The organism is Streptomyces sp. NRRL S-118, assembly GCF_000716335.1.
Lineage (GTDB): Bacteria > Actinomycetota > Actinomycetes > Streptomycetales > Streptomycetaceae > Streptomyces.
Genome location: NZ_KL591028.1, coordinates 64,226 through 104,903 on the forward strand (window position 1 = coordinate 64,226; position 40,678 = coordinate 104,903).

Here is a 40,678-nt window from a genome sequence, read left to right on the forward strand (position 1 = left end):
TGTATAAGAGACAGGTCCCGGTCGGCCGCGAGCGCGCCCCGGCCCACCACGAAGGACACCGGTCCGACGGCGACCGTGCCGCTGCGCTCCCTGATCCGGGACGCCGTCTCGTCGGCGTTCTCGACGGCGAAGTACGGAGTCCAGGCCACGGCCACCTGCAGGGCCTTGGCCAGGGCACCGATTCCGGCCACCGGCTTGCCGCGGGCGAGCGCGACGCTGAACTCCTCACCGAGCCGCGCGGGCTTGAACCGCCACCCCAGCACCGCGCCGTAGAAGTCCTGCGAGGCGCGCAGGTCGCGCGTCATCAGGCTGACCCAGCAGGGGGCGCCGAAGACCGCGTCGCTGGAGGTCACGCCCTTGGTCGCCGCCGGTTTTGTATTCATGTGCGAAACCGCCCTGTGTCACCGTGCCGCTCTGCCCGATGTCCATACTTGCACTGTTTGCGGAGGCAGGTCCTGTTTCATCCGCCCGGTGGGCGGGGCACCCCGAGGACCCGGCCACGGGGTGCCCCAGCCGTTCAACCTTTCAGTCCTTCAGTGGTCCGGCCTTCATCCGACAGCCGGGCCGGCCGGTCCGCCGGGGGTGTCGTTGCGCCCGGTCGAAGGAGTCCAGGTGGTACGCGTCGGCCGTGTCGATCAGTGTGATGCCCGCAGCCGGCGCAGCGTGGACGGTCCCGATCGCCTGCCGCTCGTCCGGCCGCCCCTCGACCGACAGGGGTATCGCGCCGGATCCGATGGGCTGACCCGTGCGTCTCCGACGCGGCGGGCGGGCAGGCCGGAGGGTTCTGTCCGTGTTCCGGTCACCGCTCCGGCCCCCGTGCGCGGCCGTGGCGCCGTCCGGCACCGGCTGGTGATGGCAGCCGTCAATCCGGGCGACCGCTGCCGTCCGGGGGCGTCGGGCCGAGGGAGGCGAGCAGGGCCCGGGCGGCCGCCGACGGGCGCCCGTCGGCGGGCCGGGCCACGGACACCTCCCAGGAGATGCCGCCCGCCGTGGCCCGGCAGCGCAAGCCCCCGGCCTGCTCCTTGCGGGTGACGGACCGCGGCATCGGCGCCATCCCGGCCTCGCGCCCCACCACCTCCAGCGCCTCGTGCACGTCGTCGAGCCGCAGGCCGGTCGTGCGCCGGATCCCGCGCGCCGCGAACGCCGCGCCGGCGACCCCGGGAGCCCCGGGCACAGCCCGACCACGGGCTCCCGGGCCGGCACCCGCAGCCGCACCCCTCCGCCTCCGGCCCGCCCGCCCCGTCCCCGGATCCGCGCCCGCCACGACGCCAGGTCCAGCCGGCCCCGGCGCACCCGCTCCGGCAGCACCGCCGAGCCGTCCTGCTCCACCCGTACGTCCACGGCGGGATTGCCGGGCCCGAACGCGACGAGCACGCCGAGCGGGTCCACCGCGCCCGTGCACTGCTCCGTGCCCATCGTCGGCGTGCCGCCGACCACGCCCCGCACCGTGGCCACCGCCTCCCGGGCCGCGGCCGCGCTGTGCAGCGTGCGCCGGGCCTCGCCGAGCAGCGCCTGTCCCGCCTCGGTGAGCTCCACCCCGCGTGTCGTGCGCCGGAACAGTTCGGCCCCGGGCTCCCGCTCCGGCGCCCGCACCGACGAGGACAGCCCGGACTGCGCCAGGTGGAGTCGCGCGGCCGCCCGGGTGACGGTGCGCTCCTCCGCGACGGCCACGAAGTGCTCCCGGATGCCCGAGCTCCGCGTGTCGCAGTTCAAGTGCGCACCCCCGGTATGAAGTTGGTGTGTACCTGACGCTACAGTGCGATGCTCGATCAAGCGTTCGGGAAGGGTGGGGAATGAGCGCGCAACTGAGGGAAAGAGCCACCGAGTTGGCCGTGGTGTTGTGGCGGGAGCACACCGTGTACCGCGACCGGTCCGGGGGAGTGGTCATCCGCGGCGAGCACGTCCAGCGCTGGATCTCGCTCGCCCCCTCCGGCGGACGGGACGAGATCCTGCTGCGCGCCGGCCGGATCCTCGACGGCGGCACCACCGCCCCGGCCCGCTCCGAGGCGGTCATGCCGCTCTCCGCCGGTACGGCGGAGCTCGCCGCGGCATGCCGCCGTCTGCTCGCCGACACGGCCGCCGACGCCTCGCCGCACGCACCCGCCCCCGGACGCACCCGGACACCGGGCAGGGCGGCCGAACCGTCCAGGACCACGAAGGCCGCCAGGTTCCGCGGGACCCGCAGGGCACGCAGGACCGCCCCGGCCACCGGTGCGTCCCGCCCGGCCCGCCGCCCGGGAGGTGCGCGCCGCCACACGAGCCTCGGTTCCTGGGTGGTGCTGGCCTGCACGGCGGCCGTGGTCGCGTACTACCTCCACGGCCTCGGAGTGTTCACCCGCTGAATCGCCGTACGCCGGGCGGACGGCGGCCGGTCACCGCCGTCCGCGGACCCGGCCCCACGCCTGCCGCGACACCCGCGCCAGGTACCAGCGCTCCTCGTACAGCAGCCGGCCGACGAGCGAGCCGCCGAACACCACGAAACCCACCCCTACGAGCCAGGACTGGACGACCAGCATGGTGCCGACGGGGCCGTACGTCACCGTGTTCGACGCGATCAGCGGCGAGAACACCAGCCGGGAGAAGCCCCGCAGCCCGGCCAGCCCGATCACCGTGGCCACCGCGCCGGGGAACAGGGCCCTCCACGGCAGCCGGCCCCCCAGCAGCAGCCGTTGCGACCACCAGAAGAAGAGCACCGCGCTCACCACGGCGACGGTGGCCCGCCAGGCCAGGTCGCCCGCGTCGACCGGGCGCGTCGCCACATGCGCGGACAGCAGCAGGTATCCGATGAGGACGGCGAGCCACACGAGGTGACGCCACATCGTGTGCCAGCGCGCCGCGGGCAGTTCCCACACCTTCTCGTACCCCGTCTGGACGACCCCGCCGAACGTCACCCCGAACACCGCCAGCGCGGCGATACCGAACCCCGTCGTCGACTCCAGCGCCCTGCCGGGCGCGGCGAACAGCCGCCGTACCTCCCTCTCCGAGGACGCCGACACCCCGAGCCCGTCGGAGAGCCACTCCGCGAACCCCTCGCCGTTCGCCGGGTCGGCGGCCGCGACCACGATGAGCAGCGGCACCAGGGTCAGCAACCCGAGTGCCGCGAACCCCATGGACCGGTGCATCAGCTCCAGGTCGTTGCCCCGCCGCCAGCCCCGCCCGGCGGCCGAACCGTGGAAGGCGGCGTACAGCCGGCCGAACCACCGCAGCCGGCCCTCGGCGCCGGATGACTTCTCGGGCATGCCATGTCGCATACCCCTCAGGCGACCGCCCCTGCGGCCGCGGGCGGATGAGACCCCGAATGGACGCCTGCGCCCCCACTGTCGCCGCACCGCCTTTCGTGGTGCACTTGAGGACAGGAGCTGGGGCCGATGAATGTGCAACGAATGTCGGGACCGGCCGGCGCGGGCATGGCTGTGGCGGTCTGCGCGGCCCTGGCCGTCGGCCTGTACGGCTGCTCCTCCGCGCAGTCACCCCGGCCGGGCCGCCCGGCCACCACCGAGCCGTCCCCGGCCCTGCCGGCCGGCGTCTCGCCCTTCACCGGGCTCCCGTCCCGCCCCGGCACCCCGGTGCTCGCAGTCAAGATCGACAACGTGCCTCCGGCACGCCCGCACACCGGCCTCGGTGCGGCGGACCTCGTCTACGTCGAGCGGGTCGAGGCCGGGCAGAGCCGTATCCTCGCCGTGTTCTCCTCCCGGCAGCCGCCGACCGTGGGACCGGTGCGCAGCGCCCGCGAGTCCGACCTGGAGCTGCTGCGGCAGTTCGGCCGGCCCGCGCTGGCCTACTCGGGCTCCCAGGCGGCCCTCCGGCCGCTGATCGACGCCGCCCCGCTGTTCCCCCTCACGCCGGGGGACGCCCCGGGCGCCTACTTCCGCGGCGGTGACCGCCCGGCCCCGCACAACCTCTACCTGCGTCCCGATCGCGCGCTGGCCGCCGCACCCGCCGCCGACAAGGCCCGGGACATCGGCTTCCGCTTCGGGGCCGCGCCGGCCGGCGGCCGGGACGTCAACCAGCACACGGTCCGCTTCCCGGCCGCGCGCTTCACCTTCACCTGGTCGGACAGCGCCAGACGGTGGCAGGTGGCCATGGACGGTACGCCGACCCGGACCACGGACGGCGGCCGGGTGGGTGCCGCGACCGTCGTCGTGCAGAACGTCGAGATACGGCCGTCGAAGTTCCGCGACCGTTCCGGCTCGGTCTCCCCGTACACGCGGACCGTCGGCTCGGGAACGGCGCTGGTGCTGCGTGACGGCAAGGCGTACGAGGCCCGCTGGAGCCGTACGGCGCCCGAGACCGGCACCACCTTCACCACGCCGGCGGGGGAGCCGCTCGCCTTCGCGGCCGGGCAGGTGTGGGTCCTGCTCACCGCCGCCCGGTGACGGCCGCGTGAGTCGCCGCGGGCGGTTCAGCCGCGGCGGCGGGTCAGCACCACGCCCAGGAGGACCATGCCGAGCCCCAGGGCGAAGTGCAGCCAGTTGTCGGCCGTGTTCACGGGGACGAAGTTGGCGCCGCTGTCGTGGTCGATGAACAGCCCGTACAGCCACAGCGCCAGGTAGACGAGCCCGCCGCCGATGAGGAACGCGCGGGCGGTGGCCACGGCCCGGGCCATGATGACGCCCGCGAGGCCGAACAGCAGGTGCACCAGGTTGTGCAGCACCGACACCTGGAAGACGCCCAGCAGCTTGGCCCCGGAGTGGTGTTCGGCGAACTCCATGGTGTCGTACTGGGTGGTGATACCGGGGATGAAGCCCAGGAGGGCCACCACCAGGAAGACCAGCCCCACGAGCAGCGCGGCTTGCTGCACCGGGCTGCGGGGCGTCGATGCCGACCGGGGTGCGCTGCTCATGGGGGAACCTCCAGTTCGGAACGGTGCTCGCGGGGGGCCGCGGCGGCCGGGTACCCGGCCGCCGCGGACTCAGCCACGCTGCGTGGACTCAGCCACGCTGCTCGTCCCCGGGACCGGGCTCCCCCAGACGCCGGCGGTCCTCCTCGGTCCACTTGGCGGTGTCGCGCGGTTCGACGTACGGCTCCTCGTCCTCGGGGTGGCCCCCGTCGATCGCCCGCTGGCGGGAGAGCTCCGCGTCGAACTCCAGACCGAGCAGGACCGCCAGGTTGGTGATCCACAGCCAGATCAGGAAGACGATCACGCCGGCGAGGGTGCCGTAGGTCTTGTTGTACGAACCGAAGTTCGCCACGTACAGCGCGAAGCCGCCGGAGGCGAGCAGCCAGATGACCAGCGCGAGCAGGCTGCCGGGCGTCACCCAGCGGAACCCGCGGCCCTTCGCGTTGGGCGCCGCCCAGTACAGGAGCGCGATCATGGTGGTGACGAGCACGACGAGGACCGGCCACTTCGCGATCGACCACACGGTCATCGCGGTGTCCCCGACGCCGAGCGCGGTGCCGGCCCGCTGCGCCAGCGTCCCGGTGAAGACCACGATGAGCGCGCTCACGCAGGCCATGATCATCAGCGTGACGGTGAGGACCAGCCGCAGCGGCATCACCTTCCACACCGGCCGGCCCTCGGGCAGGTCGTAGACCGCGTTGGAGGCGCGGATGAAGGCGGCGATGTACCCGGAGGCCGACCACACCGCCACGAGCAGACCGACGACGGCCATCAGGGAGCCGACTCCAGCGGAACCCTGCAACTGCTGCACCGCGTTGGTGATGACGTCCCGGGCGGCGCCGGGTGCGAAGTTCTTCAGGTTGTCCAGCACCTGCTGGGTGACCGAGTCACCCGCGAGGCCCAGTACCGAGACGAGGACCAGCAGGCCGGGGAATAGGGACAACACCCCGTAGTACGTCAGCCCCGCGGCGCGATCGCCGAGCTCGTCGTCCTTGAATTCCTTGAGCGTCCGCCGCAGCACCGCTCCCCAGGACCGCTTGGGCATCTCGGAGAGCTCGTCCGGAGCGTTGCGCTCGACCTCGGCATCGGGGCCGGGCGTGTGGTCGCCCCGGGAGTCCGGCCGGTCCTGCTGGTGTCTCTTCGTCATCCGTGCCATGGCACGGCGGGTATCCCCGCGCACGGCGTTTCAACCCTTCCCCGGTGCCGTCCGCGGTGCCGCCCCTGGTGCGGCGCCCGGCGCTCTGCCCTGCGCCTTCCCCGGGCGGCCCCCGGCGTGCCCGGCGTCCAGGGGCTCCAGGGGCTCCAGGGTTCCGGGGAGGTGCTCGGCCTCGCGCTCGGCGCCGGACAGGTCCGGCACGAGGAAGCCGTCGTCCCGCCGGCCGGCGGAACACTCCCCGCCGCCCGCCAGACGCTCCCGCTGCCGCCCCTCGGGTTCGCGCTCCACACGGGTACGGCTCTCGGCGGTCAGGGCCGCCGGGAAGTCGCCGAGGACATCGTTCATGCTGCTCAGTGTTCTCCCGGACCGGCGCTCCGGCATCCGGTGCCGCCGCCCGGCCCGTCCGCGCCGCCCGGGCCGGCCCGGGCGGAGTCCGCCGTTCCCCACGGCGGCCCGCGATATCCGCGGACGCCCCGGATCCAGGCCCCGTACACTCGTCCCCGGCTTCCCGCAGCGGCGGGGTCAGCGGCCAACACGCTCCTTCGGAAAGGTATGTCGACATGGACTCCGCTGTGCGGGGAGATGCCCCGATCTACGACAGACTGATAGCGGAACGAGGGGACGTCCCCACCGACGTGCGGCGCGTGGCCGAGGAGACCCTCACGCAGGTGACCCGCGCGATGGACTTCAGCGGCCTGGGCGGTTCGCCGGGGTACGCCCGGATGCCCTTCCCGCCCGCTCCGGCGGGCTGAGCCCGGGCGCACGGCAGGGTGTACGCACCGTGCCGGGTCCACCCGGCGCCGGTGCGCGGGCCCACCCCGTCATCAGGTGCTCCGTGAGCTCCCTCACCCGTACGGGCCTTTCGGCCTGTTAGGCACGCGGCCGATCGGGTACCTCTGCGCGGACCGGACGGCACCGGCGCGGAACGAGGGTGAGGGGTCACATGGAGATCGGTTACAAGCTCGCGGCAGAGTCGTTCGGCCCTGCCGAACTGGTGCGGCAGGCGGTTCTCGCGGAAGAGGCGGGGTTCGACTTCGTCGAGATCAGCGACCATTTCCACCCCTGGCTGGACAACCAGGGACACTCGCCCTTCGCCTGGACCGTGCTCGGCAGCATCGCCGCCAGGACCACGCGGATCGGGCTGGCGACCGGCGTGACCTGTCCGACCGTGCGCTACCACCCGGCCGTCATCGCCCAGGCCGCCGCGACGCTCGCGCTGCTCTCGGACGGCCGGTTCGTCCTCGGGGTCGGATCCGGCGAGAGGCTCAACGAGCACGTGGTCGGCACCGGCTTCCCGGACGCCGTCAGCACACGGCACGACATGCTCCGCGAGGCCCTGGAAATCATCCGCCTGCTCTGGCGCGGCGGATACCGCTCGTACGAGGGCACGTACCTGCGCCTGGAGGACGCCCGGATCTTCGACCTGCCCGAGGAACTGCCCCTCATCGCCGTGGCGGCGAGCGGCCCGGCGTCGACGAAGGTGGCTGCCGAACTGGGTGACGCTCTGTTCGCCACCGAGGACAAGCCGGACATCGTGCGTCAGTACCGCGAAGCCGGGGGCAGCGGGCCGCGGTACGCGGAGGTCCCGATGGCCTGGGCGCCGGACGAGCACACCGCCGCCCGTGCCGCTCTGGAAACCTCCCGCTGGGCCGTGACGGGGTGGAAGGTGATGAGCGAACTGCCCAACCCGGTCAATTTCGACGCCGCCACCACGACCGTCCGCGAGGAGGACATCCTCGCCAAGTTCGCCTGCGGCAACGACCCCGACCGGTACGAGGAGGTGGCGCAGGGCTTCGTCGACGCGGGCTTCGACCGGCTGGTGATGCAGAACGCCGGCCCCGACCCGGACGGTTTCATCGACTTCTACCGGCGCGAACTCGACGCCCGGCTGCGCCGGCTGAAGCCGGACGGCGAAACCCCCTGAACCGGGCCTGAGTCGAGGGTTGTCAAGTTTTCCGGCGGCGGGCTATATAAGAAGCCGTAGGGCATCGCACGCAGTGTGAGGAAGGGGAGTGACCTGTGATGCTCATGCGTACTGACGCTTTCCGCCGACCCGGCCGGACGGGACGGACCGCCCAGCCGGTGCCGGGCGGCGCCTTGCACCCGGCCGTCGCGCCGGTGAACGCCTGCCGCCCCGACGAGGACGCCGTCGCCCTGCCCGTCCTGTCCCACCTGTCCGGCGCCGGCGCGCTACGCGGTGACGCCTCCGGCGTCCGGGCCGTTGCGACCCCGCGCCGGCGCGTCGGTCCGCCTGTCCCGGAGAAGGCCAGGCCCCGGAGAACCACGGTCGACGGCGGTGGCTCACCCCGCCGCATCGCCGCCTGACCACGCCTCCCCGGGCTTGTTCCTTCGACGAGAAAGGCCACTCCTGTACAGATGCTCACCACTGTTCCGGCCGCCCGCCCGCAGGCGACCCTGTCGTACGGCGAACTGGTCGACCAAGTGAAGCGCAACGGCCTGTACACGACCCGGGCGCAGGCGGAGTCCGTCACCCGCAGCGTGCTGGCCGAGCTCGGCCGCCAGGTGACCGGTGACGAACGCGTCGAACTCGCCCAGCGCCTCCCCGAGGAGGCGGCGCGCGAGTTCGCCTCCCAGATCCCGGCCACCACGGTGCTGACCGGCTTCGGATTCGTCCAGCACGTCGCCGCCCGCACCGGCACCAGCCTCGGCGCCGCGCGCTGGGACACCGGCTCGGTCCTGCGCGCCGTCGCCCGCGCCGCCGGACCCGACCTCCTCGGCCGCCTGCTGGCCCGGCTCCCCGACGGTTACGCCCTGCTGTTCGGCCAGGCCCAGCTGACGCGGCCGCAGGCCGCCTGACACGACGCGGGTCCGGCCGTCGTCACCGAGGGACGACGGCCGGACCCGGCGACGGTCCTGCGGAGGTGCGGTCAGTCCTCGACTGCGGCCAGCACGTCACCGAGGTCCACGAATTTGAAGCCGGTGCCGGCGCGATCCCCGTCGGCCGGGGTCTCGTGCCCGTCCTGGACGACGAGGAGGCCGTTCGGGTACTTCGCACCGAGCGGCGCGTTCAGCACGGCGGCTCCGTCGCACTCCTCGGACCCGTCGAGAGCGGCCGAGGCGGCCGCGACGCGGAAGCCCGCCTCGTACTCGTTGGCGTCCTCCAGCTCGCGGTCGTAGAGGGCGAAGGTGTCGTCGCCCTGGCTGGAGGCGAGCAGGTACCCGTCACCGTCGGACTCCGTGAGCAGCGTCAGCCCCTCGACGTCGGCCGACACGTGGTCGCCGCCGAACCCGGGATCGGCGCCCGCGGCGCACTCCTCGGTCGCCTCGTCGTACACGGCCGGCACCCCGTACTCGCGGACGCGGTCGATGAGGCGGGGGGCCGAGGTGAGGTCGGCGCGCATGCGCCAGATGCCGACGTCCTCCTGGCCGGCGTAGAGCATGCCGTTGGCCGGGTCGACCACCATGCCCTCCACCTGGGGGAGTTCACCGGGCTCGGCGCACGGCGTCCAGGACGAGCCGTCGGGGAGGCGGAAGGAGGCCGGCAGGTCCAGGGTGCGGATCTTCCGGTAACCGACGGTGCCACCGGCGGCGGCCGTCAGCTCCAGCAGCGCGATGCTCGTCCGCTCACGGCGGCTGACCAGGGCGTAGGAACGGCCGGTCGCCCGGTCGGTCCAGGTGGCGAGGCCGTACGCGGTCCGCTGCTCCTCGACCTCGCTCTGGTCGGCCGAGAAGACGGGCGGGGCGGTGGGGGCTGTGACGTCGACCAGCGGCCCGCCGGGCGCGTCGCGGTCGATCCGGTGGATGCGCAGCCGGTCGTTGCCGCGGTCGGTGGTGACGGCGAGGTCGGCGCGGCCCGTGGACAGCTTCAGACCGTGGACCAGGTCGACGTTGTTGAAGCGGCCGCCCGCCGGCGCGGCGATCGACTGGACCGGGCGGGCATCGAGGTCGTAGACCCGCAGTCCGCCCTCCTTGCCGGTGGCGACGACCAGACTGCGCCCGGGGTCGGCCGCGTTGCGCCAGATGGCGGGGTCGTCGGCGTCGGCGTTGCCGCCCGCCTCGTCGTCGTACAGGGCCGGGGTTTCCGCCCGGGGCGTGACACCGGGCAGCGCGGCGGCGCCTGTGCCGAGGGCCTGGGCCGGTACGGCCACGGCGAGTGCCGCGAGCGCGGTGGCGGAGGCGAGGGCGGCATGCCGGGTACGACGGGTCCTGATCACGCAAGGGCTCCTTCATGCAAGGGACATGGCGACTGCCGGGTACGTGCGACGTCGGGGAGAGCCTGCATCCCGGCGGCGTCGCCCGGTCGTCACACCGCTGATCAAGGCATGTACATGGCGTGAACGCCGCGGCGTGCGCAGGCCGGCGGGCGGCGGGGGCCCGGAGACGTACGGCGGCTGCCCTGCGGTGCCCGGTCCGCGGGAGGGGTGCGGGTGTCCGCCCGCCGCCCGTCGGTCACTCGGCCGCTGACCGAGCGCTGCCGGGGCCGCGGTGTCCCGACAGGCCCTCAACCGCGGGTGACCGCCGGGAGACGGGTCGGTGTCACGGCAGCGGTCGCGGTGTGTCGTACGGGTCGGTGTCACGGCACCGGTCGCCGTGCGTCGTACCGGGCGAACCCGCGCCATCGCAGTGCCAGCAGGGACACCGCGACCACGCACGCGACACCGCCCCCGGTCACCGCCACCGTCGGCGTGGTCAGTTCGGCGACCGACCCGGCGAGGAAGTCGCCGAGTCGAGGGCCGCCCGCGACGACCACGATGAAGACTCCCTGCAGCCGCCCGCGCATGTCGTCGGGCACCGCCGCCTGCAGCATGGTGTTGCGGAACACCATGCTCACCGTGTCCGAGAACCCCGCGAGCGCGAGGAAGAAGACCCCCAGCCAGAGGTTGCGCGTCAGCCCGAAGACCGCGATGGCCGTCCCCCACGACGCCACCGCCAGCAGCACCGCGAGCCCGTGCCGCCGGATGCGGCCCTGCCAGCCGGAGAACACCCCGCCCAGCAGCGCCCCGATGGCGGGCGCGGCGACGAGCAGACCGGTGGTGCGTGCGTCACCGCCGTACCAGACGACGGCGACCGCCGGCAGCAGCGCCCGCGGATGCGCGAGGACCATCGCGCACAGGTCGGAGAAGAACGTCATCCGCAGAATCGGGCGGGTCCCCAGGAAGCGCAGCCCGTCGAGGACGGAGGCGCGCCGGGCGTCGCCCTCCCCGCGGTCGGGGAGCATGGCCGGCAGCCGCCACATCGCGTACAGGGCAGCGCTGAAGGTGACGGCGTCGATGAGGTAGGCGGCCCGGTAGCCCCAGAGGCCGACGATGAAGCCGCCCAGCATCGGTCCGACCAGGGTGCCGGAGGTCGTCGTCATCGACGCGAGCGCGTTGGCCGCGGGGAGCTGCTCGGGCGGCAGCAGCCGGGGGATCATGGAGCTGCGCGCGGGCGCGTTGAGCGCCTGGCACACCGCTTGCAGGGCGACGATCGCGTACAGGAGCGCGAGGTGGTGGAAGTCCGCGAACGCGGCCGCGGCGAGTGCCGCGGACAGTACGGCCGAGCCGGTGGCGCTGCCGAGCCCCAGCTTGCGCCGGTCGACGGTGTCGGCGACGGCCCCGCCGTACAGCCCGAAGACCAGCAGCGGGACCATGGAGAACAGGCCCACCAGGCCGACGGAGAACGTGGAGCCGGTGAGGTCGTACACCTGGAGCGAGATCGCCAGGGTCGTCATGCCCTGTCCGATCCAGGAGACGGTGTTGCCGAACCACAGCCGCCGGAAGTGGGCGGACGTCCGCAGGGGAGTGAGGTCGGCGAGGATCCGGCGGCGTACGGTGGGCGGCGCCGCGGTCACGGTGCACCCGCGGCGGCACGGCGGGCGGATCCGGGTGCGTGGTGAGTGCATCTGCATATCGGCATGCCGAGCAGCATAGATGCAGCGCACACCCACTCGGCCGGTTGACCTTCGAGCCGGTTGACCTTCAAGCCGCTTGAACACCCACAATCGCGGCCATGGACGACACCGACTCCGCCCCCGATGACACCGCAGGACTGCTCGGCATCGGCGCCTTCGCGCGCCGGGTGGGCCTGGCACCGAGCGCGCTGCGCTTCTACGACGACTGCGGCGTACTGCACCCGGCATACGTGGACGACACGACGGGCTACCGCTATTACGCGCCCGGCCAGGAACGGCGTGCCACCCTCGTGCGCCGCCTTCGGGAGGCCGGCGTACCGCTGACGGACGCGTCGGTGGTTCTCGACGGTCCGCGGGACGAGGCCCGCGCCGTCCTCGAGGCCCGCGCGCGTAGGGCGCGGGAGACGGCCGCCGCCGCGCGGGCGGCGCTCCAGGAGGTCCTGGACGAGCTGGCGGGCGGCGCACGCGCCACCGTGGCGAGGATCGGGGGAGCGGAACTGGCCAGCGCGGTACGGCAGGTGGCCCCTGCCGCGGCCGGGTCGGCCGTACGGGAGGAGTTCCCCGAACTCGGCTGCGTCCTGCTCGAACTCGACGGCCCCGAGGTGCGCCTGGTGGCCACGGACCGCTACCGCCTGGCCGTCCGTACCCTGCGGCGTGAAGCGGGCGAAGGGCGCCCCCGCCACGTCCTGGTCGACGCCCGGGAGATGCGGGAGGCCGCGGCCTGGGCCGTCCTGTCGCCGGAGGTCACCATCGAGGTGGACGAGCAGGGCACACGGCTGAACAGCGCGTCCGCCGCGAGGGACCTGCCGGAGGTCACGGGGGAGTACCCCGACTACCGCCTGATCCTGGAAGCCCTGCCCGCCCCCCGCGCGCGGCTGATCGCCGACCGGACCGCACTGCGCACGGCGATCGCCGAGGACGTGCGGAGCGGTCCGGTCGCCCTGCGCTCGGACGGGCGCCGGCTCGTGCTCTCCGGGCCCGGCCTGGCCGAGCGACCGCAACCGGCCCTCTGCACCGGGCAGTCGCTGCGCGTCTCTTTCGACCCGGAGGTGCTGCTGCCGGCCCTCGACGCCGGTGTCGGGCCCGACGTGCTGCTGGAGATCTCGGAGCCGACGCAGCCGGTGGTGGTCCGCTCCGCGGACCAGGGCAGCTTCACCACCTTGGTCATGCCGGTCCGGCACACCGCGGAGCGGCAGCGATGACGGGCGACCGGCACATGCCGGGCCGGAACGACGAGAGAGCCGCGGGCCGCGGGCCCGTGGACGACGGAAACCACGTGGTCCGGTTGTGCGCGCGGGGCATGCAGGCCGAGGCCGAGGGCCGGGACGCCGATGCGCGCTCGCTGTTCCAGCGGGCCTGGGAGAGCGCCGCGGACGACTACGAGGCATGCGTCGCCGCCCACTACCTGGCCCGGCACCAGGCGACTGCCGAGGAAACGCTGCACTGGAACCGGATATCCCTCGCCCGCGCCGGCCTGGTGGCCGACGACCGCGTCAGGAGCTTCTACCCCTCCTTGTACCTGAACCTGGCGAAGGCGTACCTGGACCTCGGCAGGACCGGCCTCGCACGCGAGCAGTTCGGGCGGGCGGCCGAGCATGCCCACCACCTGCCACCCGGGCAGTACGGCGACGTGATGCGCTTCGCGATCGCCGACGGCCTGCGCGGCACCGGCGCCGCCGTGCACCGGCCGGCCGGCGGCCTCATCGACGGCCTCGTCTCCGGCTGGTGCGCCCGCGCCGACCTCCGGGCGCTCGCCCTGGTCCTCCCCGCCCGTCTGGGAGACCTCGGCACGGAGGAGGACCGCATCCGGCTGGTCGCGGCACTGCACCTGGTCCATGCCGGCCGGTGGCTGCCCCGGGGAGAGCAGGAGGACCTCGGCCGGGCCGTCGCCGCCGTCAGCCGGCAGAAGCGCGGCCCGGCCCGGAAGGAACGATTCAGCAGGAATGCCGCAGGTCCGATTCAGCGCTGAGCGCCGAAGACCTGCGTCCACCACGGCCCGCCGGCCTGCTCGTGGATCCCGATCCCGATCTCCTTGAACGAGCAGTTGAGTATGTTCGCCCGGTGGCCGGAGCTGTTCATCCACGCGTCCATCACCTGGTCGGGCGTCTGCTGCCCACGGGCTATGTTCTCTCCGTACGTGCTCCACTCGTACCCGGCCGCGGTGACGCGCTCCCCCGGGCCCTCGCCGTCCGGGTTGGTGTGGTCGAAGAAGTCCCGGGCGTCCATGTCCGCCGAGTGGCGCTGCGCCGCCGTGTCCAGTCGGCTGTTCTGCCGTACGGGCCCGCAACCGCTCTTGGCGCGCTCGGCGTTGACCAGTTCCGTGACCCGCTGGGCGAAGGAGGAGCCGGTGGCCGGCGGCCGCGGTGTGGCGGGGGCCTGCCGTGGGACGGTCCGCACCACGGTCCTGCTCGGGGTGGGCTTCGGGGTGGGCGACGCCTTCTTGCTCGGTGACGTCGAGGGGCTGGGCTTGGGGGAGGGGGATGCCGACGCCGACGCCGACGGTGACGGCGACGCGGTGGAGGCGGATGGCGACGCGGTGAGCGGCGCCGCGGGCAGGGATGCCTCCGGTGCCGCCCCGGACTGGGTGACGACGGTGTCCCCGCCCTCGCCCGGCGACAGGGTGGACAGAGCCACGACACCGCCTCCGCCCAGCAGCAGGGTGACGCCCCCCACCACGGCCACCCGCCGCTGCCGGGACTGCCTGGCCTGCTTGCGCCGCCGTTCCGTGCGGGGCCGGGGCACCAGGGGAATCTGCGCGGTATGTCCGGCGGCGTCCCCGACGGGTGCCGCATCGCCGAGCTGCCCGCCCTGTCCGCCCTGTCCGCCGGGGCCGAAGTGACCGCCCGCGTCCGCCGGCGTCGCCAGGGTGTCGTGCGCCGCCGGTACGGCGCCGACGTTCTGCGCCCGCATGCCCGCCCAGGCCGACAACGCGGCGCTCACCGGCAGCAGCCCCAGGCCCACGAGCAGACCCTCGGCCGGGACGAGACCGCTCTCGTAGCCCGAGCAGACCGTGCAGTCGCGGGTGTGCCGGGCGATCCGCTTGCGCCACAGCGCCGACGGGGCACCGTCCCACGCGCCCAGTACGTCGTCGAGCAGCACGCAGCGCGGTACCGCGGACAACGCCCGGACGACCAGCCGCGCCGTCTCCAGCTGCGCCTTCATGCGCTGCACGCGTACCGCGGTGTGCTGGGTCGACAGTTCCATCGCGGCGGCCACCTCGGCGCGGGTCAGCTCGCCGGCGGCCTCCAGCCACCACAGCGACAGCAGCGACCGGTCGTCGGCGTCGAGCCACCGGGTCGCCTCGGCGACCTCGCGGCGCTGCCCGGACAGACCCAGCCGCAGGATGGTCAGGTCCGCGAAGTCCGCGCCGGGATCGGCGACGTCGTGCGCGTCGCGCACATCGCCCCCGGAGTCGAAGGCGTGCTGAGATGCCTGCCAGTGGCTGCGGATCCGGTTCATCGCGATGGCCACCAGCCACGACCGGAAGCTGCCGGGGTCGCGCAGGCCGCCCAGACCGCGCAGGGCCCCGATCATGGTCTCCTGCACCACGTCGTCGACATCCGCATGGCCGTTCAGCGCCCGGCCCACGATGTTGTAGACGAGGGGGAGGTAAGCGGCGACGAGCTTGTCCTGCGCCCAGAGCTCCCCGGCCTGTGCTGCCCTGATCACTGAGGCTTCCCGCTCGAGATCCACCATTTGACCACTTTCCTCCCCGGGGTAACCCCCGTGCGACCTGTCCTGTCCACCAAGGAGATACGAGCGTGGCGGCCGCGATAACAAAAACCGGCTGCGATGATGTCAAACGTTTGTCCGGCCCGTGGAGGCCGGTGTCCCGGTGGGTGTCCCCGTCGGCGGCCCGGAGGGTATCCGGGGCACGTCACGGCTCCGGGTCCACTGCTCCCCGGATCACGGCTCCCGGGGTCACGGCTCCCGGTGTCCCCGCTCTCCGGGGCCCTCACGCGGCGGGTGCCCGGGTCGCGGAGCCGGGAGCGGCGTCGTAGACCTGAGGGCATGAGCGAAGAGAAGACCGCATGGCATCCGGGGGAGATCGTGCCGGCCGGTGGCATCCATGAGTGCGACTGCGGTGCCGGGCACCACTGGAGCACGGATGTGAAGGGGCACCGCTTCCCGCCCCTGCCGAGCGGCTGCACCGGCGGCTCCTGGTCCCTGAAGACCGACGCGCATCCCGACGCCTGACGGGTCGCGGTACCGGCGCGGCACGGACAGGCGGTCCCGGGGTCAGGCCGGGGCGGGAGGTGTGACGGCGACGAGTTCGACCTCGAACCCGTCGTCGTTCTCCAGGTAGGCGGCGTAGTGCCGGCCGCCGCCGGCGTAAGGATGCCGCTCGGGGAACAGGATCCGCCACCCGTGTTGAGCGGCGTCGGCGGTCAGCACGTCGACGGTCGCGGCGTCCTCGACGTGGAAGGCCAGGTGGTTCAGGCCGGGCCGGCGGCGGTCGTGGAGCTCGGCGGTGAGCGCCGGGGACTGCTCGACCACCAGGTACGTCGCCCCCAGCCGCCAGCTCCGGCCCGCCGCCCAGGTCTGGAAGGGGACGTACCCCAGCGCCTCCAGCAGCCACCCGAGCGAGGCGATCGCGCGGGGGAGGTCCGGCACCCACAGCTCGACGTGGTGCAGCGTGCCGTGCGCGGGCCGGCTCATGCCGCCGCCCCCGTGGCGTGACCGGCACGGCCGGCGCGGGCCCCGCGGTGAGGCGTGCCGCGCCGCGTGCGCCCGCGGGGCCCCGCGTCGGTCGGGCAGCGGTCCTGGCCGGAACCTCCGGTGTCGGCTTCGTGGAGCACCCGCGTGCCTTCCCGGCCGTCGCCCACGGCGCACCGGCCCGCTCGGTGGATTTCGCTCGACACCCCGGAAGGTACCCCCTCGTCCCGTCCTGGCCGCACCCTGTGCCCCGTGCCCCGTGTTCCTGTTGTCCCGTCGGGTCACACGACGACGTGCCCGGCGTTCTCGATCATGCGGCGCAGCACCTTGAGGGTCGTGACGTAGTCCGCGTCGTCGACGCCGTCGTGCAGACGCGCCCGCCAGCCGGGAGCATGTTCCTTGATCCGGACCCGTGCCGTCTCGCCCGCGTCGGTGATCCACAGGCGCCCCCCGTCGTCGCGCCGCAGCCAGCCGCGCTCGACGAGCCGGCCGGACTCCGCCTCCAGGTCGTCCCCGTCCCGCAGGAACTCCCGCATCTGCGCCACCAGCTGCGCCACGGTCCGCCCCCGGCCGTCCGGGTTCAGATCGTGCACGGACAGATGGCGCAGCAGCCAGTACTGGGGCTGGCTCGTGCCCAGTTCGGCCATCTCGCCGCGGATGTGCCCGATCACCGCTTCGTAGGCGACTTTGGTCCAGTATCCGATCGGCTGCTCGGCCAGCTCGATGTCCGCGGGGTCCATGCCCGTCCTCCTGTGTCCGCGCTGTTTCCTGCACTGCTCGCGAACGTACGAGCTCAAGCGGACTTGAGGTCAAGGCTCCGGCCGGCGCCTCGGGGTGACGGCGGCCGCCCGGGCCGTACGCGCGCGGCCGCAAGGCGCGGCGCCACGCGGACTCTCCAGGAGTCGGTTCCCGTTCAACCTCTGCACGTCGTCATGGAGGGGCAACTCCCCGCGCGGCAAGGAGCTTCAGCATCTTCCGACTCCTCTTCCAGGCCGGCGGTGTGCCGGTGCTGGACCCTGGGGCGCGTCAGGTGCGGGGACGGACCGGCGTTCACCGCGCTGGCCACCGCCACCTGCACGGGCATTCCGGACGGCACCTGCACCGACGCGGTCAGCGGTGACACGCGGGTCGTCACCGACGGCAGGCTCACCGTCGCCGCGCCCGGCAAGGGAAACGTGCGGGTGTACGTCCTGGGTGGCGCCGGCAGGATCGGCACGGCGGGCCCGTACCTGAAGCAGCCCGCCCGGATCCGCCGTGCGGGGCCGGCAGCACACCTGCCGGCCCCGCACCACCGGTTCGGTCCGAGCCCGGTCCGCCCCCTGGGTCCGGTGCGCTCATGCCCGGCCCACCCTCCCACGGACCCGGCCCCGGCCGCGGAGACAGAGCCCTAGACGAGGTGCAGCCGCGCCTCCGGCAGGCCCCGTGCCGAGGCCAGCACGGTGGCCTCGGCTGCCAGCGTCCTGCGGACCGTGGAGGACAGCCGTCGGAACGGAGTGACCGTCAGCTCCAGCCTGCGGCCGGCGGTCCTGGCGCGCCACGTGCCGGCGATCTCGCACCCGACGAGCAGTGCCCCGGGACCGCCGATGGCGCGCCAGATCTCCTTCTGCCTCGCCTTGTCCGGCACGACCAGGTCCCGGTCGCGCGCCTGGAGGAACGGGTCGCCCGGCGGCAGCAGCCGTACCAGTCCCTGGTCCCGCGCGGAACGCAACGCGTCCAGGTCGGCGGCAGGCAGCCATGCGGTCCTCCCGCCCAGGGACACCTCGGCCAGGTCGTCCGGCCACACCGACGCGATGACGGCCGGCCGGGTGCCGAAGTACTTCGCCACGTCGGCGGGCGTGGCCGGCCCGAGGAGACGCAGATAGGCGCGGACCAGCTCCGCCGTACCGGACGCCTTCACCGGAACGCGGAACTCCGCGTCCAGCGGGGCCAGTACGGTCCTGCCGCCCTTCGGGATGACGCGCACCCCGCCCGCCAGGCCGGCCTGCTGGAAGAGCAGCCCGGAGATGTGCTGCGCACCGCACCTCGCGCACCAGTACGTCAGCGAGTGAGGCACCGAGGAGCTGACCGCCGTACTGACGTCACCCTTGGCCATCGGTGCGGTCACCACCGCGCGGAACGCCTCGGCGGTGGCCCGGAACGCCTCGACACCCAGGTGCGCCCCCTCCTTGATGACCGCCGTGTCGATGCGCGCCGTCGCGTCGGCGTCGTCCAGCGGCCAGAGCGCGGCGGCGAGCCCGGCCAGGTCCGCGCGACGATGCAGATGGGGCGCACCCCGGAACGACCAGACCAGCTCCAGCCCCTGCCCTTCCGGTGCCGCCCCCCGCGCGGCCAGCGCCGCTCGCGCCGAACCGGTGGGCGTGTCCTGGACCCCGAGGACGAGCACGTCGGGCACGGGGGAGGAGCGGGCGAACCCGTGCGCCGCCACCCGGTAAGCCAGCACCTGCCCGCGGTCCACTTCGTCCCGGTTCCTACTGCTCACGGCCGTATCCTTCCGCCCCCGTACCCCCACCGTACCGGCGCGAACGACCCGGGCGGAGCGGCGGAAACCCGCGACGCGCGAGGCAGGTTGCTCCTCCTAGGATCGTTCCCATGCCCAGCTCCGAGCTCCAGAGAATCAACGCCTTCCTGTCGGACTTCGCCCGGCGCCAGTCGGCACGCAGCGTCGACCTTCCCGGCGGTTTCGCGGTGTACGACGACGCCTTCGCCCACTCCCACGCGGACAACCAGGTCGTCATCGACGGAGCCGTCGATCCCGAGGCCCTCCCGGCCGTCGTCGAAGAGGCGCTCGGGCACCTGCCTCACCGGATGGTCTCCGTCCTGGACGACGCAACGGGGACGGCGTGCGCGGAGCCGCTCCTGCGAGCGGGGTACACGCACAGCCCCTACCTGGTCATGGTGCACACGGGTCCCGTGCCGGTCGGGGGCCCCGCGGAGTCGGTGGATCTGGAGGCCCTCAGGGGACCGCTCACCGAGCGGTGGCGGCAATTCCTCCCGGACGTGGACGACGAGGTCGTCCGTCAGCTCGTGGAGCGGCGCGCCGCTCGCCGGCGCGGCGCCGCCGTCGTCCACTTCCTCGGTGCCCGGACGGAGCGGGGCGATGTCGCCTCGTGGGCCGACCTCTACCTGGAACCGGCGAGCGACGTCGCCCAGATCGAGGACCTGATCACCGCGGAGCCCCACCTCGGGCGCGGCTACGGCGACGCCGTTCTGACGACCGCACTCCGTATGGCCGTCGACGCCGGCTGCGGTACACGGTTCCTGACCGCCGACGCGGACGACTGGCCCCGGCACTGGTACGAGCGCCGCGGCTTCACGGTCGTCGGCCGCTCGCACTGCTTCGCACGCGAATGACGCGCGCGGCCGCAGGCCACGGCCACCGGTCCCGCTGCACCCGGCCCGGCGGCCCGCGGCCCGCGGTTCTCGCGTCCTCATGGCCGCGGTGGGCGAACGACTGCGTGTACCGACGGTCACTTCGGTCCGGGCGGCCGCCCGGCGGAGGCGGCGCTCCGCGCCCTTCCGCGCGCAGGTACGGTGATCCTTCGCCGTCGGCCACCGGCGGAAGGGCCGCCACCCGGCGCGCTCACGGTGCCACGGCGGGCGCGCCGGACGACGGCACAGCATCCGCGGGTGAAGGGACCGGTCGACCATGAGTCAGCGTCAGCAAGCACTGCCCTACGGGACCACGGAGGCGACGTCGCCCTTCGGCCTGGGGCTCCACCATGTGCAGCTCGCCCTCCCGCCGGGCGAGGAGGAGGTGTGCCGGCGCTTCTACGTGGACGTGCTCGGCATGACCGAGGTGGAGAAGCCGCCCGTGCTCGCGGCGCGCGGCGGCCTGTGGGTGCGCTCCGACGCCCTGGAGATACACCTCGGCGTCGAGGAGGACTTCCGCCCGGCCCGCAAGGCCCACCCCGGCATCCTGGTCGCCGACCTGGACGCGCTGGCCGCGCGGCTGACCGCCCACGGCGTCGAGGTGACCCGGGACGACGACTTCCCCGGCCACCGCCGCTTCTACGCCGCCGACTGCCACGGGAACCGGCTCGAATTCCTCTCCCCTCGCACGACTCACGAGTCCTGACGCGTTCCGGCGAGCCCTCCCGGTACCGGAGCGGCGGACCGGGCGGATAATCGGATGCGGCGTGAGCTGCGGGTACGTAAGGTCGGCGCACGTGGAACCGCTCAGTGAGAAACAGATCCGTACGTCCTTCGTGAACTGCACCAAAGGTGATGCGGCGCGGCTGAGGCTGCCGCTCGACTTCGCCGAGCTGCCGTGGGAGGACCTGGACTTCCTGGGATGGGTGGACCCGGGTGCGCCGCTCCGCGCCCACCTCGTCCTGCCCCGGGCGGACGGGCCCTTGGGCGTCGCCCTGCGCGTCCCGGCCGTGAGCCGCACCAGCGCGGTGAAGTCCAGCCTGTGCCAGATCTGCCTGACGGGACACGCCTCCTCCGGCGTCGGCCTGTTCGCCGCTCCCTTGGCGGGTGCGCGCGGCCGCGAGGGCAACACGGTCGGCATCTACCTCTGCGCCGACCTCGCCTGCCCGCTGTACCTGCGCGGCAAGCGGCAGCCGAAACTGCGCGCCGGCCGCCATGAGGAGACCCTCACCGTGGAGGAGCGCATCGAGCGCATGTCGGCCAACCTCGACGCCTTCGTCGCCAAGGTCACCGGGGCCTGAGCCGGCCCGCCGTTCGGTAGGGTCACCGCCCATGGGTGACGACTGGCGCGAGGACCGCATCGGCAGCGCACTGCGGGGTGAGAACCCCACGGTGCTGAGACGCCTGGACGCGGGCTTCGCGGTGATCGGGGACGTCCAGTTCCTCCCCGGGTACGCGGTGCTCCTGACGGACGATCCCGCTGTGCAGCGGCTGTCCGGCCTGCCGCGGCACAAGCGCCTGGCCTTCCTGTCGGACATGGACCGGCTGGGGGAGGCCGTCGAGCGCGCCTGCGAGCGGCTGGACGCCGGCTTCCGGCGGGTGAACCTGGAGATCCTCGGCAACACCGACGGCTTCCTGCACGCCCATGTCTGGCCGCGCTTCACGTGGGAGCCGGCCGGTCTCGTCGGTCGCCCGGTGTGGCTGTACCCGCGCGACAGGTGGAGCGACGAGCGGTACGCGCTCGGTCCGCGGCACGCGGCTGTGCGCGAGGCGATCGGTGAGGAACTGGACCGGCTCGGCGGCTGAGAGGATTCCGTGCGGCGCGGCACGGAACACGGGTCGGGCGGAACCGCTGAGCGGATCTTGTTCGTCCCTGCCGTTGTGACCAGACCTGGAGCGGGACTGAACGGCGGGCCGGGGACGGGCGCCGAGGACGGGCCGCGGCAGCGGCCCCGAGGTGGCCTCCTGCTGCCCGCCACGGTGAACCTCGCGCTCGGTGTACCGGCGACGATCCCCCTGTACTGCGCGTGGTGGCTGATGAGCGAGTACCTGCCGATGGACTGCCGCACCACGGAGGACATGGCCCGTCCAGGGCTCACCGACTGCAACCACCACACCCTCGACCACGCGTTTCCGGTGATGTTCCTGCTGGCGCTGACCGGGCTGCTCATGATGCTGCTGATTCTCGTCGTGGACGTGCTCCGGCCGCTGCGGCGCGGTGACCGGCTGCGCACCTGGCTGGGCACGGCGTTGCTCATCCCGGTGCCGTTCACGGCGCTCATGGTCCTGGCCTGAGGCGGGAGGGCCACGCCCGACCACCTCCCGGCCGCCGGTGGGTTCGCGGTGATCCACTCCCCGACACCGCCGCCGAACGCGCCGCGCCGCTCCCCGCCGTGGCGCCGCGGGCGTCGGTCCGTCCGGAACACCGCACCGGCCGGCGCGGCCGCGGCGGCGGGAGGGGGAGCGCGTGAGCGTGTCGCCGCGCGGGCGGGGGAGCGGTGCGCGGTTCACTCGGCGTATGAACACCGCAGAAGTGCTCGCAGACGCTGTCGGACGCATCAAGGAGGTGGTGCACGAAGCGGTCGAGGGCATCGCGACGGAGCATCTCCACGCCCGGCTCGACCCTCGAGCCAACACCATCGCCTGGCTCGTCTGGCACCTGACCCGCATCCAGGACGACCACATCGCCGACGTCGCCGACCGGGAGCAGGTGTGGACGGCCCAGGACTGGGCGGGCCGCTTCGGCCTGCCGTTCCCGCCGGAGGCGACCGGCTACGGCCACACGCCGAAACAGGTCGCCGCCGTCCGGGTCGACTCGCCGGACGTGCTGCTCGGCTACTACGACGCCGTCCACGACGTCACCCTGGAGTTCGTCTCGGGCCTGCGCGGTACTGCGCTCGACCGGGTCGTGGACGAGTCGTGGACGCCCCCGGTGACCCTGGGCGTCCGGCTCGTCAGCGTCGTCGCGGACGACCTCCAGCACGCAGGGCAGGCCGCGTTCGTCCGGGGATGCCTGGAACGCCGCTGACCGCCCCCGGTGAGGGGCCGCACGCCGACCACTCCGCATCCCGCACCGGCCGGGCCTCAGCTGCTCCGGTTCCTCCCGGCCCGCCGGGCGACCGGGCGGCGCGGAGACGGGCGGGCGGGACCCGGCGCCTTCAGGACCGTGACGCTCCTGCGCTTCCGGCGGCGTCCCCGGTACGGCACACGGAGCAGCGTTCCCGCCCGTCCCAGTTCGTCCAGCCGAAGGCACCGGGCGTCAGTGACCGGCCCTCCAACTCGTCGCGGACCGCGACCCGGTAGTCCCACACCGACGCGATGTACGGGTGGTAGACGTCATGGAACCGCGGCTCGGACACCGAGGCGCCCGCGGCGACGGCCCGGCGCAGGGCGCGCAGGTGCTCGAACATCGTCTGGCCCGCCGCGGCGACGTTCGCTCCCGCGTCGATGAACAGCCGCTCGCGCACCTCGTAGACCTGCGCGTCCGCGAGCGCCGCGCGGCTCGCCGCCTCCCGGTCGAGGGACGCGTCCGCGTTCTGCGCGAGCTCCCGCAGCCGGGTATGGGCCACTCCCGCCGCGGAGATGAAGTCGATGTACACCTCACGCCGCCGCGCGCCGAGGCCGCGGTCCGTCTCCTGCCGCGTGCGCAACCGGTCGGCGAGGACCGTCCCCGATATCGCGATGACCGCTCCGCCGAGCGTCGCGACCAATGTCAGCCACTCCATGCCGTGCCCCCTCAGCCCCCTCACGGTGACGGCACCGTAACACCTGCTCCGCCCGCCGTACTTGGGACTTTCACGGTCGGGCACCGCACGGGCCGGAGCCGGTCACCGGGTGCCGGCCCGTGCCGGTATGCCTCGCCGTACAGCGGGTACGCGGGCCTCATGCAGTCGTCGTCACAGGATGTTCACACCGTGGTTCGCGAGGAACTGGACCATGCGCGGGAGGAGGCCGCCTTCGGCGTGTCGGAGGCCGGACAGGGCGTCGCGGCGCTGGCCGCCGGCGGCGCCTGCGGCCTCCTCGCGCTGCTGTCGGCGCACACGACACTGCTGCGCGGCCTGGAGCGCGTCTGGGACCCGCAGAAGGTCGCGGGCGTCCTCACCCTCGCGTACGCCTCCGGCGCCTCGGTCCTGCTCCTCCGCGGCTCGAAGAAACTGCGCGCTGCCCGTGCGGCCTCCCGCGAGGCGCTGCACTCCTCTCTGGACGTGGCCCGGCTCGTGGCGGAGGAACTGAAGGACGGCTGAGCCCTCCGGCGGCTGTGGACGACGGCAGGCGCGGCCGGCCGCCGCGTGGTCCGGCCGGGTGACGGGTGGGTACGAGACCGTGTGCGCCGGCGGGAGAGCCGGGGGGCCGGTCACGGCGGCGGGCCCGGCCGGCCACGGTGACCGGACGCCGCCGGTCAGCGGGTCGTGCGGCGGTGGCTCTTCCGTCCCCGCCGCCGGAAAGGCTGCATCCTGGGGATCACCGCCGACGGCCGGCTCATCGCCCGGTCGTGACCCACACATCGCAGGAGCAACGACGTGCACCAGCTCGCGTACGAGGACATCAGGGCCGCAGCCGACCGGATCGCCGGACGCACCCGCCCGGTCGCCCTGGCCCAGCTCGACCCGGGAGCGCTCCGTACCGCTTCCCGTGGCCCGCTGGACGACCGGAGCGAGCAGCCCGGCGAGGTGTGGCTGGCGCTGGAGTTCATGCAGCACACCGGGTCGTTCAAGGCCCGCGGCGCGCAGAACTTCATCCAGGCGCACCGCGACGCCGGCTCCCTCCCCGAGGCCGGGGTGACCATCGCCTCGGGCGGCAACGCCGGGCTCGCGTGTGCCTGGGCGGCCCAGCAGCAGGGCGTGCGGGCCACGGTGTTCCTGCCCGAGACCGCTCCGGCGGTCAAGGTGGCCTGGCTGCGCGGGTACGGCGCCGACGTGCGCCTGGTGGGCACCGAGTACGCCGAGGCGCTCGCGGCCTGCGAGGAGTTCGTCGCGGCCACGGGCGCGCTCGCCTCCCACGCCTATGACCACCCGCTGATCGCCGCCGGGGCCGGCACGCTCCTGGAGGAGATCCACCAGCGGATCCCCGGCCTGGACACCGTGGTCGTGGCGGTCGGTGGCGGTGGCCTGTTCGCGGGCGTCGCCACCGCCGCCCAGCACCACGGCATCCGTACCGTCGCGGTGGAGCCGGAGAACTGCCGTGCGCTGAACGCCGCGATCGAGGCCGGCCGCCCGGTCGACGTCCCCGTCGAGTCGGTCGCCGCCGACTCCCTCGGCGCCCGCCGCGTCACGGCCATGGCCGTCGCCGCGGCCCAGAAGGGCGGCGTCCACTCCGTGCTGGTGCCGGACAGCGACATCCTGCGCGCGCGCCAGGAGCTGTGGGACCGCCGCCGGATCGTGGTGGAGCACGGTGCTGCCACGGCCTGGGCGGCGCTGACCGGCCCGGATCAGCAGGTGCCGGACCGGGAGCCGCCCGCCGGCCCCGCCACGGGGAGCGGCGGCTACCGGCCGGGCGGCGGCGAGAAGGTCTGCGTGGTGCTCTGCGGCGCGAACACCGACGTCACCACGCTCGTCCGGCTGGAGTCCTGAAACGGCGCGGAGGGGGAGCCGGGCGGTCATCCGCCCGGCCGCCCCCTGCCCCGTGCGGTGGGGGCGAGCCCGGTGGCTCCCGCGCGCGCATCGACGCAATGCTTCGCCGGATCCCTGCTGATTCGCCCGCTCGGAGTACATGTGCACGCGACGGGTCGGAGGCGTTGTTAGCGTCGGTTGAGCAGCTGGTACGGCGATCTTGCTCTCCAGGATCGGGCAACGGCCAGGAGGTCTCATGTCACTCACTGGAGCGGCGCAGCAGGGCGGTCCCGGCCCCGTTTCACACGACCCCCTCTTCCGCCTGGAGGAGGCGCCGGTCTTCACCCGCCGCCATCTGGCCCGGCTGGCGGCCGGTACCGCGGGAGCGGTGAAGGTGTCACGCTTCTTCGGCCCGGCGGAGTGCGAGCAGGCGCTGGCCTCCGTCCGGTCCTTGCCGCTGCAGCAGTACGACCCGGCGCGCGTACCGCTGAGCGCGTACCGCTTCGGCCCGCAGCTCAACGAGTTCCGCACGCCCGACGGCGGGCTGGACGCCGAAGCGTACTGGCACGCGGTCGAGAAGGCCGAGCGTGCCTGTGCGGACGCCGGGCTGGCGGGGGACCCGGTGACCCCCGTGCTGGAGCGGCTGGGCACCCAGTGGGAGACCCCGCTCGCCCGCGCGACGATCGACGGCAGGCCCGTGTTCGGCGGGGCGGTACGCGCCATCGAGAACGGCACACTGGTGCACTGCGACGAACTCGTCCGCGAATTCCCGGACGGGCTCTTCGACCAGGACGTCACGGCACAGCTGGCCTTCAACCTCTATGCGGCCACGCCTGAGAAGGGCGGAGAAACGGTCGTCTGGCGACGCCGGTGGCACCCGGACGACGACTCGCACCGGCAGGACAGCGGCTTCAAGCCGTCCGTGGTGCAGGGCTGCCAGCCGATCCGCTTCCGGCCCGCGGTCGGCGCCGCGCTGCTGTTCCATCCCGGGAACATGCATGTGGTCGAGCCCTCCCAAGGGCCCCGGATCACGTTCTCCCTCTTCCTCGGGCTGACGGTGCGGGGCGAATTGATCTACTGGAGCTGATCGACGGAGCCCCGGCACCGCCCCGGGGCGGTAGGGGCGGACGATCCGCTCATCGCCGGCGCGGCACTCCGCCCGCCGGCACGGCGACGCCGCAACGGTCAGGACGGACGTGGCGAGCGCGCGACGCGGAAACCGACGTCGTCGATCCGGTACGTCGGATGGCTGCGGCGCCGCACCGACGCCCGGCAGCTCCACTGCTCGTCGGACCATCCACCACCGCGGAGCACCCGGTACGTCCCGTACACCTCGGCGTCGTAGACGTCCCAGCACCAGTCCCAGACATTGCCCAGCATGTCGTACAGGCCCCAGGCGTTGGGCTGTTTGCCGCCCACGGCGTGCATGCGCTCCCCGGAATTCCCCCGGTACCAGGCGATCTCGTCGAGCCGGCCGTACCGCGGGCCCTCGGTGCCGGCGCGGCAGGCGTGTTCCCATTCCGCCTCGGTCGGCAGCCGGTACCCGTCGGCGGCGGCGTCCCATTCGGCCGTCTCGTCATCGGCTCGGACGCGGTACGCGGGCGTCAGGCCCTCCCGGCCGGACAGGGCGTTGCAGAACCGGACCGCGTCCCACCACGACACACCCTCCACCGGCAGCCGCTCGCCGTGCGCGGCGCTCGGCCGCTGCCCGGTGACCTCCGCGTACCAGGACTGGGTGACCGGGAACGCCGACATCCGGAACGGCGCCACATCGACCGGCCACCTGCGCTGTGTCCGCCGGTCCGACAGCGTCACACGCCCCGGCGGGACCTCGACCATGTCGTCAACCGCCCCCGCGTTCATGACACACCACTCTACGGGGTGTGCTCGGCCTCCCCGCGGGCCGGCGTCGCGGACAGCGGTGGCCCCGGCGCCCTCAGTGAACCCGTGCGCGGTCGGCGCCCGGCACGCCGAGGTCCGTCAGGCCGTCCAGCACCAGGTCCACGCCGACCGCGGCGAGCAGCAGCCCGAGCAGCCGGCCGAGGAGCTCGATCGTGGCGTGGTGCGTACGGCGCAGGATGTTCGCCAGGACCAGTACGCACACGAGGTCGAGGGCGAGGACGGTGACGTACGCGCCCACGACGGTGCTGCGCCAGGTCCACGAGTCGCGCTCCGCCGCTTCGATCAGTACGGCCGTCATGGCGAGCGGGCTCACGATGTACGGCATGAGCAGTTCCCGTACCCCGCTGACCAGGTCGGGGGCATCCTGCTGCGGCCGGTCGGAGCCCAGGTGCACCCCGAGGACCAGGCCCACGGCGTAGAGGAAGAAGATGATGCCGCCGGCGAGCTGGAGCGCGGGTGTGCTGATGTGGAACAGGTCCAGCAGCCAGGAGGCGGTCAGCCCGGCGACCAGGCCCACGAAGACGGCGGCACCGGAGGCGATACCGGCGATGCTGCGCAGCTGGGCGGTGCCGTGGAGGTGGGCGAGCTCCCCGAAGGCGAGCAGCACCTTGGGCGGGCCGACCACCGAGAAGAAGGTGATGAAGGCGGAGGAATAGGTCAGAGCATCCACGACCGGCATCATCGCGGCACGGGCACTCCGGCCCCCGGACCGACGCCCCGGCGCCGTGGGGCTGTCGGGTCCCCCGTCCGGCGGTGTGCCGGCGTTGCGGCCTGAGTGCGTCCGGGCGGTCGCCGACCGGGGTGACTTCAAGTCAAAACCGGGATATGGCGCACAATTCATTGACCCTTCGACGCCCGTGGTAATAGACAGGCCTCGTCCTTCCCGGCGGAACCCGAACGCGCACCGGTGCGCGGGCCGTCGGCGTACGTGTCATGGTCCTGACCAGATCATGTTCTGGAACCCGCCGTGAATGCCGGGCCCACCGCTGCGCGCCTCGAAGGGCGACGCGCGGCACGGCACGCCGGTCAGCGGGCGGGTGTCACCGATCGGCCGTCTCACAGCAAGGGGGAGCAATGAACAGAGTCGCATCAGTCCTGCTGGCCGCAGCGTTCACAGCGGCCGGAGGACTGCTCACCGGTCCCGTGCCGATGGCGTCCGCCACCGAAGCGCGGGCCCCGCGGGCGGAGTCCGGCGCGGCGGTGGACGGTGCCCTCGCGTCCTACGGGCAGCGGACGATCAACCTCAAGCACGACGGCTGGGGCGACGCCCGCAGCTGCGTGGTGTACTCCCGGACGGAAGTGAGCTGCTTCCGGACCCATGAGGAGGCGGACAAGGCGCTGGGCTACTCCCGCGCCACCGACCCCCTGCTGCGCGGCAGGGTCGACGCACAGGCGCTGCCGGCCTGCGCGAGCGGCTGGACGTGCCTGTACGAGCACATCAACGGTGGTGGACGCCGCCTGATCTTCAGCGACTACTACTGGCACAACCTGAACGAGTACGACTTCAACGACAAGACGTCGTCGTGGCGCAACACGCAGTCGAACTCGTACGCGTGGCTGGCCAGGGACGAGGGCGGGAACGGCGGGCAGATCTCCATCAGCCCCAACTCGTACAGCTCTAACCTCGGCGCGTACAACGACTGGGCGAGCTCGGTCGCCGCCTGACGCGGCGCTCAGACGGTCCGCTCCGGACGCCCCGGCGCCTCCACCAGGCGCGCGAGATTGTCCAGGGCCATGCGCGTCCCCCGTTCGTTGTCGGCGGCGGACACGGCGTCAGGGACTCCCTCGTGCACGACGAGGACGTCCGTGCCGTCGCCGGCATCGGCCAGCGTGGTGGTCAGGGTCATCACGCCCCGCAGGGCGTCGTCACCGGTCTCGAACTCGATCACCTCGACGACCTGTTCGTCCGGTACGAGCCGGGCGAAGTGGCCGCGGTAGGTGTCGGTCAGCGCCGTGGTCTTGCCCGTACCGCCCGCTGCCGCGTCGTACGTGAGCGAGACGCGGAAGCGGCCGCCTTCGCGGGCGTCGAAGCCGTGCACGTGGACGCGCATCCCGGCCGGCGCCCGCCACGCGGCGATCGCGTCCGCGTCGACCAGGGCCCGGTAGACCGCTGCCCGGGGAGCCCTGATGTGCCGGGAGACCCGTGTGGTGTGCATACGGCCCACCCTAGGGGCCCGCTGCCCGGGCGGCCGGGCCGGTGGGGGCGACGCCGGCGGGTCGCGGCGTGCCCGCAGCGCGCGGGGTGGGCGGCCCGCTCGGCGGCACGCGGGGGAGTGGCGGACACCCGGCGCCCCGGTCGGGCCACGGGCGCGTCAGGCCTGACTGACGGGGGTGACGAAGCGCCTGACCGCCTCCACGACCGCCGCCCGGTGCCGGGCGCGCCGCTGCTCGCTCCAGGCCGAGCCGTCCGGCTCGGTGGCCGGGCCGCCCGCCGCGGCGAACCACGCCTGGGAGAGGGCGAGCACCAAGGTCAGGATGTCCGCGGGCAGGAACGCGGCGTCGAGCCGCCCGGCGCGCTGCGCGGCGGACACCGCGTCGATCTTGGCGGCGTAGGCACCTCCCTGCGCGGGAGTGGCCGCGGGGCGTTCCAGCTGCTTCCACACCACCAGCCGCATCAGCTCGGGCCGGGCGACGAGGTGGTCGAAGATCGCGCCCGCGTAGCCGGGGAGGTCCTCGACGTCGAACGGCACGGACTCGGCACCCGCCTCCAGAGCCCGCTGCATGACGTGGTCGAAGAGCTGCTCCTTGTTGCCGAAGTACACGTAGATGAGCCGTTTGTTCGCTCCGGCCGCCTCGGCGATGCGGTCGACGCGGGCGCCGGCGATCCCGTGGGCGGCGAACTCGGTCAGTGCCGCGTCGAGGAGCCGGGCCTTCGTTGCGCTGGAGTCGCGTGCCATGCGATCACCCTACCAAGTAACTATCTGGTTATTGACAAGCGGCCGGGCTGTGCCTCATGCTCGAACTATCCAGTTAGTTACTTTGTGGAAATGGAGCGGACGACATGCGAATGCGCGCACTGGGGAGCCAGGGCCTGACGGTCGGCGCCGAAGGACTCGGCTGCATGGGAATGAGCGCCTTCTACGGTGCCACCGACGAGACCGAGGCCCTCGCCACCATCGACCGGGCCCTGGAGCTCGGGATCACCATGCTGGACACGGCCGAGAGCTACGGCCCGTTCCTCAACGAACGGCTCGTCGGCAAGGCGCTGGCCGGTCGCCGGGAGAAGGCCGTCGTCGCCACCAAGACCGGTATCGAGTTCACCGACGACGGTGTCATGCGCGGCTACAACGGGACGCCCGAGTACATCCACCGGGCCGCCGACCGCTCGCTGCGGCACCTCGGCACCGATCACATCGACCTGTACTACCTGCACCGCGTCGACCCGAACGTGCCCATCGAGGAGAGCGTCGGCGCCATGGCCGAGCTCGTCACCGCGGGCAAGGTCCGCTACCTCGGCATCAGCGAGGCCGCCGCGTCGACCATCCGGCGGGCGCACGGCGTGCACCCGCTCACCGCCGTGCAGAGCGAGTACTCCCTCTTCGAGCGGGGTGTCGAAGGCGACGGCGTACGGGCGGTGCTGGAGGAGCTCGGCATCGGTCTCGTGGCGTACTCGCCGCTGGGCCGTGGTTTCCTCTCGGGCGCCATCACCACGCCCGACGACTTCGCCGCCGACGACTTCCGCCGCACCGACCCCCGCTTCCAGGGCGAGAACTTCGCCCGCAACCTGGCCGTGGTCGACCAGGTGCGCCGTATCGCCGAGGAGAAGTCGGTGACCCCTTCGCAGCTGGCACTGGCGTGGGTGCTGCACCAGGGGGCGGTACCGATTCCCGGGACCAGGCGCCGCGAGCGCCTGGAGGAGAACGCCCGGGCCACCGCCGTGACGATCACGCCCGAGGACATCGCGGCCATCGAGGCCGTCGCCCCCCGCGGGGTCGCCTCCGGCGACCGCTACGCCCCCGAGCTCATGGGCTCGCTGAACGGCTGACGCGCACTCCGTGCCGGAGCGGACGCCCGCCGTCGCACCAGCGGCGCAGGCCCCCGATCCGGGGGCTTCGCCCGCCGCCGCGACGGCGGCGCAGGACGGGCTCACCGCGGGCGGCCGCTGTCCTGGGCCCGTTGCCCCATCCGCTCCCAGAACCGGCGCAGCTCGGCGACGTCCGTGCGCCGCTGCCACGGCGCCTGCGGGCGGACGAAGGACCGGGACAGCAGCGTGGACTGCGCCCGGCAGAACGCCTCGCTCAGCTCGACCCGGTGACCGTCGAGGCCCTTGGGCGGGTAGGGGCACAGCTCGAACGCGCAGTCGTCCCGGCAGTTGGAGCCGGCCTGAGAGGCGGCCGTGCGGACGGCCGTACGCCCCGGGTCGAGCGGACTCCGGTCGCGGGTGAGGCACGGCGGCAGGTCCGGCCGTGCCGTGTGGCGCAGGCGCCGCAGACGGTCCTTGGGCCAGTCGCCCCGCTCGGCCAGGTTGAGCAGCAGCAGGACGTCGGCGAGCAGCTGCTGGGCGCGCGGGTGCAGGGTGCTCCAGCCGGTGGACGGCGGGATCCACAGGTGGTGCTTGCGGGCCTCACCGCGCGGTGCGGTCTGCGAACCGACGTGCGCGGCGACACCCGACTCGTCGATCCAGAGGAACCGCTCCGGCTGCCGGGTCTCCAGCGCCCACACGCACAACTCGGCGGCCTCCTCGACGAAGGGATGCTCCCGCTCGCCGTCCGGGCGGGCCAGCCACTGCCGGACCTGCTCCGCGGGGTCGGAACCCGGCCCGTGCGCGGGGCGCGTCACCGTGATGCCGTCGGGCAGGTCCCACAGGGTCAGGGCGTGCAGGAGCGTCAGGCGGGTGAACCAGAACCGGGTGCGCTTGAGCATGTCCCACGCCTGCCCGGTCAGGTACTCGCGCGCCTCCGCACGGGCGTGGGGATGGCGGTGCCGCCGGTTCGCCGCGTACTTGAAGCCCTGGGCGAGGGCGACCTCCACCGTCAGGTCGAGGATGGTCCCGTCGCCGCCACCGGCCGCCCCCGCCCCGTCGGGCGCACCGGTCGCGTCCGGCGTCCCGACCCGCCGTACCCAGCTCTCCAGGAAGTCGTACGGGGTGTTGTGGTGGCGCTGCGTCGTGACGGAACCCACGAGCAGCGGAACCAGCCACGCGCACATCGTGTTCTCGCGCCACATCTGCTCCTCGTCCTCGCGCTCCCTCTCCTCCTGCCGGTGCTCGGCACGCCGCGTCGCCTCCCGCTCCCGCAGCTCCCAGGTGACCCGGGCCCCGCTCTGCTCCGCCCGGCGCTGCCTCCTGCGCTCACCCTCCGCCACGGCCTCCGGCTGCTGGGCCGCCCACATCTCCTCCAGGCAGTCCGGGTGGCGCTCGATCCGCTCGTCCCGGTCGATCTGCGGCCCGCGCAGCCGTGCCTGCAGCGCCGCGAAGGCGTGGTCACCGCCCGCCCCGATCTCCTGCGCGACGGCGACCCGGATGGGGTACGACGGCTCCAGCCGTGCGATCTCGAAGAGCTCCAGGTACGCGGGGAGCAGCGTGCGCCTGCGGGTGACGCCGCGCACGGCCTCACCGAACCGGGACACCAGCAGCGTCTTGGCCACGCGCAGGGTGTGCGGATCGCGGGCCCGCAGATCCGGCCACGCGGTGGCCAGCCGCATGGCGATGATGTGCTGCTGCGGTGCCGCGTCGACGCTGTCGATCTCCAGGGCGGCGGCGTACAGCTCCAGGGCCTTGGCGTGCAGGGTGCGGCCGAAGAGCCGCTGCGCCTCGGGGACCTCGTCGACCTGCTGCCCCTGCCCCCGCCGCTGGTCCGCCGCGTCCCGGGGCTCCTCCGGCGGGCGGTCGGTCATCTGCGCCCGGCAGGCCGCCCGCAGCAGCAGGTCCCGCGCGGCGGACACGGGGCACCACACCTCGTCGCCACCGCGCTCCTCCCCGTTGCCGCGGCCCTCCGCGCCTCCGCGCCCCTCATCGGCGCTGTGCGCCTCCTCGTGGAGGCACGAGCCCTCGGGCGTCCGCGAGTACAGCACCATGGCGATCAGCAGCTCCCGGCCGGGCTTCTCCAGCGCCGCGGGGAAGAAGGAGCCCTCCCGGGGTTCGTCGGGGACGCCCGGATGGATCACGGCGTTCATGAACCGCGCTCCGAGGTGGGCCTGGATCACCGTGTGCTGGAAGCGGACCCGGTCCCCGCCGATCTCCACCAGCCCCATGCGCGCACCCCAGTGCGCCGCGAGGCGGATGTCCAGCTTGCTGTCCTCGACCCTTCTCGCCAGTTCCCGCAGGATCTCGGGGTAGCGGGACCGCGACGGGTGATCGTCGTCCACCACGTCGGTGAAGCGCACCTCGCAGGAGTCCGAAGCCAGCCCGGCACACGCGAGCGCGGACAGGTAGTGGACGGCCGCCCGCCGCTCCTCCTGGCTGAGCGGGAGTTCGGGGCGGAATCGCCCGTTGATCAGGGCGGCGATCCAGGTGTCGAGCAGGTGGAAGCGCAAGGCGGCCCGGTCCCCTCCGCGCGTCTCCACCGCCTCCTCCTCCGAGTGGCCGGTGAGCGCACGCTCCAGCAGGCCCTCCGCGTGGAGTTCGCTGGCGATCTGCAGATACGTGGGCGCCTCGGCGATCCCCGCCTTCTCGACGATCCAGTCCAGCCGCTGCCGGTCCTCCCACTCGCTGCCGGAGGAGATGTACGTGAGGGCGGCCTCCTCGCTCAGCGGCTCCAGGTCGGTGAGGGACGCCTCCATGCCCCGCAGCGAGTCGTGCGGGCGCGAGGTGATGATGAGCGGCAGCCGCTCGTCGTTCGCCCGGCGGATCGCCAGCCGGATGATGCTGTCGCGCTCCTCCGCCAACTCCTCACCGTTCAGCGTCTCCTCCAGGCCGTCCGCGAGGACCACGATCCGCCCCTGCTGGCACAGCCGGCGCCACACCTTCTCGGCCTCCGCGTCGGAACGGATGCAGCCCTGCACCTCCCGGGCGAACCGCTCGAAGGCCAGTCTGCGGAAATCGAGGTCGCTGTCGGCGCTCCGCAACCGCAGTGGCACCGGCAGGGCCTTGCGCCGGGCGAGCTGCTCCGTGAGCAGGACGAGCAGCGCCGTCTTCCCCGTACCGACGCCGCCGACCACGACGTGCGTACGGCGGGAGCGGGTGTCCCGCAGGTCCTCCATCAGGACCTCGCAGAGCTGGTCGCGCCCCACGACCTTGCCGAAGATTCCGCCCGCCGTCTCGACCAGTTCGTGGGGCGCCGCCCGCGCCTTGCGGAGGTACGCCGAACGTACCCGGGTGAACCGGAAGGAGAGGTACGCGACGGTGGCCAGGGAGAGCGTGAGGAACGGCATGATCAGCGTTTCGAGGACACCGCAGGAACGCTCGTTCTCCTCGCAGCGCGCATCGATCCACCGGATGGGCGTCCAGAACTTCCTGTCCGCCCCTTCCACCAGGGTGACCAGGGCCGCCACGGCGAGGGACAGCAGGACCAGCGCCCCCAGCGCCGTCGCCAGGAGCGAGACGTAGTACCAGCCGCTCTTGCGGACCCGCCACTGCCGGGCCTTGCCGTACCCCTGCTGCATCAAGCGGCGCGAAGAACTCCTTCCAACCCTCACCCCGTCACTGATTCCGTATCGGGCCGCCACCCCACCGCCCTTCACCCGCGCGGCGCAGCGGCCCCCTGCGCCACCCGGCCCACGCAGCCTCCCCTGCGTGCGGCGCCGAATGGCGGGTACGACGCGAAGTACAGACGGTTACGGAGGGAGCAAGCATGACGCACCACGGAACGGACGGCCGCGTCCCGCCGCCCGGTGTTCTCGAGCCCGGCACCCGGCAGCGGGCGCAACTGCGGGCCCGTGTCGGCGACATCGCCTGGACGTCCCTGTGCGTCGTGCTGCTGCTGTGGGGCGTCTGGAGCACGGTCGACGCGGCGCGCGGCCTGACCGCGTGGGCGTACAGCGCGGTGGCCTGGGTCCTGCTCGCCGTGGCCCTGGGCGTACGCGTCGCCGCTCTCCGCCGCCGGACGCCCGAAGGACGCGACCTCACCTCCTGAACCGCTCGGTGGCGGGGTGCGCGCCGGCCCTGGTCACCGGGCGGGGTGGGGAGGCACAGTGCCCGCACCGGGCCGTGGCGCGTTCGGCGCCGCCCTCGCCGCAGCGTCCCCGAGGTCCGCGTCGGCGCCGTCCCACCCGGTCGGACGCGACCGCACGCGACGGCCGGGCGCAGCGGTCACCGTGACGGCTGTGACCGCTGTGGCGGCCCGTCAGGCGCCGCTCGGTGCCGGCTCCTGCTCGGCGGGAGGCGCTGCCGCGTGGCGGGGCAGCAGCAGCGGGGTCGCCAGCACCAGCACGCCGGCCAGGCCGATGGCCGTACGCGAACCGAGCAGGCTGCCCAGCACGCCCCAGACGGCCGTCAGGAGCGCGGTCGTGGCCTTGGTCGTCACCGCCCAGGCGGACAGAGTGCGGGCGAGCCGGTCGGTCGCGGTGCGCTGGAGGCGGTAGGTGGCGGAGACGGGGTTGAAGACCCCGCAGCAGAAGATGAGCACGAGCTCAACGCCCATCACCAGCAGCAGCCCGCCGGCCCCCGGCCCCACGAAGGCCAGGCAGACCGGGCAGACCGCGCGCAGCGCTCCGGCCGCGACCAGGACCCTGTGCTGCCCGAACCGGGTGACGAGGAGTGGGGTCAGCCGCGAGCCGAGCAGCCCGCCGATCGCGGGGACGGCGAAGGCGAGGCTGTACTGCCAGGGCGCGAACCCGAGCCGGCCCAGCATCAGGACGGCCAGCAGCGGCGAGGCGGCCATCACGAGGCCGTTGAAGAGTGCGGTATGGAAGAACTGCGGACGCAGCGTCGGGTCGGCGAGGATGTACCGCCAGCCGTCGAGCAGGCCCCCGGCCTTCCTGCGCGGCGCCTCCCGGCGCTCGGGTGGCGGCTCGTGGCCGCTGCCCGTCGCGCGGATGCCGAGGGCCGAGAGCAGATGGCTGACCGCGTCGGCCACCACCGCCGCCACCGGGCCGAGCAGCGCGATCGCGGCGCCTCCCAGTGGCGGCCCGACGATCGTGGTGGTCCATGCTGTGGACTCCAACCGGGCGTTGGCCACGAGCAGGTCCTCGGCCGGCAGCAGTGTCTTCAGATACGCGCCGGACGCGGCGCGGAAGGTGATGTCCGCCGCCGCGACGACGACAGCGACCAGCATGAGTTGGAAGAAGGTGAGCGCCCCGAGGGCGAACGCGGCGGGGATCGTCAGCAGGGCGACGCACCGCACCAGGTCCGTCGTGATCAGTACCGGCCGCTTGCGGCGGAACTCCACCCACGGTCCGAGCGGCACCGCCACGGCGGCGCCCACGGCAGCCCCCACGGAGAAGAGGGCGGCGACCTGAGCCGGTCCGGCGTCCAGCACCTCGATGGCGATCAGCGGGAACGCGCCGAAGGCGAGCCAGGTGCCCAGCGCGCTGGTCCCGTACGCGGCCCGGAACCACCCGAACCGCCGCCCCAGCCGATGCCCGCTCCGCACGCCCGTGCCCTCCTCCGCCGTACAACCGATGCGCTGGACGAGTCATCAAAACGAGCGTCATCACCGCTGGTCAAACAACCAGGAAGCCCGCATCTCACAACCATCCGTTGTACGGATACGGTGGTCGGCGTGGACCTCAACGCCGTACGGACGTTCGTCGCCGCCGCCGACGCGGGGCAGTTCCAGGCAGCCGCCGCCGAGCTGGCCGTCACCCAGCAGGCCGTCTCCAAGCGCATCGCCGCGCTCGAGCGCGACCTCGGGGTACGGCTGTTCACCCGCACCCCGCGCGGCGCCGAGCTCACCATCGACGGGCAGGCCTTCCTGACCCACGCGCGGGAGCTGCTGCGCGTGGCCGAGCGAGCGGTCGAGTCCGTCCACGCCGGGCGCCGGCCGCTGCGCGTCGACGTGATCGCTTCGCGCAGCGCGCAGTCGGCGCTGATGCGCGGCTTCCACCGCGCGCACCCCGAGATCGACCTCGACGTGGTGATGCTCTTCGGCATCGACAGCGCCGTCGCCGCCATCCGGTCCGGTGCGATCGACGCGTCCTTCCGCGCCGTCGCCGCGCCCGGCCATCCCCTTCCCGAGGACATCGCGTCCGTCCGGGTGCTCGACGAGAGCCTCCAGCTCCTCACCGGCCCCGCTCACGCGCTCGCGGGCTCCCGCTCGGTGACCCTCGCGCAGCTCGCCGGGCACCGGATCTGGATGCCCGGCATCGTCGCCGGCACCGAGTGGGCCGCCTACTACGACGACCTCGTCGCCGGGTTCGGCCTCACCATCGAGGCGACCGGCCCCAACTTCGGTTCCGACGCGCTCCTCGACACCGTCGCCGACACCCCGGCCCTGGCGACCTTCATGGGCGCGGACTCCCGCCTCGTCTGGCCCGCCGGCCACGGTCTGCGCCGCATCCCGGTGACCGACCCGACGCCCGTCTACCCGCACTCGCTCCTCTGGCACCGCGACAACCCCCACCCGGCGCTGGCCGTCCTCCGCGCCCACCTCGCCGCCACAGCGGCCGGCCGCGACGCCGCCGGGACCTGGGCCCCGAGCTGGGTGCTTCCGCGCTGAGCGCCGCCGTGTCCCCGGTCGTCACGGCCGGATCGGCGGCTCCCGGCGCATGCCGAGCACCGGCAGCCGTCGGCGCCCCGGCCGGAACCGGCACGACGGCCTTGCACGCGTCACCCCACCGACGCCCACCGGCAAGGACACGCCCGACGTCAACACCGTCTGGCCCCGAACAGCCTGCGAGTCCCGGATAGTCCGGGACTCGCAGGCTGTTCGGGGCGCGGCTGCTACAGCTCGGACTCGAGATGCTGCACGTCCGAAAAGCGGACCTCCTCCAGGCTGCCGGCGCGGCGACCGCCGTCCTGGAAGTACACCTCCTTGAGCCTGTCGGCGGCGATTTGCTGAAGCTCTTGGTCGCTGGCGCCGGCCTCCTGGGCGTCGAAGAGGCGGGCCGCGTACTGCGGGGGCAGGGCGACGGTCAGGTGCCGGATGGGGTGTTCGTCCGTCGACCCGATCGGCGCGGGGCAGCCGAGGCGGGCGCGGGCGTCGTATGGCGATACCGCCGGTGGTCGCCGCCTTCCGCGGGGCTTGGCCCTGATCTGTGGCTGCCACCGCGGCATGGGCGGCACAGTGCAACCGCGCCTGGGCAGCGGACGGGCGGTGCGGGCGGCCACCAGGCCACCAACCGGGTGGCGGGGAGCAGCGGCCAGACGCCGACAGTCGGACGGCGCGTCACCGGCGCGCGCGAAGAGATGGTGGCGGAACACGGGCGCAGTGGGGTCTGCCCCACCCCCTATCCGGTGGCTTGCCCTAGTGCCCGCGCATGCCACCAGGTGATCGACTTTGTCGCGTTGGAACGGCCGGAAGGAGGCGGACAGTTGAAGGACCGGATCGGGTACTTGGCATGGATCGTGGGTGCGGTGCAGTTCTTCGTGATTCATGGAATCGTTGAATCCGCCTGGGCGAGCCCCTACAGCTGGGCGCGGAACAACATCAGTGACTTGGGCAACGTTCACTGCGCCATGCAGGCAGAACCCGAGCCGCGGTACGTCTGTTCGCCCGCGCACGAGATGATGAACGCGTCATTCGTCGTGCTGGGCATACTGCTCGTGGTCGGCGCGGTCCTCGGCGACATCTGGCGCAGGGGCATCATCGGGACCGTCTCACGGCTCCTGATCGCCAGCGCTGGCGCTGGGTTTGTGCTGGTCGGGCTGGCGCCCGCCGACGTGGATGAAAACCAGCACTTCATCGGCGCTCTGCTCGTCATGGGGATGGGCAACCTCGGCCTTCTGGTGGCAGGATTCGCTCTCGCGCGCCGGATCCGGGGGCCACTGCGCCGACTGACCACTCCGCTTGGCGTCACGGCGATCGCAGCCTTCGCTCTCTTCCTTTTCCATCACTACCTCGGCCTCGGCATGGGAGGTATGGAGAGGGTCGCGGCGTTTCCTCTCCTGGTGTGGACGCTCCTCATCGCAACGCATGGTCTGAGCAACCTCACGCGCCACGGTGCCCCTCACACGGGTCGACACGTCAGCGGGTAACGCCTGAATGGGCGCGACGGGCATGACGGACTCTTGGGATGGCGGTTGCCCCATCAAGCAACGAACGCCGGAGCCGGGGCGGCGATCTGGTCACTGCACCAAGTGCGGCCTCCGGCACCGGATGACCCCGCCCTTGACCCGGACGGGACACTGCGTGATGGCGCCGAGGACGCCGAGCTGACCGGCATGGTCGACCCCGAATGCGGTCCTCGACGCATGCATGCCCGCGGTGGTCAGCCCGCGCGACGTGTGCCCGGCCACCGGGCTGGTCCGGCTGTCGTACGGGCAGGCCCGCATGCTGCTGGACGAGCACACCGCCCTCGGCGGCCAGAACGGCACGGGCTGGGACCTGCACGAGTGGCGGCACTCCCGACTCACTCACCTCGCCGAGGCCGGGGGAGCCTGCTGGTGCTCATGGCCAAGTCCCGGCACAAGAAGCCTGAGAACGTACGGCGCTACTTCCATCCCCCTGCGGACGCGGTCGCCGAAGTCACCAGTCTTCTCGCGCCCGGCGACAGCAGGCGCTGACCGCTGTCGGCCCGGTGTGGGGCCGAGGAGGGTTCACTGTGGGTAGCGCACGATCAGCAGAGCCTCGACGTCTCCGGACGGTGCTTGGTACAAGTGCGGAACGTCGGCGGCCCAACTGCCATGCATGCCGGGGCCGATCAGGGCAGGAGCGGAGAGTGCGCCGACGCGCGCGGTGCCGGCGAGGACGATGATGTCCTCTGTTGTGCCGGGAGTGTGGGCGGCGGACTCCTGCGTCGTTCCCGCACGGATGCGCACTCGGTAGGTTTCCGCAACCGCAGCAGCAGTCTCGAATCGCTCGGTGAGGACGGCATCCACGGCGTGACCAGAGACCTTGGCGGGAAACGCGAGGTTGTGCAGCGCTGTGCTGAGCGGCACTTTGAGGGCCGTCGTCAGAGCGTAGAGCGTCTCCAGAGTGGGATTGCGCCGGCCACTCTCCAACTCGGAGAGCGTCCCCTTGCCGATCTTGGACCTGCGAGCCAGCTCGGACAGTGAAATCCCCTGCGCTTCACGCAATTCCCGCAGGCGCAATCCGACGCGAGTGGCCAGGTCCATGGTGAGCCCCTCCTTGTTGCCGAGGCCGGTTGATTCGATGCCGCGCGAGATCTATCGTTCCACATACGGAACGTTCTGTATATGGAACACATGATGATGCGACCTCGTATGAAGGAGTCCCATGGGGCCTCAGGAAAACGCGTCCCTGCCCGTTCGCAGCATGCAGGTGGCCCGCGTCCTCGCTGCGGCCGACGTCGCGGGTCACGTACGCGAGCTGGCGGAGTCGACGCGCACAGCCGCCGAGGCCGCCTCGGCCCTGGGG

At 73.1% G+C, this 40,678-nt stretch carries 44 protein-coding genes and 2 pseudogenes; 24 read left to right on the forward strand and 22 right to left on the reverse strand.

Annotated elements, in window-relative coordinates; translation table 11 throughout:
• From IH00_RS39615 to IH00_RS45320, 3 genes and pseudogenes are all read right to left on the reverse strand, one after another.
• Positions 1-383 (reverse strand): VOC family protein (locus IH00_RS39615; RefSeq protein WP_039947625.1); only part of this gene is annotated, 383 nt, incomplete at its 3' end.
• Positions 384-862: 479 nt separating this feature from the next.
• Positions 863-1,174: a LysR substrate-binding domain-containing protein gene (locus IH00_RS44455; RefSeq protein ID WP_052411784.1), complete on the reverse strand. Its 312-nt coding sequence runs from the start codon at positions 1,172-1,174 to the stop codon at positions 863-865.
• Positions 1,175-1,524: 350 nt separating this feature from the next.
• A pseudogene (locus IH00_RS45320) lies at positions 1,525-1,671 on the reverse strand (helix-turn-helix domain-containing protein); the annotation flags it as partial.
• A 122-nt stretch (positions 1,672-1,793) separates the two neighbouring features.
• Between IH00_RS45320 and IH00_RS0131810 the strand changes: the two are divergent.
• On the forward strand, positions 1,794-2,342 hold the full coding sequence (locus IH00_RS0131810) for a hypothetical protein (RefSeq protein ID WP_052411786.1): 549 nt from the start codon (positions 1,794-1,796) through the stop codon (positions 2,340-2,342).
• Between the two features lie 30 nt (positions 2,343-2,372).
• Here IH00_RS0131810 and IH00_RS0131815 read toward each other — a convergent pair whose 3' ends face one another.
• Entirely contained in the window at positions 2,373-3,239 is an 867-nt protein-coding gene (locus IH00_RS0131815) for a YihY/virulence factor BrkB family protein (RefSeq protein ID WP_031079549.1), read from the reverse strand.
• 129 nt (positions 3,240-3,368) lie between these two features.
• On the opposite strand from IH00_RS0131815, the gene IH00_RS0131820 reads away from it, so the two are divergent.
• Positions 3,369-4,376, forward strand: coding sequence for a DUF3048 domain-containing protein (locus tag IH00_RS0131820; RefSeq protein WP_031079550.1), 1,008 nt, complete (start codon positions 3,369-3,371; stop codon positions 4,374-4,376).
• Between the two features lie 26 nt (positions 4,377-4,402).
• Here IH00_RS0131820 and IH00_RS0131825 read toward each other — a convergent pair whose 3' ends face one another.
• The 3 genes from IH00_RS0131825 to IH00_RS42200 all read right to left on the reverse strand — a co-directional run bounded on the left by IH00_RS0131825 (position 4,403) and on the right by IH00_RS42200 (position 6,341).
• Entirely contained in the window at positions 4,403-4,843 is a 441-nt protein-coding gene (locus tag IH00_RS0131825) for a DUF4383 domain-containing protein (RefSeq protein ID WP_031079551.1), read from the reverse strand.
• A gap of 88 nt (positions 4,844-4,931) precedes the next feature.
• A complete protein-coding gene (locus IH00_RS0131830) occupies positions 4,932-5,996 on the reverse strand; it encodes a YihY/virulence factor BrkB family protein (RefSeq protein WP_039947626.1) in 1,065 nt (354 codons plus the stop codon).
• Positions 5,997-6,026: 30 nt separating this feature from the next.
• Positions 6,027-6,341: a hypothetical protein gene (locus tag IH00_RS42200; protein ID WP_031079553.1), complete on the reverse strand. Its 315-nt coding sequence runs from the start codon at positions 6,339-6,341 to the stop codon at positions 6,027-6,029.
• A gap of 215 nt (positions 6,342-6,556) precedes the next feature.
• Here IH00_RS42200 and IH00_RS42205 point away from each other — a divergent pair, with 215 nt between their 5' ends.
• The 4 genes from IH00_RS42205 (at position 6,557) to IH00_RS0131855 (ending at position 8,813) form a co-directional block, all read left to right on the forward strand.
• Entirely contained in the window at positions 6,557-6,748 is a 192-nt protein-coding gene (locus IH00_RS42205) for a hypothetical protein (protein WP_031079554.1), read from the forward strand.
• Positions 6,749-6,939: 191 nt separating this feature from the next.
• Positions 6,940-7,920 (forward strand): TIGR03557 family F420-dependent LLM class oxidoreductase, encoded by a 981-nt coding sequence (locus IH00_RS0131845; protein WP_031079555.1) that lies wholly within the window; start codon positions 6,940-6,942, stop codon positions 7,918-7,920.
• Positions 7,921-8,024: 104 nt separating this feature from the next.
• Positions 8,025-8,321: a hypothetical protein gene (locus tag IH00_RS0131850; protein WP_158828042.1), complete on the forward strand. Its 297-nt coding sequence runs from the start codon at positions 8,025-8,027 to the stop codon at positions 8,319-8,321.
• Between the two features lie 51 nt (positions 8,322-8,372).
• Positions 8,373-8,813: a DUF2267 domain-containing protein gene (locus IH00_RS0131855; protein WP_031079557.1), complete on the forward strand. Its 441-nt coding sequence runs from the start codon at positions 8,373-8,375 to the stop codon at positions 8,811-8,813.
• Positions 8,814-8,884: 71 nt separating this feature from the next.
• On the opposite strand, the gene IH00_RS0131860 is transcribed toward IH00_RS0131855, so the two are convergent.
• Together IH00_RS0131860 and IH00_RS0131865 are read right to left on the reverse strand one after the other, a co-directional pair.
• Positions 8,885-10,171 carry a phytase gene (locus IH00_RS0131860; RefSeq protein ID WP_234335030.1) on the reverse strand — a complete coding sequence of 429 codons (1,287 nt, stop codon included), beginning with the start codon at positions 10,169-10,171 and terminating at the stop codon, positions 8,885-8,887.
• A gap of 359 nt (positions 10,172-10,530) precedes the next feature.
• Positions 10,531-11,844, reverse strand: coding sequence for an MFS transporter (locus tag IH00_RS0131865; RefSeq protein WP_420710950.1), 1,314 nt, complete (start codon positions 11,842-11,844; stop codon positions 10,531-10,533).
• Between the two features lie 101 nt (positions 11,845-11,945).
• On the opposite strand from IH00_RS0131865, the gene IH00_RS0131870 reads away from it, so the two are divergent.
• Together IH00_RS0131870 and IH00_RS0131875 are read left to right on the forward strand one after the other, a co-directional pair.
• Positions 11,946-13,049: a DNA polymerase III subunit beta family protein gene (locus IH00_RS0131870; RefSeq protein ID WP_031079560.1), complete on the forward strand. Its 1,104-nt coding sequence runs from the start codon at positions 11,946-11,948 to the stop codon at positions 13,047-13,049.
• The gene (locus tag IH00_RS0131875) at positions 13,046-13,816 is read left to right on the forward strand and encodes a hypothetical protein (RefSeq protein WP_078888068.1); all 771 of its coding nucleotides are present in this window, start codon (positions 13,046-13,048) and stop codon (positions 13,814-13,816) included. The genes IH00_RS0131870 and IH00_RS0131875 overlap by 4 nt, the downstream gene beginning before the upstream one ends.
• Here the strand turns inward: IH00_RS0131875 and IH00_RS0131880 are convergent.
• Positions 13,807-15,540 (reverse strand): sigma-70 family RNA polymerase sigma factor, encoded by a 1,734-nt coding sequence (locus tag IH00_RS0131880; RefSeq protein ID WP_107064566.1) that lies wholly within the window; start codon positions 15,538-15,540, stop codon positions 13,807-13,809. The two genes, IH00_RS0131875 and IH00_RS0131880, sit on opposite strands and share 10 nt — an antisense overlap.
• Positions 15,541-15,858: 318 nt before the next feature.
• Here IH00_RS0131880 and IH00_RS0131885 point away from each other — a divergent pair, with 318 nt between their 5' ends.
• Positions 15,859-16,044 (forward strand): hypothetical protein, encoded by a 186-nt coding sequence (locus IH00_RS0131885; protein WP_031079563.1) that lies wholly within the window; start codon positions 15,859-15,861, stop codon positions 16,042-16,044.
• A gap of 42 nt (positions 16,045-16,086) precedes the next feature.
• On the opposite strand, the gene IH00_RS0131890 is transcribed toward IH00_RS0131885, so the two are convergent.
• The 3 genes from IH00_RS0131890 to IH00_RS0131905 form a co-directional block, all read right to left on the reverse strand.
• On the reverse strand, positions 16,087-16,506 hold the full coding sequence (locus tag IH00_RS0131890) for a VOC family protein (RefSeq protein ID WP_031079564.1): 420 nt from the start codon (positions 16,504-16,506) through the stop codon (positions 16,087-16,089).
• Positions 16,507-16,784: 278 nt separating this feature from the next.
• Positions 16,785-17,243 carry a MarR family winged helix-turn-helix transcriptional regulator gene (locus IH00_RS0131895; protein ID WP_031079565.1) on the reverse strand — a complete coding sequence of 153 codons (459 nt, stop codon included), beginning with the start codon at positions 17,241-17,243 and terminating at the stop codon, positions 16,785-16,787.
• A 647-nt stretch (positions 17,244-17,890) separates the two neighbouring features.
• Complete coding sequence (locus IH00_RS0131905; RefSeq protein WP_052411787.1) at positions 17,891-18,982, reverse strand: DNA glycosylase AlkZ-like family protein; 1,092 nt, start codon at positions 18,980-18,982, stop codon at positions 17,891-17,893.
• A gap of 110 nt (positions 18,983-19,092) precedes the next feature.
• Between IH00_RS0131905 and IH00_RS0131910 the strand changes: the two genes are divergently transcribed.
• From IH00_RS0131910 to IH00_RS0131935, 6 genes are all read left to right on the forward strand, one after another.
• On the forward strand, positions 19,093-19,854 hold the full coding sequence (locus IH00_RS0131910) for a GNAT family N-acetyltransferase (RefSeq protein WP_031079567.1): 762 nt from the start codon (positions 19,093-19,095) through the stop codon (positions 19,852-19,854).
• Positions 19,855-20,149: 295 nt separating this feature from the next.
• Positions 20,150-20,578: a VOC family protein gene (locus IH00_RS0131915; protein ID WP_031079568.1), complete on the forward strand. Its 429-nt coding sequence runs from the start codon at positions 20,150-20,152 to the stop codon at positions 20,576-20,578.
• Positions 20,579-20,669: 91 nt separating this feature from the next.
• On the forward strand, positions 20,670-21,173 hold the full coding sequence (locus IH00_RS0131920) for an FBP domain-containing protein (protein WP_031079569.1): 504 nt from the start codon (positions 20,670-20,672) through the stop codon (positions 21,171-21,173).
• 31 nt (positions 21,174-21,204) lie between these two features.
• A complete protein-coding gene (locus IH00_RS0131925; RefSeq protein WP_031079570.1) occupies positions 21,205-21,678 on the forward strand; it encodes a hypothetical protein in 474 nt (157 codons plus the stop codon).
• Positions 21,679-21,753: 75 nt separating this feature from the next.
• Entirely contained in the window at positions 21,754-22,167 is a 414-nt protein-coding gene (locus IH00_RS0131930; protein ID WP_199819849.1) for a hypothetical protein, read from the forward strand.
• Between the two features lie 223 nt (positions 22,168-22,390).
• Complete coding sequence (locus IH00_RS0131935; RefSeq protein ID WP_031079572.1) at positions 22,391-22,900, forward strand: mycothiol transferase; 510 nt, start codon at positions 22,391-22,393, stop codon at positions 22,898-22,900.
• A 130-nt stretch (positions 22,901-23,030) separates the two neighbouring features.
• Here the strand turns inward: IH00_RS0131935 and IH00_RS0131940 are convergent, their stop codons facing one another.
• Entirely contained in the window at positions 23,031-23,597 is a 567-nt protein-coding gene (locus IH00_RS0131940; RefSeq protein WP_031079573.1) for a hypothetical protein, read from the reverse strand.
• 159 nt (positions 23,598-23,756) lie between these two features.
• Here IH00_RS0131940 and IH00_RS39135 point away from each other — a divergent pair, with 159 nt between their 5' ends.
• The 3 genes from IH00_RS39135 (at position 23,757) to IH00_RS0131955 (ending at position 26,508) form a co-directional block, all read left to right on the forward strand.
• On the forward strand, positions 23,757-24,116 hold the full coding sequence (locus IH00_RS39135; RefSeq protein ID WP_078888069.1) for a phage holin family protein: 360 nt from the start codon (positions 23,757-23,759) through the stop codon (positions 24,114-24,116).
• A gap of 276 nt (positions 24,117-24,392) precedes the next feature.
• Complete coding sequence (locus tag IH00_RS0131950; protein ID WP_031079575.1) at positions 24,393-25,442, forward strand: threonine/serine dehydratase; 1,050 nt, start codon at positions 24,393-24,395, stop codon at positions 25,440-25,442.
• Positions 25,443-25,677: 235 nt separating this feature from the next.
• Positions 25,678-26,508, forward strand: coding sequence for a 2OG-Fe(II)-dependent halogenase WelO5 family protein (locus IH00_RS0131955; RefSeq protein ID WP_052411790.1), 831 nt, complete (start codon positions 25,678-25,680; stop codon positions 26,506-26,508).
• A gap of 98 nt (positions 26,509-26,606) precedes the next feature.
• On the opposite strand, the gene IH00_RS0131960 is transcribed toward IH00_RS0131955, so the two are convergent.
• Both IH00_RS0131960 and IH00_RS0131965 read right to left on the reverse strand, forming a co-directional pair.
• Complete coding sequence (locus IH00_RS0131960; protein ID WP_039947629.1) at positions 26,607-27,284, reverse strand: formylglycine-generating enzyme family protein; 678 nt, start codon at positions 27,282-27,284, stop codon at positions 26,607-26,609.
• Positions 27,285-27,357: 73 nt separating this feature from the next.
• Positions 27,358-27,993: a MarC family protein gene (locus IH00_RS0131965; protein WP_031079578.1), complete on the reverse strand. Its 636-nt coding sequence runs from the start codon at positions 27,991-27,993 to the stop codon at positions 27,358-27,360.
• 404 nt (positions 27,994-28,397) lie between these two features.
• On the opposite strand from IH00_RS0131965, the gene IH00_RS0131970 reads away from it, so the two are divergent.
• A complete protein-coding gene (locus IH00_RS0131970) occupies positions 28,398-28,988 on the forward strand; it encodes a peptidase inhibitor family I36 protein (RefSeq protein WP_031079579.1) in 591 nt (196 codons plus the stop codon).
• A gap of 8 nt (positions 28,989-28,996) precedes the next feature.
• Here the strand turns inward: IH00_RS0131970 and IH00_RS0131975 are convergent, their stop codons facing one another.
• Together IH00_RS0131975 and IH00_RS0131980 are read right to left on the reverse strand one after the other, a co-directional pair.
• Positions 28,997-29,479, reverse strand: coding sequence for an SRPBCC domain-containing protein (locus IH00_RS0131975; protein WP_031079580.1), 483 nt, complete (start codon positions 29,477-29,479; stop codon positions 28,997-28,999).
• A 156-nt stretch (positions 29,480-29,635) separates the two neighbouring features.
• Positions 29,636-30,220, reverse strand: coding sequence for a TetR/AcrR family transcriptional regulator (locus tag IH00_RS0131980; RefSeq protein ID WP_031079581.1), 585 nt, complete (start codon positions 30,218-30,220; stop codon positions 29,636-29,638).
• A gap of 104 nt (positions 30,221-30,324) precedes the next feature.
• Between IH00_RS0131980 and IH00_RS0131985 the strand changes: the two genes are divergently transcribed.
• A complete protein-coding gene (locus IH00_RS0131985) occupies positions 30,325-31,308 on the forward strand; it encodes an aldo/keto reductase (RefSeq protein WP_031079582.1) in 984 nt (327 codons plus the stop codon).
• A 101-nt stretch (positions 31,309-31,409) separates the two neighbouring features.
• On the opposite strand, the gene IH00_RS0131990 is transcribed toward IH00_RS0131985, so the two are convergent.
• Positions 31,410-34,865 (reverse strand): NACHT domain-containing protein, encoded by a 3,456-nt coding sequence (locus IH00_RS0131990; RefSeq protein WP_031079583.1) that lies wholly within the window; start codon positions 34,863-34,865, stop codon positions 31,410-31,412.
• 188 nt (positions 34,866-35,053) lie between these two features.
• Between IH00_RS0131990 and IH00_RS0131995 the strand changes: the two genes are divergently transcribed.
• Entirely contained in the window at positions 35,054-35,335 is a 282-nt protein-coding gene (locus tag IH00_RS0131995) for a hypothetical protein (protein WP_031079584.1), read from the forward strand.
• 210 nt (positions 35,336-35,545) lie between these two features.
• On the opposite strand, the gene IH00_RS0132000 is transcribed toward IH00_RS0131995, so the two are convergent.
• Positions 35,546-36,793, reverse strand: coding sequence for an MFS transporter (locus IH00_RS0132000; protein ID WP_031079585.1), 1,248 nt, complete (start codon positions 36,791-36,793; stop codon positions 35,546-35,548).
• Between the two features lie 129 nt (positions 36,794-36,922).
• Between IH00_RS0132000 and IH00_RS0132005 the strand changes: the two genes are divergently transcribed.
• Entirely contained in the window at positions 36,923-37,858 is a 936-nt protein-coding gene (locus IH00_RS0132005) for a LysR family transcriptional regulator (RefSeq protein ID WP_031079586.1), read from the forward strand.
• Positions 37,859-38,082: 224 nt separating this feature from the next.
• Here IH00_RS0132005 and tpg read toward each other — a convergent pair whose 3' ends face one another.
• On the reverse strand, positions 38,083-38,415 hold the full coding sequence (gene tpg / locus IH00_RS0132010) for a telomere-protecting terminal protein Tpg (RefSeq protein ID WP_420710952.1): 333 nt from the start codon (positions 38,413-38,415) through the stop codon (positions 38,083-38,085).
• A 258-nt stretch (positions 38,416-38,673) separates the two neighbouring features.
• On the opposite strand from tpg, the gene IH00_RS0132015 reads away from it, so the two are divergent.
• Positions 38,674-39,336, forward strand: coding sequence for a DUF998 domain-containing protein (locus tag IH00_RS0132015; protein ID WP_052411791.1), 663 nt, complete (start codon positions 38,674-38,676; stop codon positions 39,334-39,336).
• A 229-nt stretch (positions 39,337-39,565) separates the two neighbouring features.
• A pseudogene (locus tag IH00_RS40855) lies at positions 39,566-39,864 on the forward strand (site-specific integrase); the annotation flags it as partial.
• Positions 39,865-39,897: 33 nt separating this feature from the next.
• On the opposite strand, the gene IH00_RS0132025 reads toward IH00_RS40855, so the two are convergent.
• Positions 39,898-40,416, reverse strand: a complete 519-nt coding sequence (locus IH00_RS0132025; protein ID WP_031079590.1) for a helix-turn-helix domain-containing protein — start codon at positions 40,414-40,416, stop codon at positions 39,898-39,900.
• Between the last annotated feature and the right edge of the window lie 262 nt (positions 40,417-40,678).

Excerpts from the sequence above, each read along its gene's own strand:
- IH00_RS0131810 (WP_052411786.1), top strand. The coding sequence starts at position 1,794 with ATGAGCGCGCAACTGAGGGAAAGAGCCACCGAGTTGGCCGTGGTGTTG.
- IH00_RS0131815 (WP_031079549.1), bottom strand. The coding sequence starts at position 3,239 with ATGCCCGAGAAGTCATCCGGCGCCGAGGGCCGGCTGCGGTGGTTCGGC.
- IH00_RS0131820 (WP_031079550.1), top strand. The coding sequence starts at position 3,369 with ATGAATGTGCAACGAATGTCGGGACCGGCCGGCGCGGGCATGGCTGTG.
- IH00_RS0131825 (WP_031079551.1), bottom strand. The coding sequence starts at position 4,843 with ATGAGCAGCGCACCCCGGTCGGCATCGACGCCCCGCAGCCCGGTGCAG.
- IH00_RS0131830 (WP_039947626.1), bottom strand. The coding sequence starts at position 5,996 with ATGGCACGGATGACGAAGAGACACCAGCAGGACCGGCCGGACTCCCGG.
- IH00_RS42200 (WP_031079553.1), bottom strand. The coding sequence starts at position 6,341 with ATGAACGATGTCCTCGGCGACTTCCCGGCGGCCCTGACCGCCGAGAGC.
- IH00_RS42205 (WP_031079554.1), top strand. The coding sequence starts at position 6,557 with ATGGACTCCGCTGTGCGGGGAGATGCCCCGATCTACGACAGACTGATA.
- IH00_RS0131845 (WP_031079555.1), top strand. The coding sequence starts at position 6,940 with ATGGAGATCGGTTACAAGCTCGCGGCAGAGTCGTTCGGCCCTGCCGAA.
- IH00_RS0131850 (WP_158828042.1), top strand. The coding sequence starts at position 8,025 with ATGCGTACTGACGCTTTCCGCCGACCCGGCCGGACGGGACGGACCGCC.
- IH00_RS0131855 (WP_031079557.1), top strand. The coding sequence starts at position 8,373 with ATGCTCACCACTGTTCCGGCCGCCCGCCCGCAGGCGACCCTGTCGTAC.
- IH00_RS0131865 (WP_420710950.1), bottom strand. The coding sequence starts at position 11,844 with ATGCAGATGCACTCACCACGCACCCGGATCCGCCCGCCGTGCCGCCGC.
- IH00_RS0131870 (WP_031079560.1), top strand. The coding sequence starts at position 11,946 with ATGGACGACACCGACTCCGCCCCCGATGACACCGCAGGACTGCTCGGC.
- IH00_RS0131875 (WP_078888068.1), top strand. The coding sequence starts at position 13,046 with ATGACGGGCGACCGGCACATGCCGGGCCGGAACGACGAGAGAGCCGCG.
- IH00_RS0131885 (WP_031079563.1), top strand. The coding sequence starts at position 15,859 with ATGAGCGAAGAGAAGACCGCATGGCATCCGGGGGAGATCGTGCCGGCC.
- IH00_RS0131890 (WP_031079564.1), bottom strand. The coding sequence starts at position 16,506 with ATGAGCCGGCCCGCGCACGGCACGCTGCACCACGTCGAGCTGTGGGTG.
- IH00_RS0131895 (WP_031079565.1), bottom strand. The coding sequence starts at position 17,243 with ATGGACCCCGCGGACATCGAGCTGGCCGAGCAGCCGATCGGATACTGG.
- IH00_RS0131910 (WP_031079567.1), top strand. The coding sequence starts at position 19,093 with ATGCCCAGCTCCGAGCTCCAGAGAATCAACGCCTTCCTGTCGGACTTC.
- IH00_RS0131915 (WP_031079568.1), top strand. The coding sequence starts at position 20,150 with ATGAGTCAGCGTCAGCAAGCACTGCCCTACGGGACCACGGAGGCGACG.
- IH00_RS0131925 (WP_031079570.1), top strand. The coding sequence starts at position 21,205 with ATGGGTGACGACTGGCGCGAGGACCGCATCGGCAGCGCACTGCGGGGT.
- IH00_RS0131935 (WP_031079572.1), top strand. The coding sequence starts at position 22,391 with ATGAACACCGCAGAAGTGCTCGCAGACGCTGTCGGACGCATCAAGGAG.
- IH00_RS0131940 (WP_031079573.1), bottom strand. The coding sequence starts at position 23,597 with ATGGAGTGGCTGACATTGGTCGCGACGCTCGGCGGAGCGGTCATCGCG.
- IH00_RS39135 (WP_078888069.1), top strand. The coding sequence starts at position 23,757 with ATGCAGTCGTCGTCACAGGATGTTCACACCGTGGTTCGCGAGGAACTG.
- IH00_RS0131955 (WP_052411790.1), top strand. The coding sequence starts at position 25,678 with ATGTCACTCACTGGAGCGGCGCAGCAGGGCGGTCCCGGCCCCGTTTCA.
- IH00_RS0131960 (WP_039947629.1), bottom strand. The coding sequence starts at position 27,284 with ATGAACGCGGGGGCGGTTGACGACATGGTCGAGGTCCCGCCGGGGCGT.
- IH00_RS0131970 (WP_031079579.1), top strand. The coding sequence starts at position 28,398 with ATGAACAGAGTCGCATCAGTCCTGCTGGCCGCAGCGTTCACAGCGGCC.
- IH00_RS0131975 (WP_031079580.1), bottom strand. The coding sequence starts at position 29,479 with ATGCACACCACACGGGTCTCCCGGCACATCAGGGCTCCCCGGGCAGCG.
- IH00_RS0131980 (WP_031079581.1), bottom strand. The coding sequence starts at position 30,220 with ATGGCACGCGACTCCAGCGCAACGAAGGCCCGGCTCCTCGACGCGGCA.
- IH00_RS0131985 (WP_031079582.1), top strand. The coding sequence starts at position 30,325 with ATGCGAATGCGCGCACTGGGGAGCCAGGGCCTGACGGTCGGCGCCGAA.
- IH00_RS0131990 (WP_031079583.1), bottom strand. The coding sequence starts at position 34,865 with ATGCAGCAGGGGTACGGCAAGGCCCGGCAGTGGCGGGTCCGCAAGAGC.
- IH00_RS0131995 (WP_031079584.1), top strand. The coding sequence starts at position 35,054 with ATGACGCACCACGGAACGGACGGCCGCGTCCCGCCGCCCGGTGTTCTC.
- tpg (WP_420710952.1), bottom strand. The coding sequence starts at position 38,415 with ATGCCGCGGTGGCAGCCACAGATCAGGGCCAAGCCCCGCGGAAGGCGG.
- IH00_RS0132025 (WP_031079590.1), bottom strand. The coding sequence starts at position 40,416 with ATGGACCTGGCCACTCGCGTCGGATTGCGCCTGCGGGAATTGCGTGAA.